Below are 57450 nucleotides of genomic sequence, written 5' to 3' on the forward strand. Positions count from 1 at the left end.
GAAGCGCCTCCACGCGGCTGCGTACGTCTTACGGGTTCCCTCGGAGCGGGAGGACTGGACGGCACTCGCGATCCGCTTCGCGACGGCGGGTGGGATCTCGGGCTCGACGGCTACGGGCCTAACGTCTTCGGGGATGCCGACGGAAGTAACTGTCGCAGGTGTGCGGCCTGGCCGGAAGTCCATAGAAGCAGCCTAGCGCAGGTCACCGACACGATTACAGCGCAAAACCGTGCTGAACTGGGTTTTTGAACAAGACGGTGCGGAAAATTCAATTTACCTGTGCGTATTCCAAAAATGTCCGGGTGACTAGACGTTGTGCGATGTGTGGGCTCATTTCGCACCAGAGAGACCAAAATTCGACAGCACCTTGACCGCCCGTCCGGCAACTGATGGAACGGCCGTTGGTTTCAGGCAGGGCGTGATGCAACAGGAGTTATGAGAGGTACGTGGCAGCTTGAGCTGGGACGATACGGCCGCAATGCGCGCCTGGTGTGCCATCACTATTTGTTGTGTCGAGCGGGATCTGTCTGGGTGCGTTGCGCTTGGTGTCGGCCTGACGACCTTATGCGGCTGATCGTTACGGGGTTGGGCCGACTTAGTACCCGTTCACGATCGGACGGTGGTGTCGGAATTAGCGCAAGGTCTGTCCTGTCTGGACTGGTCGGCAGTTGTGCAGTCGACTCCCTGATTCAGGTCCAACCAGCGGACAGCAGGGGCTATTCGTCACAGTGACGTATATCCCCCACCGTTTCTCTCAGGCCAGAAGGCAGTCGACCTTTGGTCTCATGTGGCGGAACTGAGTTCTGCGGAGTCGGTCGGGCACCGCATGGCAATTTGGGAAGTTAGTCGGGTGACTAATGCTCGGGCGTGGGTATGGTTAGTTGTATGGCTGTATGTATGGGCAGTCGTATGGGTCTGGGGCAGTGTGCGTCTCAAGGGTGTCCCCTGATCGCTATCTGCGCTCAGGTTCGCTGGGTTGGTGCGGGCGGTTATTCTCTCGTCCTTGTCACGAAGGCGCGCCTACGGGTGTCTGTACAACGCAGTCGTCGCCTATATGTGTTGTCAGTCCTCCGTGATCGGGCACTTTCATGTTGGGTTGGTCGGAAAGGGAGTGTCGATCTGGTTGCCAGGATGAGGTCAGTTGTTTAGCGAGACGCGAGTTGATGTTGGAGGCGGACTGTGCTGTTAGACCGGCGGGATCTCCTTTGCGATTCCTTCCGTGCTCTGCTCGTTTCGGACCGTCGTCAGGAGCGGGCGATCAGTGCTGATGTCTGTTCGAAATGGCCGTAATCCTGTCGTTGGTCTGACGATGTTCGAGATGGAAGCAGGCGCATCTCTCGGCCCGGTTTGTCACGCTCCACGCGATATCGTCGGTCTATCAGGGCTGTGACCAGGACTTACGATAGCTATTAGGTATGGGCGTGCGTATGGCCGTCTGTATGGGCTTGCGAAAGGGTGTACAGGCGGGTGTACCAAAGGTCTGGAAAGCGGTAACTTAGAAGGCGTTAAAGATGGGCTGTTAGGCAGTTTTGTAACGCACCATATGAACGGTCCTGCCAACGTACATAACAAAGGCGTTTGTAATAGCTAGATATCAAGCTATTAAAACAACCGAACAAAAAGGCATACAAAAAGATTTATGAACAGCCATACATACACACATGCAACTAACCCTGAAAACAGTTATAAAACTGGGCGCGCATAAGTACTGACAAAACGCCCTGCAAACGACTTGGTACGCGGCTGCAGTTCGGACCTGTTCGTAGACCTTTGGCCCGAGCATGAGAGCGGACGGCCCAAACGCAGTACTTACGGCAACAGGAACAGTCGGTTACGTGTGCGTGTCGCAGGCTGATCTTCAGGCTGCTGTCCGGTACCTTCATGCGCGTGACGACAACGGGAACTTCACGGACAGTGCTAGTGGCCAATCAAAAGGGCGGTGTAGGCAAGAGCTCCATCGTGTCGGCCGTCGCGGGGATGGTGGCAGCTGCTGGACGGCGCGTGCTGGTCGTGGATGCTGATCAGCAGGCAAACGTCAGTTCTTCAGACCTTGGGGTCGAGGGCGACAAGGGTCGGGGGCTCAGTATGGCGCTGCAGTTCGCAGAGCCGTTGACGCCAACGAGAGAAGTTCGTCCGAACCTGGACGTCATCCCTGGCGGGCCGGCGCTCGCTGTGGTCACGTCGGTTGCTGCCACCGCGCAGCAAACTGGTATCGATCTGCAGGGCAACCTGACACGAACGCTGAACAACCTACGTGAAACCGAGAAGTACGACTTGGTTCTGATCGATTCTGGACCAGGTGACGCTCCTCTGCTCGAAGCGTTGCTTGGTACGGCTCGATACCTCTTGGTGCCTACCAAAGATGACGATGCCAGCCTGTCCGGCGTCGAACTGCTTGCAACGCGCTATCTGCGTGCGAGGAAGTCGGGATCTCAGATTCAGCTGCTTGGCGTGGTCCTGTTTGACACCAACCCACGCGCGACAGCACGAAACCGTGAGGTATTCGATCAAGTTCACGACCTGCTCGAGGGAAGTGGGGCTGACCCATTCGAGACCTTCATCCGCTCCGACCGTGCGGCTGCAGTTGACCTACGTACGCGACATCTCACCCCGCTAGAACTTGTTGAGGTTGCGGAATCGGACCAGAAGAACCGACTAAAGCGGCTGCGCCAGAAGGGCACGGCGGCGGATCGGTTGTGGTCGAGGGATCCCTCCGGTCTCGCAGCGGACTACCAGGCCCTTACGCGTGAAATCCTCAGCCGGGTAGCGAACGCGGAACGTGATCGTGTCGACGGTGGTGCGGCATGAGTGCTAGGAAGCGCCGCGCGGCATTCGATCCGAATGCACTCGATGATTTGGATGACCTGCTTCCACCGATCAACCTCGTCCGCGACGCGGCTGCTGCCGGTGGGAATACGCCAAGCTCCGCTGCGGAAGTGAAGCGGCAGGAAGCTGCGATGGCTTCTGCGGTTGAGACAAAAGCCACCGTGGCCAGTGGGGGATCTCTGGCGGATTCTGCAGACGGAACCGACGTTGATTCCGGTTCATTCGACGTCGACGAAGTCAATCGGTCACAGCCTGCGTCACCAGCTTCTGAAGATGCTGAGCGCGAGGACCGGTCGGTTCAAAGTGTCTTGGCGCAGCTCGAGACCGACGTCAAGCACGCTGAACCCAAGCGCGCGGACGCGCGACGGAAGTCATCCAAAAAGGACGCGTCGGCGAATGTGGCCCGTCTTGCCCCGCCCGAGGTTGCGTTGCCAGAAGAGGTCTACAGCGTTCTCCGTTCGCTCACTCTCGCTGAGCGAACTGCGGACCCGACCACAGCGCGCTCATACGGGCAGGTTGTGCTCGACGCCGTCGAAAAGCATGCGGATGACCTGAAGGGGCATTGGGCGAAGCCCGTAGTGTCAACGGGCACCGGGCTCTTCCGTCGGGTCGAAACGGGACGACCCACTCGCCGCCGCCACAATTCGCCCCGGGCTAGAGTCCCACTTGCTGGCGTTATCAATACCGACGCAGCAGTTCTGGACCAGCTGGCCAGCGATTGGGGCGCAGGGAGCAGAAGTGCTCTTGTCGAGCAGGCACTCCGCTTGTACCTCGATGTCCACTGAACGGACGTCAAGAGAGAAGCGAACGCGATGTCCATTCAGTCGCGTCGCCGTTGCCCCGACAAGCACATCAACAGAGCAGGACTGAAGTACTCCGTCATAGATCGTCCGATCTGGGCGGATTGAGGCCAAGCGGCAACTGGTGACCAGACAGGGAATGGAGCTCAAATGCGCGCTCGTGGCGGCGATCTCGGTGATTCAAGCCCTTCACCTTCGGTTGCAGTACATCCTCAGGTGCTGAGAGCGGCACTTGTAACAGGTATTGCATTGACGGTCGCCATCGCCGCCTCGTCATTCTGGTTATCATTCGCTGCACTTCAGGAGCTGGCAGCTATGGCCGGAACAGATCCCGCACTGTCCTGGCTCCTACCAGTTGTGATCGATGGTGCGATTGTCGCCACCACGGTCATCGCGCTAGCGCTGTCTCACCACACTGACGGCCAAACAGTCAGAGGGCGCAAATTCGTGTTATCGGTGCTCGGCTTTGCTGCGAGTGTGTCCATCCTCGGAAACGCCTATCACGCGTCTTTGACGCCAGGTGCTGTGCCTACCCTGTTCGCAGCTGGAATCGCCACCGTGGCACCGGTTTTTCTCTTAGGAATGACAGAAGTGCTTGCAGTGATCCTGCGAGCGCCGAGGAGGTACGAGGCGGTAGAAGCCAAACCGGTAATGGAACTGTCGCAAGCTAACCCGCATGCGTCCTCTTCCGCCCCGGGAGCACCTGCAGCGCGGGAAGACTGCGGGCTGGCCCCAACTGTTTGGGCCACGGTGCTTGTGTACCTGGAGCATCCGGACTGGTCATACGGTGACGTAGCTTCAGAACTTGGAGTGGACGCCGCGGCGGTCTCTGCCGACCTTGCTGAATGGTTTGGGCTCCAGAAGGCAACGGCCCAGCTTTGCGGCGTAAGGCCACCGCCTGCCCCGCTCGAGGAAAACTACATGCTTGACGAAAGCCGGGGGCAGTCAGTGCTCGTTGAGCAGCGGTGACCGCCGGCTGCCAGGCCATTCCGGTGTCACGGTGGCAATGAGACCATCTTACGGCTGATGATTTATGGTTCAATTCTGGCCAGTTGGTTTCTTCGATCTGAGATGGTGGCCCATGGAATTGAGCTACGCGTCAACCGTTCCCCGGCAGCTCGTGCATCGGCAGCATGTCGGCGAGGTGTTCCTTACCGACTACCGACTGAGCGATTCCGCAGCAGATCAGATCGCAGTGCAGTTGCCGGCTTCGCATCGCATCTTCCGGCCGACGAATAAGCGGCACGACCCACTCGTCGTTGCGGAGTCATTCCGGCAGGCCGTGATCATGCTGTGTCACACCAAATTTGCGGTTATGCCGCACTTTAAATTCATGATGGAACAGTTCGAATTCGAACTCGTCGGCGAGTTGAAGATCCGCTCAGCGCCCATGCCGCTTGTCCTCGATATGACCACCAACCAGGTTGATACGAGAGACGGGACAGTGTCACGCGTCGACATAGCCGGTGTGCTGCGCGAAGGTCCACGAATCCTCGCCCACTGCAACGCGATCGCACGGTGCGTAACGCCCGAGTCGTACAGCCGGATTAGGTCTGGTCGAGACACCTACGTTGCAGATCTCCGAGCTAGGCCGCCAGGCAGCGTTGTTATCCCAGCATCCTCCGTCGGACGCTCAGAGGAGCAAGACGTGCTCATCGCGGTCAACCTTCCGGCGGAAGAGCTGTACTGCGCACCGGATCCAAGAAACTATGCACTGTTCGACCACCCCCTCGACCACATCCCCGGCATGGTCATCTTCGACGCTGCAATTCAAGCCTTGCGCTACCGCACCAACGATCCTGCTCTGCAACTGACGCGCCTGGCAGCGACATTCCCAAGATTCACCGAGTGGGACAACACCTGCGACCTCGCCGTTTCGTTCGCACCGGCCGACCATGAGCGGAAACGGTCGTGCGTGACATTTACACAGTCAGAACGCGTTACAGCGCAACTCAACGTCACCACGACAACTGCGCACTGATGCACGAGCCGCATCACAGCGAGATTGAACCCGACAGATCAGGACAGCGTATTGATCCAGTTCCGAGGAGGCAGACCCGCCAGGCGCATCATGTACGCAAGCTTTCGCTTGTTCACGATCGTTGGAAGAACCAATTCCCACATCTGCCGCAACCGAACATAGAGATCCGCGCGGCCGGTCAACATCTCGGACAGGATCTGCACACCTGTGAACGACCCCACGACAAACGTCGCCAGCGCGTCGATATCGGTTCCCTTGACCAGGTCACCGTCTGCTGCAGCTTGAGTCGCAACCTGTCGGATCGCCTCGATCCAATCGCGGTAGGGCTGCTCGATCGGCCCTTGGATACTGCCGATCTCCATCGTAAGTCGCATACCTCCCCGCGCTATCGGTTCCGTCATGAGCTGTCGTGCCATTTCCTGACTCACCAAGACCAAGGACTCGATTGCAGAATCGCTATGGGCGTAAACGACTTTGGTTCCTTCCATTGCCATGTCGTGCTGTGCCGCGATCACCGCGTGTGCGAGGTCTTCCTTCGACCTGAAGTGGAAGTACATTGCCCCTTTTGTGACACTGCAGTACTGGAGGATGGTGTTCAGACTGGCTGCGTACCCGAACCTCTCGAAGCTCTTTGCCGCTCCCAGAATCACGGAATGGCGAGTGAGTTCAGCGCGCTCCTGCATCGAATACCTGGCTTTCCGCTCGTGTTTCCGCGTTCGGAAACGGTTCGATCTCACAAGAAACTACCGGGTGGTCCTTCATGCCGAGAACTCGTCTGACAACGCTGGTCCTGGGAGCCAGCGGATTTATCGGGTCCGCAGTTGCCAGGCAATTAGCGTCATCCGATCATAACCGGGCAATTGGTTTCGTTCGGTCCAACCCGGCGAACGGAGGTATCGACGGGGTCCGGTATGTCGTCGGTGACGCCTCAGACTTATCCACCTTGTATAGGGCCATGTCGGACGTAGACACCGTAATCTGTTGCGTGTCCTACGTCGGCGACGACGGACAGCGCTGTACTGAGGTGAATGACAGAGGAATTCGTAACGTCGCTTCCGTAGCGTCCGACATCGGCGTCGATCGCCTAATTCATGTCAGCACAGCATCGGTGTACGGAACCGGGCCATTCCGTGACCTGCCTGTCGACGGTGCACCACTGAAACCACACTCGCTCGCGAGCTGCAGTCGAGTGGCGGGCGAACGCCACATCCGAGGCGCTGGGGGCCTCGTTATCCGCCCTCACCTGGTTTACGGGCCAGGTGACCGATGGTTTATGCCGGGGCTGACGTCGATTGTCGGTAAGCTCGGTGCGCTCATCGACGAAGGTTCCGCGCTCCTGTCAACAATCCACGTCGACAGACTTGCGTACGAAATCGTCGCCTTGGCTCAGACACCCGAAGTGGCGTCGCCCGGCACAGTGATGCATCTCAATGAACCCGAACCAACGTCAGTTCACGACCTATTGACCCGTGAGCACAGGCAAACTGGTTGGCCAGTGCCGGGAAGGTCCCTGGACCGCTCAACAGCAGTGGCGCGGGCGCAACAGCTAGGTATCAGCAGGCGGCACATCGACATGATCAGTCTCGATCACTGGTTCAGAAATGACCGAGGTGTCCACTGATTTGCACCAATCGGTGGCGGTGTGTTTGATGGCCTACCGTCTGGCGACCCGACCATTGGTCCGCAACCTGTACATCTGATTTTGAGCCTGCCTACTGAACTAGCTGGTGCTTCGCGCGGCGAGAGGGCATCTCGCATGGTCTCGCAGTCGGCGGCGAAAGTGACCGAACGATCGCATAGTGACACGGCAACGTGCCGTCAGGCCCAAGCTCGAACTCCAGCATCTCCAGCTAAAGGACGTTGCACTTATAAGTGAAAGGGGTTATGGTTCTGCTCAGGAGGTTGGAAACCATGCAGACATTGACGGATCGCGTTGAAACCAAGGTGGCGCTCTCGGTGACGTCAGCCGAAGTCGCTCAGGCCGGCTCCATCGACAGCGCTCAGCTCGCCGCAACGCTTCCGCCCGAACTTGCCGACGTGATTGCAGCAGCGCTGTCGATCATTGCACGTGGGGGAACCGTGACGATCGGATCTCTTCCGAGCGAGTTGTCTACGACCACTGCTGCCGACATACTCGACATCTCTCGTCCGACGCTGATGAAGCTGATCAAGACTGGCGCGCTTCCCTCGTACAAAGTCGGTTCCCACACTCGCCTCAAGGCGAGCGATGTAACCGCGTACAGAGAGAACCTGCGGAACCAGCAGCGAGCTGCGTTCAACGATCTTCGCGACTACGAAGACATGCTCGACGCGGACAACTGACGTTCACTGCCCCTCGGTACCTCTGCACCGCTATCCTTCACGGATGAGTGCAGGGGTGCCCAAGGTGCTGGTCGACGCCAATATTTTCTACTCCAGAACATTACGCGACTGGGTCGGCCTGATGGCCCTTCGCTCAGGTCCCGCCCTGTTCGACGTTCGATGGACAGAAGACGTGATCGCCGAGACGCTTTATCACCTTCGTAAGAAGCATCCTTTCTGGGACGACGCCCAAGTCGGCGGAGTGCGAGAACGGATAGAAGCCACCTATCCACACGGTCGTATCACCGGCTTTAGCGTGGATCGCTCACTTGCTTACGAGGACGACCACGACGCGCACCTGCACGCAGCCGCCGAACACGGGCGGGTCTCTTATGTGGTGTCAGACGACAAGAAGTTCGCGAAGTTCGCGGCCGACAACGACGAACTCCTGAACTACGAGGTGTACTGCGCCGACGAGTTCCTACTGTGGATAGACCAGAATTCGCAGCCCACAGTGGAAGAAGCGCTCGTAAAACAGCTCGAATACTTCCGTATGAAAGGCCAACAATTCAACCTCGTCACCGCACTTCAAGATGCCGGCGCAACGGGATTCGCTGAGCGTATCCGGGTGTACCTCGGATCATCACCAGCAGTAACGAAGGTTCTGTCCAAGCCCGCGACGAAGCGGGCCCCCAGCAAGGTGTGAAATCAACGGCTTCGCAGGCTCGGTTTGTGACTTCAAGTCGAATCCAGTAACTATTTCCGCGTAATCGGGGGTATGAGACATCCACCGCGCGCTGCTCAATGGCCCACTTTACAGCGGCGCTGCTCTGTACGTGTTCTGTGTTCCCCGGCTCATAGTCTTGTATCAGCGCTACCGCGGCGCGCGATTCTTTGCATACTCCTGACACTCGACCGGACACTCGCACGGGTAAATTCCGGCGTCACCAATGCTGCCGTCAGCGAGTGTGTAGATCTGCTTACCGGGCTGAAACGGCATTCTAAAGCTGCCTGTAGTGCGAGCCATAGAGCGTTAGCGCCGGGGCGTGTGCGGTGTCCCTCTGAGGTGGGTGCAGGGCGAGGCGCGCGTAACTGGTCTGATCCTCGCTCTAGGTGTCGCGCTCAGGCGATTGGTGGCGACCGTGACACAAACGAATGTTTCTGGCACACCTAGATCGAGGGCTGGGGGACCAAGGCATCTTATGCCAAGACTTGGCAGCGTCATCGTTTCGTGACGGCGCTCATCGAAATTCCCCTCTGACGCTCACTGAAATTCCCCACCCGTGTGGCACCGCCAACGAGGGCGGGTCTCCCCGGATGCTGATGGTCTCTGACCACACACCAGCTACCCGAAGGAGACCCGCTCCTCATGCTTACACGGGAGGAAGACGTGGAAATACACGCCCTGCATCAACGAGGCTGGAAGATCGCCGACATCGCGAGACACACCGGCCGCGACCGCAAGACCATCAGGTCCTACCTCAACGGCACCACCACCCCCGGAGTGCGTAAACGCAGCATCCCGGACCCGTTCGAGATGTTCCTCGCCTACGTCATCGCACGCCTGTCCGAGGACCCGCACCTGTGGGTCCGCACCCTGTGCGACGAGCTCGAAGACCTCGGATATTCGATGTCATATCAAACGCTGCACCGCAAGATCCGCGAGCTCAAACTCCGTCCGATCTGCAAAGCCTGCCTCACCGCAACCGAGCGACCCAATGCAGTCATCGATCACCCGCCAGGTGAAGAGACACAATGGGATTGGGTAGATCTACCCAACCCGCCCGCTCCCTGGGGGTGGGGCTCGATGGCGCATCTGTTCGTCGGAACGTTGGCGTGCTCGGGCAAATGGCGCGGTGTCCTCGCCCCGAACATGACCCAACCGCATGTCGTCGACGGACTCGACCGCATCTGCCGAGGTCTTGGCGGCGTCAGCCGAGTCTGGCGGTTCGATCGGATGGCGACAGTCTGCCACCCCGACTCCGGTCGCATCACGGCCAGCTTCGCTGGCGTCGCCAAGTATTACGGTGTCTCCGTGGCGATCTGCCCACCCCGCCGCGGCAACCGCAAAGGTGCGGTGGAGAAGTCCAATCACACTGCAGCCCAACGGTGGTGGCGCACAGTCGCCGACGATCTGACCGTCGAGCAAGCCCAAGCAAGCCTCGACCGGTTCTGCAGTCTGCGCAGTGACACCCGGCTGCGACCCACCAAAGACGGGAAGGCGTCGGTGGCGACGATCGCCACCACCGAGGGGTTGCATCCGATGCCCGCGGCTGCATATCCGGCGATCCTGACCACCGACCGGGTCGTCTCGCGCCAAGCGCTGGTCTCCTATCGCGGCAACCGCTACTCGGTCCCACCCGAACTTGCCTGTGCCGCTGTGATAGTGACGCACGTTCTGGGCTCCGATGTCATCGATATCGTCACCACATCCGGCATCACCATCGCCCGACATCGTCTCGCTGCCGATGGCACCGGGGCGATGGTCCGCGATCACGGACATGTCTACGCCCTCGAACAAGCAGCGATGGCGGGTGCGAACACAGGCCGCCCGCACCGCCGCAAAGAACGAATCCCACCCGGACCCGACGCTCTCGCTGCCGCCGAGAAGCTCCGAGCCTCGGCCGAATCAACACTGTCCTCCAGAGATGGACGGCGCGAAAGCGGCAGTCACGCAGCTGAATCCACTGACACAGGCGCGGTTATCTACGACCTGTCGATCTACGAACGTGCTGCACGCGGAAGGAACACCCTCTGATGGCCGAGAAGAAAACAGGCGACCGGTTGCCGGCACCGAACACGGCAGAAGCGGCGAGTCTCTACCAGCGTCTTCGCGGGCATCTGGCGGTCCTCAAACTCCACGATGCCGCGGAAGCGTTGCCCTCGGTCCTCGACCAAGCAGCGGCCGAGGAACTGTCGATGACCGCGGCGTTGGATCGGTTGCTTTCGATCGAAGTCGAGGCCACCGAGGCACGCCGGTTGACCGGCAGATTGCGGTTCGCGTGTTTGCCGACACCGGCGTCGCTCGAGGACTTCGACTACGACGCCGCAGCCGGTGTCGATCGCAAGCTTATCGACGAGCTCGCGACTTGTCGATACTTGGAGACGGCGACGAATGTGCTGCTCATCGGCCCGCCCGGAGTCGGGAAGACACATCTGTCGGTCGGGCTCGCGAGGGCTGCCGCGCATGCCGGGTATCGGACGTATTTCACCACCGCGGCCGATCTCGCTGCCCGCTGCCATCGAGCTGCGTTGGAGGGTCGGTGGGCGACGACGATGCGTTTCTATGCCGGTCCGACGCTGCTGGTGATCGACGAACTCGGCTATCTTCCGTTGCCCGGTGAGGCTGCATCGGCGCTGTTTCAGGTTGTCTCGCAACGGTATATGAAGACATCGATCGTAATGACGACCAACCGTGGTGTCGGATCGTGGGGTGAGGTGCTCGGAGACAACACCGTCGCAGCAGCGATGCTCGACCGGCTCCTGCATCGCTCCGTCGTGCTCAACCTCGACGGCGATTCCTACCGGCTGCGAGACCACAACGCCCGATCGGAGAAGCTCCGCAAAGCCACCACCGGAACCCGCCAACCACTACAGTGAAGACCGCTCACGGTTGGGGAATTTCGGTGAGCGCGGTTGGGGAATTTCACTGAGCCTCGTCATTCGTGACCGGCTCGGACCGGATGCCAGACACCTTGGGCTGAGCCTGAGGCAGTACGACGTCGGAGTCGCTGACATGTAGCCGGCAACAATGGTCAGGTGAGCCTCGCAAACCACCGTCCGACAGGCCCTCAGCAAGCAGCACGCCGACGACCAGCCGCTACGTCCCGCGGTACGCCCCTGCTCATCCGAGCTGTGGATCGATCCTGCTCAGGTACCGGAAACTGCGACGAAGAGCTGAGTGCCGCCGTCGGACGGCTGGAGAAGGATTGAGATTTCGTTTCCGTTCGGTTTACGGACCTCAGTGAACAAGGCGCTGCCACTGCAGTTGAGACCGAGGCTCTGCCAGGTTGTGTTCGCAGGCACAGCTCCACACGGCACGTCCTGAGGCATAGGGACGTCGGGGTTGAGCTGTTGAAATTCCCGTGCAGCGGTTTCGGCGGGCTGAGGTGCATCGAACCGACCCGTATAGGCAGGCTGACCTGTGAACGAGGATGATCTCGTGAAGTCCTGCGCATCGAACCCGTCCGGTAAATCGATTGCGAGGTCCGACAAGGCCTGTCGAGCGTCCTGCGCGTTGAGCTTCTGTGCCTCGACGCCGTCGGAGTTGCCCCCACAGCCCGCGAAGGCGGCAAGACATCCGCATGTGAGAGTCAGCGTTGCTCGTACCGTTGCGATGCGAAAAGCCATGACAGCATTCTATCTGTATTCTCCACGAATTCCGAAAGTTTCCGTTAGAGGGGTGATCCGTGTGGACGCCTCATCGGCCTGCGTCTATCGTTTCTTGGCAGTGCACAATCAATCAATCGTGTGCGTTGCGAACCGACGCTGAGCGAGATCGATTCAACTCCTTGTATTTTCCTCGCCGCTAGTCCTTCGGAATCAAAGGTGGTGAATCGTAGCGAAGCGGCCCTATTTCGGGTGCAGCACTGCTAATGCAGTGCATACCGCGAAATAGGACCGCTTTCTCGATCTGAAGGACTACTCCTGAGGGGTCAGTTACTGTTTATTTGAACCTCGGTGTCCTTTCCGTAAACAAGAAACGGCTTCGCTATCCCTAGCCGAAATGCTTGGTACCCATTGTTGACGGCCGTCTGTGCGAGCCCGGGATAGTCTGCCTTCCCTGGAGCGAAGTCGTAGATGTCCTGCAAGTGATTGGACTGCAGCGCCGTGTAGTTCCCCAGCTGGTTTGTGATGACTGCAGTTGTTGTTGACATGGAGAACCTCCCTAGGGCGAGGGTGCAGTCTTGATCTGCTGCTGCGACGGGGGACGTCCACGGCGATGAAGTAATCAACTTAATTCGAGTGCTAGTTCGCCCTGCTTCGGTGATTGCCCTTTGAATTGCTGCATCGCGCGCGTCCAGGCCGACTTGACGGGTAGGTTGCGTGGTGCCGTCGTTGTAGTTCTCGCTAGCTGAGCGAAGGCATGTGTCCAAGAAGGACGCGGACACCCCATAGCTGGAACCATCATCGTCGTAGTAGTGTTCGAGCAACTTACGAGGGGTCGGGGCTCCCTGTGTAACGAAATAAGCCTTGGTGCTCTCTGCAACCGCGTAGTTATTCGCAGTCAAGGATCCATCTGCATCTACAAGATTACCGTAACCGGTCATGTCAGGGCTGATAGTGAAATCGGGGCGTATCGACGTATCGTTCGAATTGAAGTGAACGGGATTCAACTCGGCAGCTGGAGTAATCAGGCCCTCGAAGTAATTGTTTGCGGCGACATACATCGCCCCGTGAGCGAAATTTTGATCCGCTGAACCGGTCTCGCCATTGCGCGGGAGGGTGTCCGAGGTCGGGTAACCGTATTCGCCCGTTTCGTAGCCTGCCCTCGCCCAGATATCGAGAACTCTTCCGTTGACCCAATGAGCGCCATAGCTTGGGTGTGAGTAGATGACACCGTTCTGGAATCGGTCCATCTGGCCTTGCCCATCTGGAAGTCCAGCCTGGTCTTGGGTGGGGTATCCGAGGAAGCTGCTGCCGGGCGTGAGTCCGCCGACGGAGTTGTATTTGTCCCGTAGCGGTCCGTTGAAGATGGCGGCCCCGACGGCGTTCTGGAACGCGACGTAGATGGCACCCTGCTGGAACTCCTGCCGACGACCACCGTCGGGCAGTAAGATCTCGTCGGTGGTGGGGTACTTGAGCTTGCCGGCTTCGTAATTGTTCTGGCCCCAGCGGTACAGGAAGCTGTTCACCACCGGATGCGCACCTGTTGCAGGCGACCAGTAGATGGGCCCGTTCACGAAAGTCTGTCGGCGGCCGTAATTGTCCGGGTTCGCAACATCGGCGGCCGTGGGGAACGACAGGAAGCTGTTTGAGCCACCAAGGGAGTCGTATTTGACTCGAATCTGACCGCACACCTGGATATTGAAAACCGGCCAGTAGAACGTGCAGTCGGTCGGCGCAGCCAGTGCGCTTGCTCCGCGCTGCATCGACCGCTTCTTCAGAAGACCCGCCTCGGCGATCTCGGCCTTATCTGCGTCTTCCTTCGTATAGCCCTCTGGGATCTCTTCACGATCAGAGCGCATTTTTCCGGGAACGACTGTGTCGTTAGGGTTTTCGGTAGGAAGGCCGGTGAACGGGATCTTCTTCGTAGTCGAAGTGTCCGGCGTGGCCCTAGTTTGCTCCGGTGTTGTCTCCGGCACCGCCGGGGCCTGCTCCGGGACCGCTTGCGGTGCCGAGGTGCCGGTCGGTGCCGCCGCTGTTTCGCAGAGCGGGGTCGGGGCTGCGGACGTAGTCGAGGTGGTTGTCGGCGGAGCCGTACTCGTGGTCGGGGCTGCGGTGGTCGTCGGTGTGGCACACGGATCTACCGATGACGTCGGGGTGGGCTCCGTCGGGGTGGCCTCCGGCGCTGCGCTCGGGGTTGTTGTAGGCGTCGCGGATGGCTGAGCCAGGGCGCCAGAAGTGCCAGTGAGCAACACGAGTGCCACGGTGCTAGCGGTGAACAGCGATCTGGATACCGACCGGGTCAGGCAGCGTGGTGGCCGCAAGGGCCTCGCCGAAACCGTTGTCATGGTTAGTCCTTCGTTCAAGAGATGCAGTGCCCGATTGAGCTGCGATGTGCATCATTCAGCGATTTCGCCGCGATTCACAAGAGCGGACAGAAGTACCAAACGCCCCAAACTAGACTGCATGGTCGTTTATCCGCGCTATATAAACCGGACGAAAGGTTTTCTCGCGTTTTACGGAGAATTTCGCAGAGCGAACGTTTCCAAGCGGGCGAAAGTGAGGGACTATTTGACCATTTGTGATCAACATCACATTGGTGTCGGCGTGTCGTTTGTTTCGGTCGTGAGCCGAACTGATTGAGCCGAGGTGAGTGACTAAAACGAACGTTTCTGTCACACCCGCATACGAGGAGCCGAGCTTCGGTGCAGTCCCAGGTACTGACATCGGAGTAGGCCGAAAACTGGGACTGCACCGTTGCGACTCTTCGGGTCAGGGCAGCGTACGGAAACTTGTAGTGGGTGACCCGTGCTACTTGCCGTCGCCCAACTCGCCTTCCGGCTCGCCGGCGGGCGACTCGGGCTCCTGCTGATTGGCGATTGCGTCACGCATCTCCGCTACTGCTGCGGGTTCAGCCTGGCCGCCGCGTCGTTGCGCTCCCTCCGGATCAAGTTGCTGGGCCTCAACGGTTGGGATCTCTTCGATTCCGTTCGTCGCTGGGCTGGCGGTGTACCAGCCGACGGCCGGATCGAACACCAGGGCCATGACGTAGGAGGACCCGACGGTCATGAGCGAATCGTCACCACTCATGACCACGGTGTTGGCTTCGGCGACGTAGCCGCCGAGTTGAGACACCGTGATTGTTTCCGCCGGCTCGCCTTTGAGGGTCGACAGTACGTCGACCTCGAACTGCGTTTCGGGGTTCGGTTCTTGCCTACTCGTTGATGGGTCGACCTGACTCAGTACCGTTCCAACGATGATGGTGTCCGCCGCTCCGGCCACCATGTTCTCGTTCTCGATGTCGTAGCCCCAGTCCGACGACGCTACGTAGGTCGGCGTTGGAGGCGTAGTCGGGGCAGGATCATTCTCCGTGGCCGGTACCGATGAGCAGGCACTTACGGCGGCCAGAACTGCGCCGACGGCGATTACACTCAGAATACTTCTCTTTTTCATCAGAATCCTGCCCAGATCTCGTTGAATACGATTCGGTCCAATGAATTAGGTATCTGAACCGCACTGTTGATGGGTGTCATCAATTGCGTCTCACAGCTGTGCTTGAGGCCCAGTGCGTGACCGAGTTCGTGGGCCGCCGTGTGATTTCTATTCTGGGTTGAAAGCGATGCCATGTAGGCGTCATTGAAGCTCAGGGTTCGGGTGAAACCGTTGAATTGCCCGACGTATCCGCCGGGAATGTTGACGTCGCGAACCTCCATGGCCGATACGTTGGCAGGGGCTCCCTGGTTGATCGCGATCTTTCCGGCTGTGACCGAGTTCCACTGGTTCACACCACTATCGAGGTTGGTCTGATATTTGGTGGTACCTCGCATCGGCAGTTGCATGGTGTTCGTGTCGACCGCGTGCTCGTACCTGTTGCTGGGGTTCCCGCCGAACGATGTTGCAACGCCTGAGGTTATGTACTTGGTCCCGTTCTTGAACAGCTGCCCTGCTGCACCGAAGGTACCGTTACTTCCCGGCTGCTGGGCGCAGCGTAGTTCGTTCGAGCTGGGGAAGCCGTACTGGCCTGATTCGTAGCCACTCTGCGCCCACTGATTTCTGATGTCGCCCCATGTTGCATAGGCACTGAGGGCTCCGTTCTGGTAGGTGATCGCCCCGCCTTGGAAGTTGTTGTAGCGTCCGCCAATGGCTTGCTCCTCCGCGGTAGTTGGATATCCGAGCCGCCCCCTTTCGTCGCTAGACACCACTGGTTGCTGTGTGGAGGGTGGCCTGTTCCCATAGGTAAGCCATTTCTGCAAAATGAAGCCACCGACCTGCCTGCCGCGGTTCTGATCCACGTCAGGACTCCACACGATTCGATTGGTGTCGAATCCGAATGCTTGCCATCTGCCCCGTTGATCAGAGCCAGCAAGAAGTTCGCCGGTGTTCGGCTCCCCAATACGTGATGAATTGTCGGGATTCAAGAATCGCACAAACTCGCGTTCGATCGAGCCGTAGATCCATTGACCGTTCCGGAATTGGTCGGCGTTAGCTACGCCCGGTGTGGAGATCAGACCCGCAACGATCACCCCGAGGATCGTCGCTGCTCGTACTCGTCTGCGAGCGGTCGCCTGGTGCGTGACTGACCGCCTCGAGGACCCTCTAGTCAAACTCCTCAGTGCCATAGGCTCATTTCCGATGTGAAGGCGGGGTCGGCCCACCGCTGCCCCCGCGTTGAAGAAAACAGAACAAGCTGTTTGTACTCTCTTCGGGTTGTACAGCCAGGCAGCCACGCCCAAGACAAATTCGGTCGTGACAGAACAAGTGCAGACCCTGTCCCGAGTTAGTTCGCGAGCGGGGCGGGCACGATCCGATCGTCCTGGACTGTCAGCCGGTTGATCAGATCAAGCGGTTCATCACTGGGTCTCCCGCAATGATCTTTCGGAAACTGCGGTCGGTATCCGAGACCGGAATCGTCGACCAACCAGACCACGGGAGGGTTGAGGTAGTCGCCTGAGCATGACCCGAGGATTGAAAGTTTCAGCTTGTACGACCTGGCATCGAAGGCATCAGTCACTGCATCAATCCCGTCCCCGAAATAGGTGACTTGGCGAATGTCCGGGTTGAAGTCACCGGGTGCAGCACCTGGTGCCACCTCGCACACCAGGACGGAAGTGGTAGCGAAGCCTGCGGGTGCGCTACCCCATTCTGGGCGTGGAGCTATATCGAGAGTGGCACCGGATTGGACCGCTGCGCTTATTTCCGGGTCGTCGACGCACGATGGCGTCCGCGCAACGGCAGGCGACAGTGCAGGTTCGGGCCACGAATACAGAGCAATCCCAGCGGCCAAGAGCCCGAGAACGAGCAGCAGCACCACCCACACGCGTCGTGTCATGTCTGCACCCTAGTTGTCATCGTTGTACGCCCGGTGGCCGTTCACTCGCAATGATCATCGAGCACGTTGCGAGGAGTCAGTCGGTATTCCCTAGCATCTGAGACCGCCGTTCTGGGGCGCGCCAGACGTCGTCGTTTCCCGGGCTTTGGAAGCTCTGTGGTTCAGCTTACGTTCTTGCACTACTCGGTGCCTGGCCGGCGCATCGATTGGCTGACGGATCGAAGGGTGACAGAAACGATCGTTTCTGTCAGTCTTCGCTGCTCGAATTGACGGTTGGGCGGACCAGCTGCCGAGCGGCAGTGCCAAAAACGTACGCTGAACTCCCGCCCGTCGACTGAGCTAAAAACAACCGGTTGTGGCCGCCAATCCTTGATCCAAACGAGTGCCGGGGCCGGCGCGTTCGTAGACGTGCATTGCCCACTGGAAGGATGGCGGCATGGCTCTGACTATTGACACCTCTCGTGCGCTGCGGACGCCGGATCAGCTGCTAGTGCTCGCGCGGGCGGTGTATGAAGCCTCACCTGAGGATGAAAGCCGATGCATCGAGTGGAAGTCGGGCTACGTCGATTTGACCAGTGCATCATCGTCTTTCGCTACAGGGCGGGCGATTCTTGGGTTGGCCAATCGGGCTGTCGCTGTGGCGAGATCGTCGTTCGAAGGCGTTGGTTATGTGCTGGTCGGGATCGAACCGGGTGATGTGTCCGGGCAAAGAGTGCCGGACAGTGCCGAGCTGTTCAACGCTGTGCAGCGCTACACCGGACACGGGCAGCCGTATTGGAACGCGCACACCGTGGAGGTCGACGGTCAGACTGTGTTGGTGATCGTGGTGGAGCCGCCTCGCGATGGTGACCGTATCTGGTTGCTGCAGAAGGCTTATCAGCCCCCTAAAGGTCCGCTGGTGCCAGAAGGGACAGTATTTGTTCGGCAGGTCGGAGCAACTGAACGTGCCTCGCGTATCGAGCTGGATATCTCGCGTATCGAGCTGGATATGCTGCAGAATCGACTGCTCAGCGGCTCAGAAGCAGAGGCGGCGGCCCTACGTGAGGCTACGCAGCAGCGTGAGCTCAGAGAGTTGATTGCGGATTTAGTGCATGCCGGCAAGCGGTGGACGGACACAGCGCGAAATCTCATTATTACGAGCGCGAGCTCGTCGTGGACCATGAAAGCCATGGCTGAGTGGATAGATACCGACAGCGGGCGACAGCTCGTCGCGGACGCGGAACTGATGAAGCGCAACGTGCGCAAACTTCGGCTCAGCACCGACAATCAGTTGCTGGTGAGGCCTGCGATGGAAGCTCAGGATTGTTTCGAGGACGGGAAGATCTTCGATCCGGTGTACCGCGGTGGTCCGAGCCAAGCGGATGATCGCTCGGTCGGGTATCAATCGATCAATGCAATGAGGGCAGCTCTCGATACCCTGGAGGCCAACGCCGTAGAGTTGCTTGCCCGCATCGGGAGCTGAACACGCGACGAGCTGCCGCACTTTTGAGCTCTGGAAAACGAAGCAAGGGTCTGCGCCATGATGTGGCGCAGACCCTTGCTTCTGACATCAGTCGAGTGCTCTGACCAACTGAGCTAAGGCCCCCTGCGGTGGAGCCTGCGGGGATCGAACCCGCCTCTCTCGAGTAGTGGGGGTGTGGGTGGTGAAACCCGTTAGAGCCCTCTCGCTCTTCATCCTCTCGTGCCTCATCGGCATTGCACCTACCTGGGGTCGCGTAGATCTTTGCGCGACCCCAGGTGATGCAAGCGTCAGTCGGTTCACCGTGCGTTTCTCCCGAAGAAGGTCTCCGCGCCCAGCCTTATCTGCTCGCCGCGGTGCCTGCCCCGAAGAAGAGCACTGCAGTCCGCATTGAGCGAGTCGGTCTCGTGTACCGAACAACCTCTGACTACTAGGACTTTACCAGACTGGAGCGTGCTTGTCCAATCGGTCACCCCGCACCGCTCAGGGGACCTTCGGAAATAATTTAAGAAGAAAACCCAGCTTATAACCGTAATTAATACTTTGAGAAAATCTAACACCTTCGATACGTCGAGCTTGTGGCACTCCCTGTGCTACGCTTGGGCCACTTGCTAAGGAATTACTTCTACTACTCGTACACTACTCCCGGAGGTGCGAAAATGTCGCTGGAGCAGGCGGTGGCGGTCGCATGTGACTTCGAGGAGCGCAGCAAGCGGAGCTCGATCCCGGTTCGAACTGCCTTCGTCCGGTCCGGGCTGCTGCTGGACGCAATGCAAGGTGACCCTCCGATGGCGACTCTTCTCCGCGGTGGACGTGGCGGGTTCGTGCGAATCGCGACAATGCTGGCGTTGATTTGGCGTTGCTCGGCAGAGCCTTACAACACGGACATCAAGGCTTCGGCGATTGCTCGGCTGTGGAATTTGCCGTCACCCGACACCAACGGTGCCCGTCGAGTTCAAGAAGCGTTGGTTGCCCTGGCCGATCGTCGTCTCATCTCGGTCGAGCGGCACCCGGGGAAGCAATCGACGATCACGCTGCTCGACGACGCGGGGACGGGTGGCTCGTACGAGTCGCCGAACAAGGCGTACAACACCGCCCGCCGCCGAAAGGTGAAGCCGGCGGGACTGCTGCGACACAACTACTTCAAGGTCGATGCCAACTGGTGGAAATCTGGGCAGATTCAGCAGCTCAAAGGACCAGGTCTCGCGATGCTCCTCATTTTACTCTCCGAGGACACGCCGCTCAGGCGTGAGACAGGTATCTGGATCAGCCCCAGCAACTTTCAACAGCGCTACGGACTGTCCGTCGACACCCGCAAGGTCGGTCTGAAGCAACTCCAGGATCTGAAGCTCGTATCAGCGTCAGCCCAGCTTCAGCAGGACGTTTTCGTACAAAGCCGCCGGCGAGTGTTCTACGAACTGGCCGACCCTAGAGCTCTGCACGCCAAACGACCGATGGTGCCCACGGGAGAGAATGGTTTCGATAATGACTTTTGATCAGCGGTTTCACTCATTGCAGGACTTCCTTGCGTCGACGGTTGCTGACGTCGACGGCGTCCTCAACGACGGCGGAGGCTTTCCCTTCCCGGTGAAAGGTCGAGAGCTGAACGCGACGGTGCTGTTCGCGGACATCAGCGGATTTTCCACCCGAACCCTCGGAATGACTCCGGCGGAGACGCTCGTCTATGTACAGAACTTCTTTGCCTGGATCACGGCCGAGGCGTTGCACGGTCGGCCAGGCATCGTCGACAAGTACATCGGTGACGAAGTGATGGTGGTCTTCTCCGAGGAGTTCGGATCAGCGGACCCGTTCGGCGACGCCATCCAAGCTGCAATCGCGATGGGCCAACACGACGTTCATGCGTATCGGCCCCACATCGGTGTGGCCAGCGGTCCAGTCATCGTCGGGTACGCAGGGACCGCATTACGGTACGACGTATCGGTCTTCGGAGCCCCGGTAGCACTGGCGGCGAGATGCGCCGCAGTCAAACCCGACCCCACGACGACAGGCTACGTATCGTCCACAATCGTGGCACCGGAATCCGACTGGACCGGGCGACCATTGAGCGACTTCTACCAACCCGACATCCCTGGTGACGAGAGATTCCGGCTCCTCGAGGCTCGAGAGGTCCCGATGAAGGGCATTGGAGATGTCTCGGTGCGAGAGCTCCACAACACCGGCCTCTGGGCTCCGACGATGTCCGCTGAAGCCCGCGCTCGACTTGGCATGGAAACCCTCCGAGAGGCCAATCGCTACTGGCCACGCACGTCATAGTCATTTTGTCTTCTGAGCCTCGAGATCCCGGAGTGCATCGACCGTCCTCCGGCTGGACTATCCGGGGTAGCTCAGCCGAGAACACACGGAGCTGGATAACGTGCCCGTATTTCGGTCTCGGGAGAACTGGCCGAACCCGTGCTGCCGGACAGCACACCGATTCAGCTAGCCTCTAATCGTGCTGCATAGTCCCTCCGCTGCAGGTGGTCTCGGCTTTTGCCATGACGCGGTGCCGCGTCTGCTGCCAACGAATTATCACGGGCCACTCGTAGTTGCGTTGGATTCCAACATCTTGATCGACTTGCAACAGCACGGTTCCGCGCTCTTCGACGACAACGAAGATCTCGGTGCGCACGATCCAGAGTATCGAGCCGAGCTGTTCGCGCTCAGCTACCTAGTCAATATCTGGCTGATGCGCGACATCCGGTTCATCGTCACACCCCGTTCCTATACCGACGCGAAACGGCCAACTCATCGGTTTCTCAGTGGTCGTGTTCCGACGATCGAAGCTCTCGCTGACAGCCTCGCGTTCCAGTACGAGGACTGGAACCTCGCGGCTCCATCGGAGACCGAGGTGAGGATAGACGCGGACCGAGAGATCGGCCTGGGCGACAGTGCTGACCGCGATCTGGTACTCGAAGCCGAAAGCGTTGGAGCGCATGTGTTCTTGACACGCGATGTACGGCTGCGCAAAAACGTGCGGACGGACACCTCCGAGCTCAGGGTTCTGAGTCCAACGGGTCTGGAAACTGGACTGATGGACGGGCACGTCTCGCTACCATGGGGCGGGGGTCTATGCAGTCAAAACCGATGCCCGTATCTCAGTGTCGATGTGCCAGGACCCGACATGGGAAAATGGTCAGCGTTCCTCGGGATCTTCGAGTAGTTCACCAAAGCCCGGTCTCGCGTGACGCCTCAGAAAGACTGAGTCACTCCGCCACACTTACTCGACGCTACTTCAGGTGTCGGTACAGCGTCGACCGCGAGACACCCACGACGTCGCGGATGTCGGCCAAGGACATACCGCCGGCACGCATTCGCCTCGCCTGCTTGATCTTCGCATCGGACATCGAGCGCGGCCGGCCACCCAACCGTCCCTGAGCCCGGGCGGCCGCCAACCCGAGCTGAGTGCGTTCACGAATCAAATTGCGCTCGAACTCAGCCAGCGCCCCGAAAATCGAGTAGATCAACTTCCCACCCGAGGTCGTCGTGTCGATCGACTCCGTCAACGACCTGAACCCCACACCATCGGATTCGAGATCCTCAACCGTCTGCAACAGGTGGGGGAGTGACCGCCCGAGTCGATCGAGCCGCCACACCACCAGAGTGTCACCGGACCGCAGATGCGAGAACAGGTCCGACAACTCCGGCCGCGACGTCGTCGCCCCGCTCGCCGTCTCCACCCACACCCGCGAACACCCCGCAGCGCTCAGAGCGTCCCTCTGCGCATCGACACTCTGCTCGGCCGTCGACACCCGCGCGTACCCCTGTCAGTTTCAGAAGTGGCCCTCATGATTTCCTGGGGTTTGACCTCCGATTGCAGTCATCTTCTGACATTCTGAGTGCAGAAGTGGACTGCACAATCGGTCACCTAGGTTGGGTGTTCGGAGGCTGCGATGGATGCGGACAAGTTCGACGTCGTCGAAGCTGGTGTCTTGACTGCGTCGGCCGAGCAGTGGGAGCAGGCACTGTCACGGTTCGCAGTGCTCAGCGAGCTGTTGGATCAACACTCCATTGGTACCGCCGCGGTCGAGGATGCAGCACGACAGTTGAGTGTCTCGCCCCGGCGGGTGTACGCGCTGTTGTCCAGACTCCGGAATGGGGGAGGGGCGGTCACCGATCTGCTGGTGTCCGCTTCTGCAGGCGGACGCGGACGCACCCGCACGCCAGCCGCGGTGGAAGAAGTGATCGCCGAGCACATCAACCGTGAGTTTCTGGCTCGTCAGAAGCTCAGTGTCGCTGCCCTGCACCGGCGTATCGCGCTGGCCTGTCACCGCGCGGGACTCCCTATCCCAGCCCGCAACACAGTCAATGCCCGGATCGCAGCGCTGCACCCGGGCCAGGTCGCACGTTCGCGTGGCGGACCGGACGCCGCGAGGTCGCGGCAATCTGCGGGCGATGTCCCGCCGCCTGTGACGGCGGTTCTCCAGCAAGTCCAGATCGATCACACCGTGGTCGATCTGATGATCGTCGACGAACACGACCGGGTGCCGATCGGACGTCCTTATCTCACGATTGCCATCGATGTCTTCAGCCGCTGCGTGCCAGGGTTCGTGGTCACACTCGATCCTCCGTCCGCAGTGTCGGTCGGATTGTGTCTGGGCAGGGTGTGCTCGGACAAGAGCGTATGGATCGACGCTCTGGGCCTCGGCGCGGATGTGCGGTGGCCGATGGCCGGAAAGCCGCACCGCTTGTATGTCGATAACGCCTCCGAGTTCAAAAGTGAAGCGCTACAACGGGGTTGCGAGCAGCACGGCATCGACCTCGGCTACCGGCCGCCCGGCAGGCCGCATTACGGCGGGATCGTTGAGCGCATCATCGGCACCGTCATGACCCAGGTACACGAACTCCCCGGCACCACGTTCTCCAACCCAACGCAGCGGGGAAGCTACGACTCGGAGGGCACGGCCGCACTGACCTTGCGAGAATTGGAACGCTGGCTGATCCTGGCCATCGCGGCCTATCACGCGGACGTGCACACCGGTCTGAGTCGGAGCCCCGCTGCGCAGTGGACCAGCAGCACCGACGCCGACACCGCTCTGACGGCGTCGACAGTGGTGGACGAGACCGCATTCCTGGTGGACTTCCTTCCCGTCATACGGCGCCGCCTGACCCGGACGGGGTTCGTCATCGACCACATCCAGTACTTCTCCAACGCTCTGAAACCGTGGATCGCGCGGCGAGAGAAGTTGGGTCAGTTCGTGATCCGGCGTGATCCACGAGATCTGAGCAGGGTGTGGGTCCTGGACCCCGACAGCGGCGGGGGATACATCGAGGTGCCGTATCGAACGATGTCGCATCCTTCAGTGACTTTGTGGGAGCACCGGGCGGCGGTGACACGACTGCGCGAGCACGGCCGAGCAAGTATCGACGAACACGCCTTGTTCTCGATGATCGAGAAGATGCGAGAGATCGCTACATCGGCGCAGAAGGACACCAGACGGGCTCGACGTAACCGCAGTCGTCGTGTGCATCTGACCAGCATTACCACACCACCGCACGCGATGGGCCCGCCCGAGCTCGGCTTAGCGACCGACGACGTGTCGGTTCCGATCTTCGACGACATCGAAGAATGGTGAAACGGTGAACAACGAACCCCGAATCACTCCCGCAGGCGACGGCGACGACCGTAGCTGCGAAGACATCGACCCCGTTAGTGCGGATCTGACCCACCTGCGCAGTTCGGTCAGACCGATCGCAATTCTCCCTGCCGCGCAACGCATCAGGCACATTCGCACCGAACGGTGGATCGGGTATCCGCGTGCACAGTCGGTCATCGAGCACCTCGAGACACTGCTGGCTTGGCCGGACCGACAACGAATGCCAAACTGCTTCTCATCGGACCGACGAACAACGGCAAGTCGATGATCATCGAAAAGTTCCGGCGCGCGCACCCCGCTGTCAGCCTGCCCGACCGTGAGCAGATACCCGTGCTGTGTATGCAGATGCCTCCCGACCCAGCACCCGGACGGTTCTACCTCGCGATGCTCGCCGGACTCGGAACGCCGATCCGCCCACGGAGCCGAGTCCACGAACTCGAACAGCAAGCGATCACGCTGCTGCGAGCGACCGGGGTACGGATGCTGATCATCGACGAGCTGCACAACGTCCTCGCCGGCCGCGACAACGTGCGCCGAGAATTTCTGAACCTGTTGCGGTTTCTGGGCAACGAACTGCGGATCCCTCTCGTCGGAGTCGGCACCCGCGAGGCGTACCTCGCGATTCGCAGCGATGCACAGTTGGAGAACCGTTTTCACCCCATGACGCTGCCGATCTGGATCAGCGACACCGAGACCCTTTCCCTGCTGGCGAGCTTCACCGCCAGCTTCCCGTTGCGTGCGCCCTCGCACCTGACATCGGCGGAGATGACCGATTACCTCCTCACCCGGTGCGAAGGAACCATCGGCGAACTGGCCACGCTGTTGACCGCGGCCGCAGTGACCGCAGTCGAAACCGGAGAGGAATCAATCACCTCACAGGTGTTGACGCAGACCGCCTACTCAGGGCCCACCGAACGCCGTCGCCACTTCGAACGGCACCTGGCATGACACCAGACGATGCTCCTGCAGGACTTGCTCACAGCGGGCATCAACGCTGGCCACTGCACCCGCGACCACTACCTGGTGAGATGCTGACGTCGTGGCTGGCCCGGACCAGCGAACAGTATTCGCTGATCACCGCAGCGGACCTTATCGCCGGGCTCGGCCTCAAGACCTCGGGTGTGGACCTGGACCGCTACACACCCGAGCCGATCTTGAACGCGCTCGCCAAGAGGAGCACCTGCACAGCGGAACGGCTGCGTGAGATGACGCTGGCGGGCTGTACGCCCTGGCTGCTCGACAGCACCGACCCCGTCGAATGCGACTTCGACACCTACGTCCACCAGTTGTCTGTCTTACTGCCACCGGGTCTGGCAATGGCCGATCGACGTCGACGGACACCGCCTGCCGGCACATGGCTTCCCTGGGTGAGCACGTTGACTACGCGGGCATGCCCTCTCTGCATCGACGACCTCGACACCGCCGCCGACATCGCGGTCATGATGGCTCAGCAATGCCCGATGCTGACCAGCTGCACGAAACACCACTGCCGGCTCGAATTCTGCGCTGTCATACCCGGCAGACTTATCTTCTGGGACAGGACATCACCCGGCTCGGACGAGCACGCACCTCCGCTACCGGTCGCGGCGGCCGTCGCAGAAATCGACAGACGCTCAATCACCGCGTTGACGAGCGGAGCGGTCGAGCTCGGCGGAGGCCGTGTTCATGCAGCAGTGTGGTTCAGGCTGCTGCGCACCGTCGTCGACGAAGTATCGACACCTCTGGTCCGCACCGGATGGTGGGCGAAGCCGCTGAGCGCGATCTGGAAATCCACCGGCCACTCTCGCCCGCTCCGAACATCGTGGATTCCGTTCGAGCAACTGCGGTGGGACGAGCAGGCAACAGTCATGCTCGCTGCCGCGACCGCGATCATTGCAGTCGAGAACGACGAGATATTCGCGGACGGTACTGGCGCCGCTCTACTGCGCCCACGCGGGTACGAGCCGGTCGATGCTGGGACCCCTACGACGAGGTTGCACGGTCCGGAACCCGTCCGCAGCGCTTGGGATGACGTGCAAGCGGCGATCGACGCCGTTGTCGCAGAAGCGCGGGTCAACATCGAGACCGCCACAGCTCTGTTCGGATTCGCTCGAACGGGGTGCCGCACAGAAGAAGACATCGATGACCTGGCCTATGCCTTTGTCGAGCTGGGCATTCGACTGGACTAGAGAATGCGAAGTAGGCATTGTCCGTACCGACACGGCCGCGACCTGATGGCCGCGTCCGCGGGTGATCGATCCGCCTGTAAAGACGCGTGATTCTTTGTCTTGCGTTGCCCCACCTGCAGAGGCCAACTCGACGGCGCGCCCTCACCAGGGGCGTCGCTGCCAGCCTCGCCCATGGGCGGTTTCTGCGCCGGATGACCCGAGCAACGGGCAGCATAGGGGTAGCCGGTTGAAGTAACTCATTCGAGTCTATGGCCTGATGAGGCTAGGTTCGAGGTGTGTTGCGAATCGTCCCATTTAAGACAAATCATCAAGCTGGAGCCCTCGACGTTGCCCTCCGCGCGTGGGGGCCGGTGTTCTCACTCCTTGAGGACGCTGTACCGACTTTCGTCTATCGATCCTTCTATCCAGAAGGGTGGAGAAAGCGTCAATATGACGACTTGGCAACGGTTCTCGCGCAGGAACCGGAGAACATAGATGTCGCGCTCAACGGTTCGACGCTTGTGGGGTGGGTCTGCACACGGCTACATCCGGAGGACACCATGGGCGAGATCTACGTACTTGCCGTCGATCCTGATTGGCAGCGTCAAGGAGTTGGTCGTCTGCTGATGCATCACTCCACAGCTCGCGCGAAGTCCGCTGGCATGCAGATGGTGATGGTTGAGACAGGTGACGACCCCGGCCACACTGCCGCCCGCCGAACCTACGAGTCCGACGGTTTCGAGCGGTGGCCGGTCGCACGCTACTTCAAAGACATATCCGACTAGAGCCAGCCGCTCACGACCTGCTATCGAAGCTCCCTTCGTACCGCGACCTAGCCGTGACCGATCCGTTACGGCTACATCTCGCTGGCGCTGCACCGGACGGCAGGTGAGGATAAGGAGATGAGCCGCCCGGTGCTGAACTCGTCCAGGATCGAATTGCGCCCAATGACCCTGCAGCACTTGCCGTTGCTGCACGGCCTCGACTCAGACCCCTTGGTGATGAAGTTCCTCCTGGGGCGAGCACGAACGTCCCAGGAGATCGATGAATTCTGGGCACCCCGATGCGCCGACCGAGTTGCCGATCAAGTGGGGCTCGGGTGGTGGGTCGGCTTCGAGGGCGGCACTTTTCTCGGCTGGTGGGACCTCGGCCGCAGTGGTTCGGCAACTGACGCGCCCGTGAGCACCGATCAGGCCGAGATCGGCTGGCGGGTGATGCGGAAGCATTGGAGGAAGGGGCTGGCTACAGAGGGGGCCTTGTTGCTGCTCGACTATGGATTCGGCAAGCTCGGACTGCAACGTATCTGGGCTGAGACGATGGCGGTCAATTACGCGTCTAGGGGTGTGATGAGCAAGATCGGGATGGACTACGTGCGCACACAGGTCCGCGAGTGGCAGGACCCGCTGCCCGGCGCGGACTACGGGGAGGTGCTCTACGAGATCACAGCGCTGCAGTGGGAACGTAAAACTACAACCGAATCACTCGGCGAGGCAAACTGAGCGACCGGATATCGCCGCCGGCCAAACAGCGCCGAACAGGGTTCGCGGCATCAGGGGCATCGGTGAGGGTGCCTCGTCGAACATTTCGTCGCTAGGGGAGGTGCGCGGTGTGCATACTGCGGGGCGTGTCTGGCGCTGACCTTCATTCGAATACGGCTTCTGGCCTTGACGTCTCGAGCAAGCTAAATCGAGACTGGACCGGCACCTCACTTGCACACGAACGCGGGAGTAGCACGTACACATGGCAACCTGGGCGGACTTCGAACGCGATCGGCCAGAGTTAGCGGGCTTGATCCGGGCACGATTCGAGCAAGGGCGCGACCACGTGCTGGCCACTCTTCGCGCAGACGGTTCCCCTCGCGTCAGTGGCATCGAGATCGCATTTCTGGACGGTGAAGTCCAGCTCGGCATGATGCACGGATCGCGAAAACTTGCGGACATCCAGCGGGATCCCCGCGTGGCCCTGCATGCAGCAACACTCACCGCCGCGGGAACGGACGGGATGCCGGTGGACGCAAAGCTCTCGGGCCAGGCGGAAATATACGTTGACCGCATAGACGAGGACCATCCTGATGCTGCTCAACTTCGAATAGACCTATCGCACGCCTCATACATCCAAGTCGACCCCGATACGGGAGCGATGAAGGTCGACACATGGCAAGGCAACTGAATGGAGAGCGGGAACTGTGGCTCGATGCCAACCCTGAACCGGGCTGAACATCGAACTCCTGCGGGGCGGACGTAATCGCGTCGCGCATACGGATAATGAGACCGTGGACTATGACTTGGCTGTCCGGTCGGTACTGACCTGGGCGAAGCAGAACGAGAATGTCAGGGCCGTCGTTCTCACCGGATCCGCCGCAGCGCACTCAGAGCATCCGCTGTCGGACCGTGACATCGAACTGTACGTCCTCATCACAGAACCGCTGGAAAACGACGATTCCTGGTGGCTCGACCTCGGTGATGTGCTCGCCGTCGAACGGTTGGAGAACGGTGACGACCAGCCCACACGCCTGGTCTACTACGTCGGTGGAAAGCTCGACTTCACGCTGGTGGACGTGGCCGATGCGGCCGGCGAATACGATCGACCGTTCCAGGTCCTTCTCGACAAGGACGGCCTGACAGCGTCCTTCTCGCTGCGGGCATACGAGCCTGAGCGTCCAGACCAAGAGCAGTTCGACGAGTGCTGCAACTGGGCTTCGGCAGCTGCGCTGATGGCAGCGAAAGCCATCGTGCGCGACGAACCGTGGTCCGCGATCACCCGTGATGCGGACCTCAAGTCCGAGCTGTTGCGGATGATCGAGTGGGACCACAACATCCGGTACGGAACGTCACGCGATGTGCGGTACCTGGGCACGCGCATGCGCCAGTGGATGGACGTAGACATCCAGGCCCGCCTCGACAGGTGCTGGGCCATGTTCGGCGACAGCAGCGGCCAGGCCCTCATAGCGACCCTTGCGTTATTTCAGGAGTTGGCCGATCGTGTTGCATCAGAGACGAATCTCGGTGGCTTCCATCACGCCGCAGTACGCAAAGAAGTCGACCGCATATTGAACGCGAACCGCAACGTCGCCGACTGACTGAGGTCGCGTAGAAGCCGACGTCCGCTAACACGATTTTCGGCTGCTCACTATACGGCCGGAGCAGTGGACGACATGGGGGTGCGTGTGCTGCTACTTCGCCTTGTTCCAAGTGATGGCGTATCGCCAGAGAGGGAGCCTGCGCCACGTCATGCCTGGTAGCACCGTCGCTGCGATCTGTTTGACCTCGGTGTAGGTGTGCGGAAACTGCATGTGCACGGGGGCGTTGTGTTGCCAGAAGCCTCGAGTGCGTGAAAGGACCTGATGTTGCACAATCCCAACGGCCTCGAAGACATAATCGGACAGGGTTGAGTTGCGGGCGCAGCCGATCACGACCAGTACGCCACCGGGGGCGGTGAGGTCTGCGAGGCGCTGCAGGCCAGCTGCTAGATCGGGGAAGTGATGGACGGTCGCGACGGCGGCGACGAGGTCGAAGTGTGCTGTGGGCAAGGCGGTGGTGAGGGCGTCGCCGGTCATCCAGGTGATGTCGGCGGAGGTGTTGGACCGAGCGTGGTTGACGATGTCGGCGTCAGAATCTATGCCGATGACTTCGGGGATCTTCTCGGCGAGCTGGACGGCCAGTAGACCGTCGCCGGTACCGACGTCCAGGGCGGCGTGCGCGGTGGGTGGTGCGGCGTCGAGAACGATGTCGTAGTAGTGGGTGTTGTGGTTCCATCGGAGTTGGGTCACGGTGGTGCCTTCCGGTGTGGCATGTACGACCAATGGGCGTGAGCTGGCTCTGAGCGATTTGCCCAGAGTGCAGCGCTACGGTGGCGGGCTGCCTGACGGCTGGCACCTTCCGGCTAGAAGGCCGAGTTTGGCAGTAGACATCCAGGGCGTTGTGCCGCCCCAGCTGGGAACGAGACGGATCATGCTCCTGTCGTGGGACGTCAGTTGGTGGAGGCGGGGGTTGCTTATTCTGTTGCGCACTGTTCAGCGAGCCGGCGGGTACGAGCGATTACGTTTGTCAGCTGATTGGTTGCGGCATTGATGATTTGGGCTGCGTCTTGTTCACTAGCGACGTCGTCGAGGGTCTGCTGGACAGTCACCAAGTCGTCGACTATCTGACTTAAGGCTTCGGCGATAATGGCTTTCCACGCGTCGGTGTTTTGGCGCTGTGCGAGTAGCGCTCGGACGACGTCGATCACGACGGCTCGCTCGCGGTCGTTGAGCGTGTCTGTGGAGGCTGGGAGTTCGTCGGCCAGCGGGCGGCCAGGTGTCGGTTGGCCGGCCGCTGCGAACGCCACTTGTTCGGTAACGCCTGCCAGCCACCCAATCGCGCGCACGGTGGCTGCAGATGGGGTCCCGCGGTAGGCACCGCGCAAAATCTGGGATGCGGTACTGCGGTTCAGTGACATTCCCCGTGGCCTGGCTGCCTCTTCGGTTTCAACGAGGGCCTGGATGTCGCGCAGCGGGGCTCCGGTGCGGTCATCAATGGCCTGGCGCAGTAGATCGGCCAATGTTGCTTTGGTTGAGGTCTCGTTCATTGGGTGTTTGTTGCCCTTCCCGACTACAGTGTCTATCGTCCATAATGACAGATGACAAATATGAAGGGAAGGGACCCGATGACCGAAAACGATCCTGATCACGCACTGCGGGACTGGAAGCGCAAAGTCTTCGACGACAACACCGCTACCATCCCCCGGGTGTTCTTGAATGTCGCACGTCGTCACGTTCACCCCAGCGCACATGCAGTCGGCTACACCAACTCCGAACATGGGATTCATACGGTCACGTGGCTGAACGGATCCCAGTTCGGTGTGTTGAACTGCGAAGGAAGCAACGATGACTCGAACGTAGCCATCACCGGCGCGGTGATACCGCTGTCCGAACTCAAACAAGTCGACATCGCCATCGAGGACCAGCACTACGACGAGGTAACGCGGCGGGTGACCCAATGGACTCGACGAGCTACCTATACCTTCAGCGGAAAGAAGGACTTCACTCTGCATTCGGTTGAAGCTCCCGATCAGCGACCCGACAAGGTCGGAGACTTCATCGATCGCGTCCTGGTGGCGCTGGTCTCATACGGTCAGCCTGGCTGAGCAGGACCGGGCTCGCAAAATCGCTGTACGACTGCGTAAGCGTCGTCGCCCGGCGGGCAACGTAGAGATCGCTGTCGGTGAGATCCCGCTACGCCGACCCATCGTGGGCAGGCGGCCGGATGCGCAACACGTTTGAGATACCCCCTTGATTCACGCAGTCCTGAGCAAAGTCGTGAACGTGCCAGTGAAAGTCCGCCTCTGGCTCTGCTGCGTTCACGGTGGTCTCCACCGGCGTGTAACGGTGCAGAGGGATCGAAACGCCGTTGTAGGTTCGGCCGCTGGCGTCTTCGGTCAAGATCGTCAGCTGCTGCTCACCTGTCCACTCGATCCCCAGGCGTAAGTCGTACTCGTCGTTGTCGGTCGCCTTCGCGGCCTTTCTCACCAGTGCCATCAGATCAGCAATCGCGCACTCGACGGCGGAGGACTCGATCTGCCAGCCCTCGCGGTAACCGTCCATGCTCATGCGATGCGCGCCGGCAGCGGTAGCGACCGTTACAGAACCATCATGGTGGATGCTGATCCATGCTTCTTTCCAGGTCGAGCGTTCACCTGTTGCCGTGTTCACGGCCACCCAGCGACGCAAACCAGGACGCAGGTTGGTGCGGTCGACGTTCTCCATCGGGTGAACGCCATTGCGATCGGCATAAGTCAGTGTCAGGCCCTCTGCCTCGGCCAACACGGCTCGAGCTTCCTCACGAGTCAGTCGTTCGCGGAATCGAGGGATGCGCGGGTGAGCAACTGCGATCAGCCAGGCACGCTCACCGGAGTTACGACCCCCTGCCGCCTCGCTGTAGAGCGCGTCCAACGTCTCTGTGGCATGTCGGCGCTCATCGAAGCGAGCCCGGTACATCGCCTCGATCTGGCGCTCTTTCATCCAGACGGTGTCCGAGTCGTTTCTGATCGGAGCCCCGAAGTAGTCGTTTCTGTAGATCAGGTGCGGTCCGTCGATACTCGCGGGTACTTCCACCACGACGGCCCGCGGGTCGGTTCCGATGCGGTGCACGTTCAGCCCGAACACCGGAGGCGAGATACCGGTGATTGCAGCGCTCCTTAAGGAGCGCTCATAGGCCTCGTCGAGCTCGCCCACGTCGACTCGTTCGGTTGCGAACTTCTGCGCCTCACGAACGCCGAACACGATGACGCCGCCACCGCTGTTCGCCATTGCAGCAACATCTTTTGGGAAGTCCGTTTGTGGCAGGCCCTTCATGGGCGGGAGCTCTGACTTCCAGTCAAGATCGTTGGTCTCGGCTGCACCTGCGCCTACCGCTTCGTCGAGCATGGCATCGGTCAACGGTCCCGGCGGCAAACCCAGGACACGGTGCAGCGCGGTGAAGGTCATGCTCGAGAGCATAGGGCCGCGCGGCGACACCGCTGACGGGATCCAGTGGCCGAGTCTCGCCGAATTCATCGACATGCGGCTGAGTTGTTTCCTGACGGTTCAAATGTGCGTTTTGACCATCGTCATACCGGACGATCGCGAACGCGCCTCTGCCGCCGATTGGCGTCGCGAGATGCTCAGTCAAACCGTCCGGTGGAAGTGTCCGCTCGATCTGTCCAGCTTCCCGTAGTCTCAACTGGACAGATCGAGTCCAGCAGGCCGGAGAGGCATGAAAATCGGATACGCGCGGTGCAGCACCGCCCGGCAGGACACTGCGGTCCAGATCGGGTTGCTTGGCAAGATCGGCGTCGACCGCGATCGAGTCTACGTCGATAACGGAGTCAGCGGCCGGCAGAGCAAACGCCCCGGGCTCGAGAACGCCATCAACGCCAGCCGCGAAGGTGACGAATTTTGCGTCACCAAGCTTGATCGACTGTCCCGATCGGCCGGCGACCTCCACAACACGGTGGAACGTCTCAGCGCGCGTGGTGTAGCGCTGTCGATCGATGGAAAGGTTTACGACCCGTCGGACCCCATGGGAAAGATGTTCATCGGAATGCTCGGCCTCATGGCTGAATTCGAGTCCGACCTCATACGAGCCCGTACTCGCGACGCTATCGCGGCCGCAGCAGCCGCTGGCAAGATGAAGGGGCGACCGCACACCCTGACACCGGAAGAGCGAGCGTACTTGCTTCAGGTGTACGAAACAAGACAGTTCAAAATCGAAACACTATGCAAGAACACAGGTTTAAAGCGATCAGCACTGTACAGTAACCTCGCCCTTGCCCGAGCCGAACAGAATGCTTCCGATAGTTCTCACAGGCACTAGCGCAGTGCGGCATCGCGTAACAGTCCGCGGAATCCAACAGCTAAGGCCCCGCCTTCTATCCACTCCCACAACGAAACAGGACACATGCAATGGCAGAACCGACGTACCTTGAGCAGGCATTGGCCCTCGTCAAACGAGCTGGTGAAGTCGATGACTCTGGCAACAGTGATCGTGCTGCTACTTACGCAGCTCAGGCGCAAGTCTTTGCCACCCTGCACAGCGCCCAGGTCTCCGGTTTGATAGCCGACCAACTGCTGAAGATAGTTAATGACAGGCTGACCGAAATGAACGCCAACGTGGAGGACATCGTCCGCCGTATGCCGGCGAGTTGACCGCCAGAGACGGGTCTTAACCTTGGGCCACGTCGGGCATCGCAATCCGCTACGGTCACACCGTGAGCAGCCCTGAGTCGGTCCCTACCCGAACCAGCGGCACCACGTCGACAAATTCAACCACTGAGCCGCTCCGTCGGCGAGCCGAGTCGTGGATAGCGCGACACAAGATCTCCCTTGTCGGGGTCTTCACACTTGGTTTCGCCGGCGGCTTCGCTGGACCGAGTTCCTGGGACTGGTACATACGCCAAGACATCACCCCCGGTCACGGAACCATCATCGGCGGATTCTTCGTCGTTACGGCCGCCGCCATCGCTTACACCGGTACACATCTCACCCGAACCAGCACCGAACACATCGCGGAGCAGAAGAACACCCTCGACACAGCCAACGCCGAACGCGCACACAACCTCGCTGACATCCAAGAACTGCGCCGCAGATTTGTCACCACCACAGCGCAATTCGCCGACCCGTCACCCGAAGTTCGACTCGCCGGCGTCTACGCCCTCGAAGCGCTCGCCAACGACTGGATCGAGCGAGGCCAAGATGCCGACGCCCAGACCTGCATCAGCTACCTCTGCGGCTACCTCACCCGCCCCTACACTCCACCCACTCAGAACCCCCACCTCCGCCAAACCGTCGTCACACCCGACCTCGGCACCCACGTCCAACGCACCTACATCCACCCCCACGACGACCTCAACGTCCGACAAGCCATCACCCGCACCATCGCCACACACCTCCAACCCCACAACCGCCGCAACTGGAGCAACTACGACTACGACCTCACCGGTGCGTACTTCCAGGACGCCAACTTTGCAGGCTGCCACTTCCGGGGCAAAATCAACCTCTCTGACACCCGCTTTGACGGCGAACATACGTCCTTCGAGGACGCCGAGTTCCATTCAGCACAAACCTCTTTCAGGCTCGCTCAGTTCCGCGGCGAGTCCGCATGTTTCGACCGTGCTCGGTTTCACGGCGACGAGACGGAGTTCGGCTATGCTCGGTTCCACTGCGACGAGACGACGTTCGACCATGCTCAATTCGACGGCAGAAGGACTAGCTTCAGGAAAGCCCACTTCGGGGGTGAGTTCACATCGTTCGTCGGAGCAGAGTTCCGGGCGTCAGAGACGCACTTCCACTTTGCCGAGTTTCACAGCGAACGCACGGTGTTCGACGAGGCGCAATTTCACAGCGACAGTTCAGGTTTCCTGCGCGTGGAGTTCGGCTCATCTCGATCTAAATGCGTCGAGACCACCTTCAACCGCGCAGAATTTCGCGGCAAAAGTGCTGCGTTCAGCCTCAGCCAGTTTCGCAGTACAACAACCTCGTTCAACGAGGCCAAATTTGGCGGCGACCGAATCGCTTTCACCGCCAGTAAGTTCTATAGCGACGTGACATCCTTTACCCAAGCCGAATTCTGCGCCAAGGAGTCGATTTTCAGCAAGGCTGGATTCCTCGGCGAGCTCGCCTCATTCGACAAGCCGCGAGCGTGGGAAGCCGTCTATTTCGACTGGGACGATCCCGCATCTGCCACGCAAAAGCCCGAAGGCGTCATACCCCAGGACTGGCCACCCACCCCCACATCGTTGGTCTAGCTCTCGCACAATTATCCGCGAGCTCCACAACTTGGAGATGGTTACCCCGCCGGGCGTCGGCGTAGGCACTGCATTCCGCCTGATGGCGGTGCCGGCCACCCTGCGGGCGTCCACCGAATCGAACTCCGCTGCGCTCCGTCCTGTGAAGAGAATTCTTGTTTTCCCTTCTGGCCTTCCGATTTTGACCGGCGGTGACCTCCGCGCAACCGCCGGCGTCCGCTGCGCTCCCGGCCCGAAGGGCTCCAGAAACTTTTCATAGACGCCTGCGGCTGAAAACTTTCCGGCCCGACCATTGCACTCCGGCCCCCTCATGCCGGTCCAACTCTTCCCTGCCAGAACGGCAAAAAAATTGGCGGGCCACCGAGGTACGCCACGTTGAGCAGGGGAGCGCGAGATGCCGAAGACCACAGCCCAGAAAGTCCACAGCAGCACCGACACCGACAACTACGGCGCAGTGGTCACCCACACCACCGCCACCATCGTCGGACGCCAGAAAGCCGTGGTCAACGTCCACGCCGCCGCCACCGACGACGCCCAGATGATCGTCACCATGGGCCGCCTGATGATGACCTTCCGCTCCGCCGCCGCCGTCCACGCGTTCATCGCCGGACTGGCCGACGCGCGCACCCTCATCGGCCGCATCGACAACCAGGCACCCCAGCCCGGGGGACCGGGCGACGATTACGCCCGCGCCGCCATGTCCGTCGTCTGGATCGCGCCACCGGAAACCGCCGTCACCCCGCGCGAGCAGTACGTACCGGCCCGGCGGCGCACCATGCACTGGGTCGAGGTCCACATGGGTCCGGTGACCTGGCGCATCATCGACCGCCTCGGCTACGTCACCATGCTCGACGAGCTCCGAAACGTGCACCGCATGGCCGTCGCGATCTTCACCGACGGCGACCAGTACCTCAGCGACCCGACCACCCTCACCGATGCATTCGACGACGCCGAACGCGAACACCAGGAGGACATGGCCGCACCCTGGCGCCGCCGACGCCTCTAAGACGACCTCAGGCCCTCGGCCCCGGACCCGATACGGGTTCCGGGGCCGAGCTGTATCCATCCACAGGGAACGTCTCTATCCCCAGATTCCGGAAAATGCCTGCGCATCGCGGACCTCGCTGGCGCTCGGTACGCGATGCTGGAAGCCGAACGCACCACAGGCCACCCGGCTCGCCCACACGAAGGACACGACACCGATGATCACCTGGACCGTCACCACCCGCCCCGACCGACGACCCGAAACCATCACCGCCGCAGGAGCAGAACCCAGCCTCATTGCGGCGAAGCGAGCAGCTGCCGACGCCGTCCGCTACGCCCTCCTCGACGCCCAGGCCCACGCCGACATCAGCCCCACCAACACCCCGCCGACGTACCTCGTCACCATCGACGGCGCCTGCGCCCTCATCGTCAGTCTCGGAGCGTGCCGCCCCGGCAACTACACCGGTGTCCTCGACAACCTCGAACACTTCGACGGCACCGCCACCCACCTGCTCTACCTCTAGAACCAGGACACGGCCCGGCCCGACTAGAAAGCGTTGCGAGAGAACAAGTCTGTCGGTACCCACTGCCATACTCGGCGTTATGCGAATTCGGACTCTCGACGGACCGCCACTACCCGCCGAAATCGTAGAACAGGCAGCCCGCGCAATTGCCCTCTCCCACGGCCTCGGTCAGCAGGACGTGACCGGCGATGACTTCACCAGGAAAACTACGGCCAAACCGCTACTGTCACCCCCGTGAGCCTCCACGCCCAGGTCCCCACCCCGGCCACTCCAACCGTGCCGGTCGAATCAACCGACTCGGCAGGCATCGGCGTGTGGTTCCTCGACAACCTCACACAACCCGCAGCGACAGTCCTCGCCAGCCTCGGAATCATCGTCGCTGCACTCATCACCTTCGCCATCGGTCTACTCAGTCGCAGACAGCTCGACCGGCACCACAAAGCAACCCACACCCTCGCCGACACCCAAGCCCTCCGAGATCGCTTTACCGCCATCACCGGACAACTCGCCGACCCCGCACCCGCGATCCGCACCGCCGCCGTCTCCGCCCTTGAAGCCCTCGCCGACGACTGGCTCGACCGCGATAAGCCTCGCGAAACCCAGGTGTGCATCAACGTCCTCTGCGACTACCTCCGCACCCCCTACGAGACACCGACTCGAAACCCCCACCTACGCAAAGAGACCCGCCGAACCCACCACGAGAATCTCGACTACACCGATACCATCCGCGAATACCCCCACGACGACCTCGACACCCGCCACGCCATCACACGCACCATTGCCGCACACCTCCAACCCGAGCACGACCACTCATGGTCACCGTTCGACTACGACTTCACCGGGGCTTACCTTCACGACACAGATCTCACCGGTGCGGTATTCGCTGGGAAAACCACCTTGTTCAATGAAGCGCGGTTCAGTGGCGACAACACCTCATTCTATGGTGCGCGGTTTGGCGGCGAGATCACCTCATTCGGTGGTGCGCGGTTTAGCGGCGAGATCACCTCATTCGGTGGTGCGCGGTTTAGCGGCGAGATCACTTCATTCTATGGTGCGACCTTCAGCGGCATCACCTCGTTCAGTGATGCGACGTTCAGCGGCAAGAACACCAAGAATGCCTCGTTCTATGGTGCGACGTTCAGTGGCGAGAACACCATGTTCGATGGCGCGACGTTTAGCGTCGAGAACACCCTGTTCAGCCATGCTACGTTCAGCGGTGAGACCGCTATGTTCCATGAGGCGACGTTCAGTGGCGAGAACACCATGTTCGATGGTGCGACGTTTAGCGGCGAGAACACCATGTTCGATGGTGCGACGTTTAGCGGCGAGAACACTATCTTCGATGGGGTGACTTTTAGCAGCGATTACACCTCATTCAGTGGTGCGACGTTTAGCGGTGAATACACTTGGTTCGAGGATCCGAAATCATGGGTGGATGTGCGGGTGGATTGGGAACGTCACCCGCACAGCGTGTTCGGGCCGCTTCTGCCGGAACCGAAGTCTGTACATCCCCATGAATGGCCGCCCGTACCGAAGCCCTGACAGGGCAGGTGCTGCCGCGGCACCGAGCGTGGTTGGTCTCCGTCGCTCCCGCACAGTCGTCTGCGAGCTCCACGAGCGGGAGGTGGTCACCGCCTGGCGTCGACGAGCTGGCGTGCATTCCGCCTGGCGGCGGTGCCGGCCACCCTGCGGGCGTCCCCTGGATTGAACTCCGCTTCGCTCCGCACTCAAAAGAGCGAAGGACGTTTTTTCACTCGGTTCTGGCTACCGGCGAGTATTCATCACCCGTGACCTCCGCATCAACCGCCGGCGTCCGCTGCGCTCCCGGCCCAAGGGCTCCGAAAACTTTTCAAAACGCCTTCGGCTGAAAACTTTTCGGACCGACCCTTGACGCTCCGGCCCCGTGCGCTGACTTCTCTCCTCACGCCAGAAACGGCGAAAAAACGTGGCAGGGCAACAAGGTCCGGCCACCAGTTGAGAAGGGACGTAGCGACATGCACGACACCATCACAGGACCGAGGACGGTGGGACTGCACACCGCGATCATGGCCGCGATCGGTCAGGTACCGGGACAGGTCAAGACTCACGCACTCGCGCAGGTCACCGCCTACACCGAGCAGGTCAACCGGGCCGCTGCGGACGCGAACTCGACCACCGTCGACGCGCACCTCGAGCGGGCCGCGTTCTGGGCGTGCACCGCACGCGAACGCGGAGCCAGCGAGGCCGAGATCCACGCCGCACGGCTCGCAGGCCACCACCACGTGGCCACCGCCCAGCAGTAAACCCCCAGGGTCACACCGGCCCCGGAAACGAAGAAACACCGGACAGTTCCTACCTGCCCGGTGTCTCCAACCGAAGAATCTACCAGGGAGAGACACCGCCATGACCGCAAGCATCGAAACCACCACCGCCGCAACCGAAGCCCCCACTACTGGCACCACGCCGGTCGTGGGGGCGGGCGAGGAGTACGCCCGCCTGCACCCCACTGCCCTCGAGGTCGGACCGAACGTCCGCGACGAGGTCGACACCGAGTCGGCCAAGTTCCGCGCGGTCGTCGCCTCCATCATCGAGCTCGGTGTCCTGGTGCCGATCCTCGCGCGCCGCGACGGTGACCTTGTCGTCGTCATCGATGGACAGGTTCGTACCCTCGCCGCGATCGAAGCCGGTGTCGAGAGCGTGCCGGTACTGATCCGGACCGCCGCGAGCAAGGCCAAGGATCGAGAAATCGAACGTCTCACCAAGCAGGTGAACACCAACGACTGCCGCATCGCGCTCACCGACGGCCAACGCACCAAGGCCGTGACCGACATGCTCGATCTCGGTGTCTCTGTCACCAAGATCGCCAAGGCGTTGCACTACGACAATCGGGAGACCGCGAAAACCGCAGGTACAGCGGGCCGCTCGCAGACCGCCCGCGCGGCCCTCGACGCCGGGCAGCTCACCCTCGACCAGGCCGCGATCGTCGCGGAGTTCGACGCCGAAGGCGACGCCGCCGCCGTCGAGAAGCTCCTGGGAGCGCGGTACGACTTCCGGTGGACCGCGCAGCGTTTGCTCAACGACCGCGCCGAGCGCAAAGCCCGCGCCGAGGCAGGCATCCCCTACGCCGAACGAGGGTTCACCCTCCTCGAGGAAGAACCGGCCTACGGCGACCCGTACCTGCGCGCAGACGATCTGGTGACCGCCGACGGTGGCCCAGTGACCGACGCCGTGATTGACGGCGCAGCGGGGCACTGGGCGGTGTGGCTGTCGAAGGAAGAGCGATACACCCTCACCGCCACAGGCGAAATTATCGAAGAGGACAGCATCGACTGGGACACCGAGGACGACCTGTCAGCAGAGCCCGAGGCCGGACTGCACCACCACAAGGACATCGGAACCGTCGAGGTCTGGGTGCCGGAATACTTCACCGCAGACCCCGACGCCGCTGGTGTGAAGCCAGGGCCGATCCTCGCGGCTGCGTTGGCCGCACCCGCCGGTGACGTTGACCCCGCCGACGCCGAGGCAGTCGCCCAGGCGGCCGAGCAGAAGCGACTCGCCGCCGAGGCGGCAGCGAAGGAAGCCGAGAGGGCCGTGCGGCGGCGCACCAAGGCGCTCAACGTTGCGTCACTCGCTGCGACCGTGGTCCGCAAGGAGTTCCTGTCGAAGTTCCTCACCGGCAAGACCCTGCCGAAGGGTGCCGCGAAGTGGATCACCGACACCCTCGTCGAAGAGCCTGGACTGCTTACCCAGAACAAGGCGTCGCAGTACCTCGCGGAGCTGCTCGGAGTCACGGTGGCCGAGCCGACGACCACCGTCTACGGCGATTGGAAAGAACGCGCCGCACGCGATGCGCTGGCACCGGTGATCGACAAGGCCAACGACACCCGCGCGCAGGTCATCCTGCTCGCCCAGATCCTCGCCGCCTACGAAGCTCGTATGAGCGGGACCGGCAAAGACTGGTGGAAGCGCAGCGGCTACGGCAACCAGGACAACTACCTGGACCTGCTGGTCGAGCACGGCTACGACCTGACCCCGGTCGAGCAGGTCGCAGCCGGAACGCTCACCCCCGAGCAGGGCTACGCCGCACTGACCGCCCCCAGCGAGGAGAGCATCACCGACTAGGAACCGGAACCGGTGGCGGGGTACCTCTACGGTGCCCGCCACCGGCGGCTCGGCGTCCCCGGCCTCGGGTCGAGGGGGCCTGCGGCAGCCCCGTTATCTTCTTTCCACCCTCGTGACCTGCGGGGGTGGGTCGTCTGCTCCGGTATGGCTTCGGCAGCCCGGACGGAACGCACGTCTACTCGAGTGTTGCCGCCGGAGCAGAGGGCGTCGGATCACCGCTGATAGAGGCGTGGCCGAACGAGGGAGCACGGCCTGCATAACGTGAGTGCCGGGAACCGATGCCAGGACCGCACACGAAAATTGTTGAAGCGGAGGGTGAATGGACAAGAAGAACTATGACATCTACTGCGGTATCGATGTCGGCAAGAGCGCCCATCACGCGTTCGCGCTCACCACAGACGGACGACGGATCCTCAGCCGCGATCTGCCGCAGGACGAAGCGATGCTCCGCGCATTGTTCGGCGAGCTCGCGGAACACGGGTCGGTGCTGATGGTGGTCGATCAACCCCGCAACATCGGGGCACTGCCGATCGCAGTGGCCCGCGACAGTGGCATCGACGTCGCCTACCTCCCCGGCCTGCGGATGCGACGGATCGCGGCACTGTATCCGGGCCAGGCGAAAACCGATGCTCGCGATGCGTTCATCATCGCCGACGCCGCACGCACTCTGCCCGACACCTTGCTGCCGGTCACCCAGGACGACGACATCGTCGAAGGCCTGCGGATGCTCGCCGGGTTCGACGCGGACCTGGCGACCGAGGAGAACCGTCTCTCGAGCCGCATCCGGTCGGTGCTGCTCTCGGTGCACCCCGCCCTCGAACGCACGATCGGCAAGCATCTGTACCGGCCCGTCGCCCTGACACTGCTTGCCGAGTTCGGGGGACCGGCTGGGTTCGCAGCAGCAAACCCGGCGGCACTGCGACGGGTCGCGAAGCGGTCGGCACCGCGCATCGGGGACCAGATCGCGGAGTCGATCCTCGCCGCACTTGCCGAGCAGACCGTGATCGTGCCGGGGGCGGAGAAATCGAACTTCGTACTGAAAACCCTTGCGCGGCAGCTGAGCGAGGTACGTCGTGCCCGCGCCGAACTCGAGGAGCAATTCGAGTTGGAACTGAACAAACACCCAGCTGGGCCGATCCTGACCTCGATGCCGGGTGTCGGCGTTCGGATCGCCGCCACCATGTTGGTCGAGATTGTCGATATCGAGCGGTTCGATAGTGCTGGCAACCTCGCCGCCTACGCCGGCGTCGCACCCCGTACGCACCGCTCCGGGACATCGATCCGAGGTGAGCATCGACAACGCGGTGGGAACTCCAGACTCAAACGTGCACTGTATCTTTCGGCGTTCGCCTCTCTGCGTGAACCAGTGTCCCGTGAGTACTACGACCGCAAACGAGCAGAAGGGAAAGACCATCGATCGGCCTTGGTGTGTCTGGCCAGGCGACGCACGAACGTGCTCTACACGATGCTGAAGTCGGGATCGGAGTACGAGCGCCGGAAAACCCGAACAGACCGAATGGCAGACGCTGCCGCGTAGTTCCTCGCCCATAGCCGATGAGCAGCGGCACAAAACACGTCGGTTTGTGCCGCTGGACGTCATCGAAATGTTGGTGGCGTTGAACGCGGTGTCGCCGGGTGTGCTCCCGCAGTCCCAGACAGTAGGAAGCGCGCAACGAGCCCGGCCACGAGCGCCCAGAAAGCCGCGCTGACTCCGATGATGACCGTGCCGGACGCGGCGGTAGCGAAGGTGATGACGGCGGGCATGCGGGTGACCGGGTCAGCAAGAGCGGCTGTCAGTGACGCGGCGAGAGTGCCGAGCAGGGCGAGTCCGGCGACCGCAGCGACGACGCCGACGGGGGCCAGCGCGACGAGTGTGCCGAACGAGGCTGACGCCACGCCGAGCACGATCAGGACCATCCCCGCTGTCAGACTGGCGATCCACCGGCGTGAGCGGTCCTCACCCGCCTCCGGTCCAGCCGCGAGGGCGGCGCTGATCGCGGCGAGGTTTATTGCATGCCCACCGGCGGTCGCGCCGAGCAGGGTGCCTACGCCGGTGACAATCATCGAGCGCCGCCAGGGAACCTGGTAACCGAGACCGGCCATGACTGCGACGCCGGGGACGTTCTGCGAGGCCATGGTGACCAGGAATAGTGGCAGCGCGATCCCGACGACGCCAGCGACGGTAAGAGTCGGTGCGGTCAGGTCGATCCGGGGCACGAGGTTCGCCGGGTCGACCGCGGTTTTGCCGGTCGCCAGTGTGACGCCGATGACGACCGCGGCGGCGAGAAAGGCCAGGGGCGCCGCCCACCGGGGTGCGAACCGCAGGGCGACAAGCCAGAGGCCGATGACCGGGGCGACGGCGAGCGGGTTTGCCGCTAGGCCGGTGATCGGGCCGAGACAGAGCTGCAGCAGGACTCCAGCGAGCATGGCCTGGGCGAGCGAGGTGGGAATACGAGTGACGAGCCCGGCGAGCTGGGGGACGAGCCCGGTGAGCACAATCAGCACGCCGGTGACGAGGAACGCCCCGACTGCAGCAGGCCAGCCGCCATCGACGGTGCCGGTGGTCGCGAGCAGCGCCGCACCGGGCGTCGACCAGGCTGCGGTGATTGGCAACCGGGTGCGCCAGGAAAGCACGATGCAGGCCAGGCCCATCGTGACGCTGACAGCAAGCAGTCCACTAGCGGCTTGATCGCGGTTCGCGCCGACAGCGGTAAGTCCGCTCAGGACGACGACGAACGCGCTGCTGAACCCGACCAGAGCCGAGACCACGCCCGCCGTGATCGGTGGTAGCAGCCCACCCGTCGTGCGGGCAGCGGGTCCGGCTTGTCCATGTGCGTCGGCGGTGTTGGGCGGTGGGGTATGGCTCATGGCGCTCCTCGGCTCGGGGGAAGCCCAGGCGCGCGGCGAACGCCATCAGGCGAGACCGCTCCCCGATGGTGACCCATCCGTAGCGCCAGTTACGGTCCGGGGAAAGGATAGCGCGGAACGCGGACCTTCTTGAGAGTCCGAACCGCTCTCGCGCGAAGTCGAACGGATCAGCGCGCCCGCCGCGTGCAGCCCTCGCGCGCGGACGGGGATTCTCACGCCTCAGTTTGCTGGATACTCCTTTAAAAGCGCCGCTGTAGCGGTAGAGCGGTGATGGGTGAGATCACTGAGTTGCAGACGTCGAATTCACAGCCTCATGGCGCGATTGAAAGTCAAAGGATGTAGGTCTTGACTGACGACACAGAACTACAGACGCGGGCTCGACCGGGTTTCGGCACCGCGTTTGCGGCGGCTGCGTTCCTCTTACTTCTTGCGGGGAACCGATTCGAATGGTGGGACTATCGCTCGCCGTGGAACCTCTTCCTCGACCTGGTGATCGTGTGGGCAGCGGTGGCCGGCCTCATCGTTGTCGGCGTGGTGTGGATTTACCGCCTGTACAGCTACCGCAAGAATTGTCGGCGGTGGCCATGGCCGAGTATCATTGCGCCTGTCACGGTCTTGGTTGCTGCTGTTGCCTTCGTTGTGATCGAACTACCGGTGGACCGTGACTTCGAGCGCGCCAGAACGCAGATGGAGGACCTGGCCATATCGATGCTCGACGAGGGCAATCAGCGGCTCGTGTCGATCGAAATCAGCGGGGTGTCGTTCTCGACGGTGTATGTCGCAGATAACAACTGCGTGTACTTCGTAGATGGCAAACGCAGTAGCACCCTTTCCCGAACCGGGTGGCTCTACACCGTTCGGTGCACTCCAAATCCGAACAACTTCCGTGGGCGCGAGGAGTTAGCGCCTGACTGGTTTGCTTACCGGCAACGAGGATCATGAACTGGATCCCACAAGAATCGCCGCTCCGTAGTCCGGTCCACAGATCCGTGGTGTCTCGCTCGTTCCACTCCGATTCCCATACTCGTGAGTCCGGCGTCGGTGCTGCCAAAGCCCGTTCGGCTAGTCGGTCGAGTAGCTGATCAATCCTGTCCAACAGCACCTCAGCGAGCCTATCGAGTACACGATCGGACACCGGGAACGCCCCGACAACGTCACTCTCGCCCCCATGACACTGTAGAGAAGGGCACCGACAGTTCCCGGTGTCCTAATCTGGGAATTGCATAGGAGATGGAAGCACTCGAGATCGGCCGTGCCACCGGGTTCGAGCTTGAACGGGTCTCGAACCTCGACTCTGCCCGCGGCGAGGGTGACCGCAGCGCTGTGACCGATACCCTGACGCGATGGCGAGAATGAAATCGCTCGACGGTTGGGTGCATCAGCAGCTCACGGGCGAGCCGACACGGTCGAAGCCACCCGGTCCAATACTGCTGACCTTCGTGACAGCCGCCGTTGCGGTATGGGTCTGCGTCAAACGAAATTGGTGGCCGTCTCCGTTCGGCGCACACACCTGGGCCGACCCACTGCTGGCCCATCTACTCGTCCTTGCTGTTTTGGCTGTCACCGGCCTGGTGTGGGCTATCCGAACCCTCTACGTGCTCGGCCGCGACCGACGTTGGTCCTGGTGGATACTTCCTGCGCCCGTCCTCGTCATAGTCGCCTTTGCGTTCGTGGTGTGGGGGCCAGCTACGACCTTCCTCGACAAGCGCAGCGAGTTCGAGGCCATCGCCGTCGACATCCGGGAGAACCCCGGCACGTCCCGCGAGGAGTTCGAGATCGGACCTTTCGATATCAGTAGCGCGCGAGGCGTCTCCTCAGGAGAGGTCTACTTCGTCGACAATTCAACCGTCTTCTTCGGCTTTACGAGCGGATGGGTCTATTCGCCTGATCGCGAACCGGGCGGCCTCAACAATGCTGATTTCTCCCCGACTCACCTCGACGGCCCCTGGTACCGATACGAATCGGTGTACCGAGACTGATCTGCCGCATTCTGAAGTGGGAGGGTACGACGGGAATCGTCAGAAGAAAGCCAGCTGCGCGTCGTCGACACGACTACGACCCGTGCCCGCAGTGCGGGTCCTGACCGCCTGCCGATGTCGAGCTGGGACCTCAACGGCGACAGCGTGCTTGGGGCTGAGTTTGGAGACTGCCAGGCGTGTCAATTCATTCCGAACTCGAGATCTTTCGTGGTCGCGGGCACGCCCCACTACTGTGTCTCGCTCATTCCACGCCGACTCCCATGTGCGCGATCCGGGCACCGGTGCCGCCATGGCTCGATCGGTGAGCCGGTCGAGCAGTTGATCGACTCTGTCCGTCAGAACGTCGGCGAGCTCGTAGAGCACACGATCAGGCACCGGAGTTACCCCCACATCGTCGCTCTCGCTCACACGCGACACCGTAGAGGCCGACACCGACACGTTTTCCCGAACTGGCTGAGCGCGCACAACCAGTGTCGCGGTCAGAGCGATCGCTACGATCATCGAATGCCGTTTGACGAGGGGTTGTCCGATTGGCGAGTCTATTCTGCAGAACAAGCCGTCGGTTCAGACGAAGTCCTCGACGATATCGCCGCTTGCCAGGCACTCGTCGACAGCCTGACCTCCAGCTCGTGGTGGCAGTCCCACTTTCCGAACACCCCGCCCATCGAAATAGTCGGGGGAGGATCTGAACACCAACATCTCAATCTCAGGGAGTCCTTCGCTAGTCCATGGGGGCATCCGCAGACCACACGGTGGACCGTCTCATTGCACCCCGCCATGTTGACCACCCGTGTGCTGCTGCACGAGGTCGCTCACTGCGCTGCGCCCTACTACGTCGTGGAAGACCACGAGCCGCGGTACCGCCGTGGCAAACGGCTCGCCGTGTCGCACTCCAAGCATCTCGCCCACGGGGCCTTCTTCGCCGCCACGCTGGCAGCGATCACCGGGCACGTCGTGCTGGGAGACCAGGGAGGACTGAGGGCGGCGTTTGACCACTTCGAGGCCCCCGTTGCCTCCGCTGACGAGCTTCGCCGCGAACTCGATGCCCAACCGAAGATCGTCGACGAGGAAGTGGCCTACCTTGCTGACCTTCGACAGTTCATGGAAGACGCCCGCGCATCCACCACAACCGCTGATAATCCCAGGCCGCCCAGTTCGTACGTGCCTGAAACCCCATGGGGCTTCTATCTGGAGATGACGCGCCGCCGGATTCATCGGCGCCGCAAAGACGGCAGTCCGTTGCTCTCTCAACGTCGACTCGCCGAGCAGATTTCAACCGTGTTTCCCTGCTCGGCGCGCAATATCTCGGAGCTCGAACACTTGAGGCAACCTCCCGACAGTCCGGCGCAGCTCACGAGAGCGATGATGGCCACGATCTGCCTGGGTATGGACCCGATCTGGACGCGATACAACTTGCAGCTCACCCGATGGGGGTGCGGCGATATCACCTTGGAACAGGCACGTCGCCTCAACCCCGGATGGGCGGAACTCGTCGAGCACATCAACGAACTTCTCAAAGCGATGCCACCGAGGTGGAGTGTCAGCGGCTCGCGCTGATCTCTCGAGGGCGGCGGTGGGGCGCGACGGCTCTTCTTGAGTTGCGAAGAAGATAGAAGCACTCGAGCTCCCCCGCTCGGCGCACCACCACCGGCACCCGCTCACGTCGACGCAGGCGGCTCACCGAAATCAGTGAGCGGCGTTGTACGCCTCTTCCACATCGGCCGGAATCCGGCCACGCTCGCTGATCTCGTAACCCTGGTCGAACGCCCACTGCCGAATCGCCCGCGTCTGCGCCGGATCACGCTTGACCGATCCGCCGGCCGCTGTCGCGGTCGACGCAGCAGTGGGGGAGGGCTTACGCTTACGCCCACCGACCCGCGTCGCATACCCGACGTAGTAGTCGAGCTTCTTGTGAAACTCGTTCGCGTTCTTCGCTTTCAGGTCGATCGAGTACTCGACGCCGTTGATCGTGAATTCGATCGTTTCGCCGGACTCGTCGTCGATGACCGACCCGTCGATATCGTCCACCAATTGGGTTGTCACTCGTTTGGCCACAGCCGGAAAACCTTTCATCGACACATTCGCTATGCGCAACCGCATTCGTCATCAAGAGAGTAACCAGCGCCGATATCTGCATTCTTCATCGACACGGTAATTCGAGCCGCTATCGAGCCGAATTCGATTTCCGGCAGTCGGTCTCACGGGCACCGAGAAAGCAATACAGCTCTCGCATCGCAAGGGGATTTCGGTAGCCGTAGCCGTTGCAGTGCAACAGCATTCGGACGCGTGACCGCGTCCGCACGCCCCCTTCGGGGCCGCCCCATATGGGTCACCATTTTGGTCGTACGAGTCGTCCCAGCCTGACACGCCGGGGGCCCGTCCAATCAACCCACGGTCGCAAGCTCCCTCTTCGGGGTTGACAGTCCACCCTCAGCCTGTCAGTCCAGGACGTCTCATCCGAACCTTTGGAAGGTGTCCAGTCATGAACAACAACAGCGAACTGCTCAACGATCACCAGATCATCACCGATCTCATCGGCACAGCCGCTCAGCTCCCCGCCGAAGATCCGCGCGCGGCCCGGTGGGCCACCGAAGCGCTCGCGCTCGCCAGCGCAGCAGAGCTGCCCATCCTCATCGAGGAGGCCGAAGGAGTGCTCGGACGCATCGAGCACGACACCACCTGCCGGTGGTGCGCCGGGCAGCCGGGCGCAGCCATCCCGGTCGGGTCCTTCTGGTGCACCAACTGAGCTAGGCCCCCCACAGTCGGGGTCCCGGTCCCATCACGGGGCCGGGACCCCCTTTTTTGTCTCCCATTCCGTTACGGCAACGTAATGAAATGAAACGTAATGATATGAAACGAAATGGTAGAGTTCAGTCATGACCGCAGCCGAGCCGCCCCGCAAGCCAGGCCGACCCCGCATTCACGCCAGCGCGTCCGACCGGGTGCGGGCACACCGGGCCAGGGCAGCGGAGAAGGCCGGCAAGGTCGCCGCAGTTGCCGGCGTCGACGAGGCCGACACCGCGACCCCCGAGCTGGCCGTCGCATCGCTCGCCGCCGTCCTCCCGGCGCTGGCCACGCAGGCCGAGCAGTTCACCGCCCTGGTTCAACGGGTCGAATCCGCGATCGGGACCGTCTCGGATCCGAAAGCTCTCGACCAACGACTGGAGCTGATGCGCGCCGAAACTGCACGCACCGTCTCCGCCGCCGAGGAGCGCGCCGCCGCCGCCGAAGCGGCAGCGCATGCTGCGACCGTCCGCGCTGACGCCCTCGACGCCGAGAACGACGAACTACGCCGCGACGCCGCCGAGGCATGGGAGCGGACCGAGGAAGCAGAAGACGCCGCCGAGCTGGCCCGCGCCCAGGTCGAGGAGCGGAAGGCGGCACACCGCGCCGAACTGGACGAGCTCGACGCACGCCAACGCGCCGAAATCGGCGCCCTGCAGGACACTCACGACTCCATCGTGGCATCGCTCAACACCAGCCACCGCGAGGCGATCGACCGCTACGACGAGAAGGATCGACGTCTCGCGGCCGAGTTGGTAGAGCTACGTGCCGAGGCAAAGACCCTGCGCACCGATCTCGCCGCCGAACGCTCCGCACATCAGGACGACAACCGCACCCACGCAGCAACACTCGCGCAGCAGCGCACCGACGCCACCAAACGCGAAGCCGAGCTGCGCCGCGACTACACCGAACGCATCGACGAACAGAAGACGATCGCCGCTGACCTGCGCGAGGAGATCTCGCTGCACCGAGCCGAACTCGATCGACTCCGCGGCCTCGAGGAAGACCGCCGACACAACTGAAAAGCCGCCGCTGTCAGGGCGGTCATGCGGGGGAGTGGACGTTCACTGCACTACCTCGACGCCTCCGGCGTCGCCCCATGTGGGTCACCAAGGGGGTCGTGCGAGTCGCCCGAGTCTGACATGCCGGGGACCCCGTCCAGTCAAACCACGGTCGCAAGCTCCCAAGACGTGGTTTGACAGTCCACCCTCGTCATGTCCGATCGCTGCGTCTCATCCGAACCTCGAAAGGACCCTCGCCATGTATCCAGATCGCCTCTCCGCCATCGCATCCGCCGCCTACAACCGCGGCGCACGCGCAGCCACCCACAATCTGGGCGGCCTGCACGCGGACATCCACCACGCTACGAAGTTCGGGCAACGCCTCGCTCCCGAGCAGCTCGACACCCGGACCTGGGAATGCCTACTCGGCAAACACCGCACCGACGAACCGATCCAGCCACTGAATCTCTAGCCGGACGGCCCCGCCCACACCGGGCGGGGCCACACCCAGCGCTCATCCATGCCCGTCCAGTCGTTCACGCGAATGACTGTTGCCGGAACCAACCCGAGCCCGGCGGCGTCCAAGCAGGTATGGACCACCACGAACGAACCGCCGTCCGAAACGAAGGCCACGACCCCAACCATCCGGCAGTCGTCGCAGCTCTCGACCAGGTCAAACGCACCCTCAACCTGCACCGGCACCTCGCCTGGACCTTCACCGCGGCCGACCTCGACGGCCACGCCGTTCCCCGCTGACCGACCTCACCAGCTCATTCGACAACTCGAACGGGTGTTCGATACTCTGACGGTGGTTCCCACCGGTACGACGAAAGGTCGATTCACATGGCCACCGTCGACGCGATCGAAGACCTCACCGGACTCGACAAGAGCGCCCAGCTCGACGTCCTCCGTCGACGCATGGCCACCGTCCCCGGCGGCCGACGCGACCACGCACCCGCCGACCTGCCCACCATCACCGCACCCGATCGGCCTGAACCCCTCGCGCCCGTCGTCGACAGCGATCCGGAACCGCTCATCGCCGCTGTACGCGGCAAAACCCTGCGGACCATGCCTGTGCCGCGACCACTGGCCGAACTGCTCCCACGCGGTGCCCTGGCCCGCGGAACCGCCATCGCCGTCACCGGTGCCGGATCGATGCTCATCGCCCTCATCGCCGAAGCATCCGCCGCAGGCCACCACGTCGCCCTCGTCGGCCAACCCCGCTTGAGCCTGCTCGCCGTCCACGAACACGGGGGCAATCTGGCGAAGATCCATTTCTTTGGGGTTTCTCGTCCCGTGGCGTGATGTTGTGCAACCATGCCGCGTAGAGCCTTTCGTTCCGGTTCTCTCGGGATGTGCTTGTTGTAGCGTCTCGTCTCTTTCGAAGGGTCGAGCGTGTGAAGGCGTTTCCTGTGAAGATGCCATCCGGTGGAAGCTACTGGACCGTCGTCGATGACGACTACGACGTCGTGCCGGTAGTCGATTCCTACCTTCGGGAGCTGCGGTTCGGGCGAGACCGCGCCGAGTCCACAACCAAAGCGTATGCAGTGAGCATCGGACTGTTTCTACGTTGGTGTACCCGCACAGGTCGTCAATGGCGCACTGCACCAAGAGATATGGGCCTGTTCATTGTCTGGTTGAAGTACACCCGGATCGATGGCGCACCCGTTGTTGCCGGTCCCGGCGTCGAACCGGTGCGCAGTGCATCCCGCATCAACCAGATCCTGGCCGGCGTTCGAGGGTTCCTCTCGTATGCTGTCATCGCCAAAGAAGCTTCTGGGGTGGTGCTCGAGCAGATCTACGAACTAGCCGACACCCGCGATCTGCCGCTGGCCGCGCAAGGGGAGAGCGGGCATTTGCGATATCGTCTTCGAGCCCGACACAGTTTGCGTCAGCCGACGACGCCGGTCGATAGAGCAACCGATCACGAGATCGTGTCGTTGTTCCGAGTATGCCGATCTGCCCGAGACCGTCTGATCGTCCTGCTGCTCTCCCGCGCCGGATTACGCCGCGGCGAGCTGACCGGCTTGAGGCGAAGCGATCTGCATCTGCTGCCGGACAACGCAAAGCATCACTGCCTGATTCTCGGCGCACACGTCCATGTGGTCCGCCGCGAGAATTCCAATGGGGCAGTGGCGAAGTCGCGTCAATCCCGCACCGTGCCACTCGACTTTCTGGTGCTCCTTGCCCTCGACCTGTACTACCTCGAACGCACCGGCAGTCCGCAATCCCGAAGCTGCGACTTCCTGCTGGTCAACCTGTTTCGAGATCCGCTGGGCGCACCGATGACGCTGGGAGCGATCAACGAACTATTCGCAGCCCTCTGCGTCCGAGCAAATCTAGACCGCCCGATCAGCCCTCATCAGTGTCGACATGGGTTCGCCAGCAACCTCGCCGACTCGGGTGCTGCACTCGACGAAATCCAGGGCCTGCTCGGGCATGCATCCCCCACGTCGGCGCAACCGTATCTGCATCCCTCGAACGAGCGACTACGCGCAGCCGTCGACCGAATCCCGACACCGTCATCGCTCATCGGAGACCATTCATGACCAGCGCTTACCCGCTGCCCGCGCATGCCGACGCGGCCGCTGCCGAGGACGAGACCGTCGCGGTGCATCTATGGTCGTTGATCACGCAAGAGTTCCTCGACTTGATGGGTTGGTCACACGAGTGGAGAGTGGCGTACTTCCCCGCCGACCACCCTCTGCTGGGACCGAAACGATGCATAGTGACCGGATGCGGCATCAAAGCAAACAGCCGACTCAGCCTCTGCCCCTTCTGTCTCGATCGATGGAACGCCAGCAGTGAACAGACGATCATCGAGTTTGTGCAAGCTGGACGCCCATGGGTGGCACGAGGAGCGGGGCGCTGCGCCGTACCGGCCTGCGACAGGCCTTGGGCCTCACGATTTGCGTTGCTGTGCCGCAAACACCACGACCAGCGCACACGGATACTGGATGTCCCAATGGACGTGTTTCTCGGCAGCTCGGACACAGAGCCCTTCGACTCGTTGGGCCCGTGCCAAGTACCGGCATGCACCCGAGACCGCGACATCGAGAACATCTACTGCGGCATCCACCGCATGCACTGGAACAAGCTCGTGTTCGCGAGCCCGACAGGGGCGGCCGGTCTCGACGAACCCCACTTTCGCCGCACCTCGGCCGCGATTCCCACGATCAACGAATGCAGTCTGCGAGGCCTTCCGAATCGTATCGTCGCCGAACTCCTGTTGGGAATCCAACAGCGCACCGCGTGGGGCGCGCAAACCTACCCGGACTGGATCCGGCCACTGGTTGCGAAGATGCTGGCAGACGAATGCACCTCGATCGAGCAACTCGATCAGTCGGGTCTGTCGAGCAAGACCGGAACCGCGTGCAGGCACATAGTCAAAGAAGTCCGCAGAGCGCAGCTCAGTCCGGAGACGGAGCGACTCAAAGACAACTGGGATGCAACAGTATTCGGATACGACGGAGTGCTCAAGTTCGGAGACATCGTCCAGCCTTGGTTGCGAGAATGCGCCAAAATCTGGGCCTACAACGATCTACCCAAGCGACGATCCCTCAACGCGAAACAAATCGTACAAAACGAAATCAGAATACTGGTAAGGCTCTCGGAAAGCCTCAAACTTCAGCGACCCGGTGACCGAGGACTCGAACCACATCTGCTGTCCCGCAGCGATATCTGCGGCTTCATGAACCGTCTGACCTTTCTGTGCACCGCAGGAACGATCACCCCCGCTACCCGGGCGGTGACTATCCAGTCGACACGTCGCCTGCTCGCGAACATGCGCGCTCTTGGCCTGACCCGAGAAGGCGAACCGATGTACGGGTTGCCGGACGACTTCATTCTCTATCCGGAAGACGTTCCCATGCCACCGGATGTCGTCAAGGAATGCAGGGATCTGCCCGTCGAAGTCATGCGCCACATCTGCGAACACCTCGACGGACTCGAAGAAGTCAGCACACGCGAGATTCGGGTCGCCGTCGAACTCATCATCGACACCGGGCGTCGACCGGACGAAATCTGTCGTCTGACCCTGGACTGTCTCGAGCGAGACGCACAGGGCAAGCCCGTGCTCGTCTACACCAACTTCAAAGAAGACCGACACGGCTGCCGGCTCCCGATCAGCGAAGCAACGGCAGCAATCATCATCGGCCAGCGTGAACGCGTCCAACTGCGCTACCCGAACGAGCCCACCGCGGCGCTGAAACTGATCGCAGCACCCACCCGCAACCCCCACGGCACCAGAGCACTCAACGACAACTACCTCGGCTCGCGTCACCGCGAGTGGCTTCTCACCCTACCCGACGTCACGGTCCCGATGACGGTCGAAGAAGGAGGGGTAAGAGTGACGAAACTGTTGCCGTTCAACCGCTCTCAAGTATTTCTGTATGCCTATCGGCATACTTACGCTCAACGCCATGCCGATGCCGGAGTTGGTGTCGATGTTCTGTGCGAGTTGATGGGGCACCGCTTCATCGGCACCACTCAGCTCTACTACCGTGTCGGCGAGGATCGCCGGAGAGAGGCGGTCGATCGACTGGCAACGTTGCACTTCGACCGGCATGGGAACAAGATTTGGCGCGCAGCAGCAGCTCTGCTCGACTCCGAGCACGTTCGTCTCGCGGTCGGGCAGGTCGCAGTTCCGTACGGAAGTTGCAGCGAACCGAGCAACGTCGCGGCCGGTGGCCATGACTGCCCGATCCGATTTCGGTGTGTGGGATGCACCCACTTTGCGACCGACGTGTCCTACCTCCCTGACCTCGAAGGATATTTGGCCTCGCTTCTCCGCAGCCGGGAACGGATCCGCGGAACGTTCGGCGCCGACGACTGGGCGAAAGCCGAAGCCCTGCCCTCCGATACCGAGATTGCTCGAATACGGCGGTTGATCGTCCAGATCAAAACAGAGGTCGACGATTTGTCGGAATCCGATCGGGCGCTGGTCGAAGAGTCTGTGTCGACAGTGCGAAAGGGAAGGTCAGCCGTGGTGGGGCTCGAAGCACCTCGGGTTCGGCAGCCAGTACCTGACGTCCGTCCCGACCGGAGCACGTAACCGATGTCAGATCCTATGATCGATGGACGACGCGCCGATTCAGATCGTCGACGGGGCCGCGTCATAGAGGCGCTGAGACTGGCATCAGTGAACGGCACAAGCATCACCGTCTCGGGTATCGCCCGTGCAGCGCAGGTCGATCGCACCTTCTTGTACCGGCACACCGATCTCCTCGCACAGATCCACCTCGCCCAATCCGCACTTCCCCCACCGAACATGAATCCAGCGGCGGTCACACGCGAGTCGCTCGCCGCCGACCTCACCAACGCACACCACTGTATCGGGGCCTTGGTCGCCCGCAACGCACTCCTCGAACGCAAACTGTCCGAGATGCTCGGCCAGCAAGCGTGGCGCGAATCGGGACTCGGAGCACCCGTCGACATCGAACGACTACAACAACAGATCACGGCACTCGAACAACAAACCGTCGATCTCACCGGCCTACTCGACGAACGCGACCAAGAACTCGACGCCGCACGTCACGCCAACCGAGAACTGTTCTCGAACATCAACCGCGACTGATCACCGAACGGGGAAGTGTCCGATTAACGGCGGATCCGACCTCGGTGTCCGTTAGTTTTCGTTCGGGGTTATGCGTCCTTCGAGCGTGATCGCGAACGCGTTGACTGCATACTTGAACCCGATCAGTCATCGCGGGCTTACCTTTTCCCGGTCGATCCAGTGCCCGCGTCGCGAGATATAGACATGTTGAGGACTGCTGGCTCGGTCGGGAAGTGCTCCTAGATCTAGCTGGGGCGTGTCGGGTTTGCAGCGCCCTGACCACGCAAACTCGTAGTCAACTGAGTGAGGTTGTAGGCGACGTGAAACACGATGCACGCCGTTATTGCCGACGCTGCCGCAAAGGTGAACGTGATAGTTGCGAACGCAGTCATCGACATCCACACGAGAACTCGTTCCCTCGAATCGAGGGTCAGAGGGTTATGAAGCAGTACAAATCCAAGAATGGACAAACCGACCATCGCCGCTACCTGCCACTGGCTGTAGTCGCCTGTGGCCAAGACGATTAGAGGGAGGACCCGCCAGATCACCTCTTCGGCCGCTGCGACAATGACGCACCATCCGTACGCGCCTGCTGACTGTGACTGTCGCGTCAGGGTGAAGGTTCGCACCGTTCGGTTCGTCACCACAACGGTCGAAACGTAGAAACCCACCCCGGCCAGGAGTGCAGCCGGAACGAGTAAAAGGTGTGCAACGTGCAGTAGGTGGAAAAGGCATTCTCTCGCATCGCGGTCGAGGAGCAAGATCGCGATCACAGCGCCACTGAAACAGACCGTAGCGGTGTCGTACACCCCGCCCGCAGGTTTGGTGAGTTGGCGCCACAGCTTCGAGTACGGGCGGGTGGTCCGCATGATCGTCGGTAGTAGCGAGGTCAGTCCCACATGTGCCAGCGGTATTGCCGAGGCGTAGATCAGATTCACCCAGGTTGGCCCAACATGATCATGTAGACCGGTGCATCGTCGACGCCGTTGTGGTCGACAAGAATGTCGGTGACTTCGTCGTCGACGAATCCACCGAATAAGCGGGTTGCCAGGTCGAGGCTTGTCGCGGTGAGCAGCAGATTCTGAGCGAGGTGACCGGCTTCCATCAAGATGAACCGGAGCGAACGCTGGGAGTACTTGAAGCGTGAACGCCACATCGTCGCGGAAATGATCAGCGTCACCGCTGCTTGCTCCGCGACGTCAGGAATCATGGTCGATTTGTGGAGCTTGTCGATATCGGGGTGCTCGTCGATCAGGGCGAATCCATTTCGGAATGGATCGTAATGATAAAGAGTATTTTCGGTCAGTCCGTCGACTCGGTGTGTCAAAACAAAAATGTCGAGTGGGTAGAGCGCTCCACCGGATGGCGTGTTGCGCCGTTTCTCGTGCGCGTTAATTGCGTACGAACCGTACGAATGGTGCAGGACGCTGTGCAGCTCATCGGCAGAAACCGCAAGCGCCGAGAACGAAGGTGCGCTTCGCCGGCGGTAGAGCGCGTCGTGCAACGTACCGTGAAGCGGCGGCGGGCACTCGAACCCGATGAAAGGCCTGCTGGCGTATCTGCGTCCAGCTCGACGCGAAATCGACTGTAAATCAGGAGAGTTGAGAAGCATGGGTATTCCCGGCGTCTCC

General features: G+C 61.4%; 58 protein-coding genes, 1 pseudogene and 1 riboswitch (2 of these 60 running past the window's edge). Of the genes and pseudogenes, 43 read left to right on the plus strand and 16 right to left on the minus strand.

What is annotated here, in order from left to right; genetic code table 11:
- On the minus strand, positions 1-183 hold the start of the coding sequence (locus CH275_RS16645) for a site-specific integrase (protein WP_094679454.1). Its footprint begins 993 nt before the window's first position; only the first 183 of its 1176 coding nucleotides appear in the window; it begins with the start codon at positions 181-183; the stop codon falls past the left edge of the window.
- A 1698-nt stretch (positions 184-1881) separates the two neighbouring features.
- Here CH275_RS16645 and CH275_RS16650 point away from each other — a divergent pair.
- The 4 genes from CH275_RS16650 to CH275_RS16665 all read left to right on the plus strand — a co-directional run bounded on the left by CH275_RS16650 (position 1882) and on the right by CH275_RS16665 (position 5607).
- Positions 1882-2808: a ParA family protein gene (locus CH275_RS16650; RefSeq protein WP_094679455.1), complete on the plus strand. Its 927-nt coding sequence runs from the start codon at positions 1882-1884 to the stop codon at positions 2806-2808.
- Entirely contained in the window at positions 2805-3611 is an 807-nt protein-coding gene (locus CH275_RS16655; protein WP_094679456.1) for a hypothetical protein, read from the plus strand. Before CH275_RS16650 ends, CH275_RS16655 begins: the two co-directional genes overlap by 4 nt.
- Positions 3612-3776: 165 nt before the next feature.
- The gene (locus tag CH275_RS16660; protein WP_094679457.1) at positions 3777-4595 is read left to right on the plus strand and encodes a DUF2637 domain-containing protein; all 819 of its coding nucleotides are present in this window, start codon (positions 3777-3779) and stop codon (positions 4593-4595) included.
- A 112-nt stretch (positions 4596-4707) separates the two neighbouring features.
- Complete coding sequence (locus tag CH275_RS16665) at positions 4708-5607, plus strand: ScbA/BarX family gamma-butyrolactone biosynthesis protein (RefSeq protein WP_179276192.1); 900 nt, start codon at positions 4708-4710, stop codon at positions 5605-5607.
- 38 nt (positions 5608-5645) lie between these two features.
- On the opposite strand, the gene CH275_RS16670 is transcribed toward CH275_RS16665, so the two are convergent.
- Positions 5646-6290, minus strand: coding sequence for a ScbR family autoregulator-binding transcription factor (locus CH275_RS16670; RefSeq protein ID WP_094679459.1), 645 nt, complete (start codon positions 6288-6290; stop codon positions 5646-5648).
- 77 nt (positions 6291-6367) lie between these two features.
- Here CH275_RS16670 and CH275_RS16675 point away from each other — a divergent pair, with 77 nt between their 5' ends.
- The 5 genes from CH275_RS16675 (at position 6368) to istB (ending at position 11508) form a co-directional block, all read left to right on the plus strand.
- Positions 6368-7228 (plus strand): NAD-dependent epimerase/dehydratase family protein, encoded by an 861-nt coding sequence (locus CH275_RS16675; RefSeq protein WP_256991070.1) that lies wholly within the window; start codon positions 6368-6370, stop codon positions 7226-7228.
- A 335-nt stretch (positions 7229-7563) separates the two neighbouring features.
- Positions 7564-7929 carry a helix-turn-helix domain-containing protein gene (locus CH275_RS16680; protein WP_306436952.1) on the plus strand — a complete coding sequence of 122 codons (366 nt, stop codon included), beginning with the start codon at positions 7564-7566 and terminating at the stop codon, positions 7927-7929.
- Positions 7930-7972: 43 nt separating this feature from the next.
- Positions 7973-8614, plus strand: coding sequence for a PIN domain-containing protein (locus CH275_RS16685; RefSeq protein WP_256991071.1), 642 nt, complete (start codon positions 7973-7975; stop codon positions 8612-8614).
- Positions 8615-9277: 663 nt separating this feature from the next.
- A complete protein-coding gene (locus CH275_RS16690) occupies positions 9278-10666 on the plus strand; it encodes a Mu transposase domain-containing protein (protein ID WP_094679460.1) in 1389 nt (462 codons plus the stop codon).
- The gene (gene istB / locus CH275_RS16695) at positions 10666-11508 is read left to right on the plus strand and encodes an IS21-like element helper ATPase IstB (RefSeq protein WP_094679461.1); all 843 of its coding nucleotides are present in this window, start codon (positions 10666-10668) and stop codon (positions 11506-11508) included. The genes CH275_RS16690 and istB overlap by 1 nt, the downstream gene beginning before the upstream one ends.
- Before the next feature lie 270 nt (positions 11509-11778).
- On the opposite strand, the gene CH275_RS16700 is transcribed toward istB, so the two are convergent.
- The 6 genes from CH275_RS16700 to CH275_RS16725 all read right to left on the minus strand — a co-directional run bounded on the left by CH275_RS16700 (position 11779) and on the right by CH275_RS16725 (position 17563).
- Positions 11779-12258 carry a hypothetical protein gene (locus CH275_RS16700; RefSeq protein ID WP_094679462.1) on the minus strand — a complete coding sequence of 160 codons (480 nt, stop codon included), beginning with the start codon at positions 12256-12258 and terminating at the stop codon, positions 11779-11781.
- Between the two features lie 305 nt (positions 12259-12563).
- Complete coding sequence (locus CH275_RS16705; protein ID WP_256991072.1) at positions 12564-14213, minus strand: LGFP repeat-containing protein; 1650 nt, start codon at positions 14211-14213, stop codon at positions 12564-12566.
- Positions 14185-14370 (minus strand): hypothetical protein, encoded by a 186-nt coding sequence (locus CH275_RS16710; RefSeq protein WP_094679464.1) that lies wholly within the window; start codon positions 14368-14370, stop codon positions 14185-14187. Before CH275_RS16710 ends, CH275_RS16705 begins: the two co-directional genes overlap by 29 nt.
- Before the next feature lie 675 nt (positions 14371-15045).
- A complete protein-coding gene (locus CH275_RS16715; RefSeq protein WP_094679465.1) occupies positions 15046-15687 on the minus strand; it encodes a hypothetical protein in 642 nt (213 codons plus the stop codon).
- Positions 15687-16757 carry a matrixin family metalloprotease gene (locus CH275_RS16720; protein WP_179276193.1) on the minus strand — a complete coding sequence of 357 codons (1071 nt, stop codon included), beginning with the start codon at positions 16755-16757 and terminating at the stop codon, positions 15687-15689. The genes CH275_RS16715 and CH275_RS16720 overlap by 1 nt, the downstream gene beginning before the upstream one ends.
- A 254-nt stretch (positions 16758-17011) precedes the next feature.
- On the minus strand, positions 17012-17563 hold the full coding sequence (locus CH275_RS16725; protein ID WP_094679467.1) for a hypothetical protein: 552 nt from the start codon (positions 17561-17563) through the stop codon (positions 17012-17014).
- Positions 17564-17999: 436 nt separating this feature from the next.
- Here CH275_RS16725 and CH275_RS16730 point away from each other — a divergent pair, with 436 nt between their 5' ends.
- The 4 genes from CH275_RS16730 (at position 18000) to CH275_RS16745 (ending at position 22182) form a co-directional block, all read left to right on the plus strand.
- A complete protein-coding gene (locus CH275_RS16730) occupies positions 18000-19025 on the plus strand; it encodes an AlbA family DNA-binding domain-containing protein (protein WP_094679468.1) in 1026 nt (341 codons plus the stop codon).
- 656 nt (positions 19026-19681) lie between these two features.
- Positions 19682-20518 (plus strand): hypothetical protein, encoded by an 837-nt coding sequence (locus CH275_RS16735; protein ID WP_094679469.1) that lies wholly within the window; start codon positions 19682-19684, stop codon positions 20516-20518.
- Entirely contained in the window at positions 20508-21296 is a 789-nt protein-coding gene (locus CH275_RS16740) for an adenylate/guanylate cyclase domain-containing protein (protein ID WP_179276194.1), read from the plus strand. Before CH275_RS16735 ends, CH275_RS16740 begins: the two co-directional genes overlap by 11 nt.
- Positions 21297-21474: 178 nt before the next feature.
- On the plus strand, positions 21475-22182 hold the full coding sequence (locus tag CH275_RS16745) for a hypothetical protein (protein ID WP_143546801.1): 708 nt from the start codon (positions 21475-21477) through the stop codon (positions 22180-22182).
- A 67-nt stretch (positions 22183-22249) separates the two neighbouring features.
- Here the strand turns inward: CH275_RS16745 and CH275_RS16750 are convergent, their stop codons facing one another.
- On the minus strand, positions 22250-22771 hold the full coding sequence (locus CH275_RS16750) for a recombinase family protein (RefSeq protein ID WP_094679472.1): 522 nt from the start codon (positions 22769-22771) through the stop codon (positions 22250-22252).
- 141 nt (positions 22772-22912) lie between these two features.
- On the opposite strand from CH275_RS16750, the gene CH275_RS16755 reads away from it, so the two are divergent.
- The 7 genes and pseudogenes from CH275_RS16755 to CH275_RS16785 all read left to right on the plus strand — a co-directional run bounded on the left by CH275_RS16755 (position 22913) and on the right by CH275_RS16785 (position 29842).
- Complete coding sequence (locus tag CH275_RS16755) at positions 22913-24595, plus strand: Mu transposase C-terminal domain-containing protein (RefSeq protein WP_256991073.1); 1683 nt, start codon at positions 22913-22915, stop codon at positions 24593-24595.
- Between the two features lie 4 nt (positions 24596-24599).
- Positions 24600-25564 (plus strand): annotated as a pseudogene (locus CH275_RS16760) (TniB family NTP-binding protein).
- Positions 25561-26784: a TniQ family protein gene (locus tag CH275_RS16765; RefSeq protein ID WP_256991074.1), complete on the plus strand. Its 1224-nt coding sequence runs from the start codon at positions 25561-25563 to the stop codon at positions 26782-26784. The pseudogene CH275_RS16760 and the gene CH275_RS16765 overlap by 4 nt, the downstream one beginning before the upstream one ends.
- 350 nt (positions 26785-27134) lie before the next feature.
- Positions 27135-27548, plus strand: a complete 414-nt coding sequence (locus CH275_RS16770; RefSeq protein ID WP_256991081.1) for a GNAT family N-acetyltransferase — start codon at positions 27135-27137, stop codon at positions 27546-27548.
- Between the two features lie 117 nt (positions 27549-27665).
- Positions 27666-28262 (plus strand): GNAT family N-acetyltransferase, encoded by a 597-nt coding sequence (locus CH275_RS16775; protein ID WP_094679473.1) that lies wholly within the window; start codon positions 27666-27668, stop codon positions 28260-28262.
- Positions 28263-28503: 241 nt separating this feature from the next.
- Positions 28504-28932 carry a pyridoxamine 5'-phosphate oxidase family protein gene (locus CH275_RS16780; RefSeq protein ID WP_094679474.1) on the plus strand — a complete coding sequence of 143 codons (429 nt, stop codon included), beginning with the start codon at positions 28504-28506 and terminating at the stop codon, positions 28930-28932.
- A 103-nt stretch (positions 28933-29035) separates the two neighbouring features.
- Positions 29036-29842: an aminoglycoside 6-adenylyltransferase gene (locus CH275_RS16785; RefSeq protein ID WP_094679475.1), complete on the plus strand. Its 807-nt coding sequence runs from the start codon at positions 29036-29038 to the stop codon at positions 29840-29842.
- A gap of 93 nt (positions 29843-29935) precedes the next feature.
- Here CH275_RS16785 and CH275_RS16790 read toward each other — a convergent pair whose 3' ends face one another.
- Together CH275_RS16790 and CH275_RS16795 are read right to left on the minus strand one after the other, a co-directional pair.
- The gene (locus tag CH275_RS16790) at positions 29936-30532 is read right to left on the minus strand and encodes a class I SAM-dependent methyltransferase (RefSeq protein ID WP_094679516.1); all 597 of its coding nucleotides are present in this window, start codon (positions 30530-30532) and stop codon (positions 29936-29938) included.
- Between the two features lie 224 nt (positions 30533-30756).
- Positions 30757-31329, minus strand: a complete 573-nt coding sequence (locus CH275_RS16795; protein ID WP_094679476.1) for a hypothetical protein — start codon at positions 31327-31329, stop codon at positions 30757-30759.
- Positions 31330-31407: 78 nt separating this feature from the next.
- Here CH275_RS16795 and CH275_RS16800 point away from each other — a divergent pair, with 78 nt between their 5' ends.
- On the plus strand, positions 31408-31887 hold the full coding sequence (locus CH275_RS16800) for a hypothetical protein (protein WP_143546802.1): 480 nt from the start codon (positions 31408-31410) through the stop codon (positions 31885-31887).
- An 88-nt stretch (positions 31888-31975) separates the two neighbouring features.
- On the opposite strand, the gene CH275_RS16805 is transcribed toward CH275_RS16800, so the two are convergent.
- The gene (locus CH275_RS16805) at positions 31976-33226 is read right to left on the minus strand and encodes an AlbA family DNA-binding domain-containing protein (RefSeq protein WP_094679478.1); all 1251 of its coding nucleotides are present in this window, start codon (positions 33224-33226) and stop codon (positions 31976-31978) included.
- Here CH275_RS16805 and CH275_RS16810 point away from each other — a divergent pair.
- The 11 genes from CH275_RS16810 to CH275_RS16855 all read left to right on the plus strand — a co-directional run bounded on the left by CH275_RS16810 (position 33216) and on the right by CH275_RS16855 (position 43170).
- Complete coding sequence (locus tag CH275_RS16810; RefSeq protein WP_094679479.1) at positions 33216-33455, plus strand: hypothetical protein; 240 nt, start codon at positions 33216-33218, stop codon at positions 33453-33455. The genes CH275_RS16805 and CH275_RS16810 overlap by 11 nt on opposite strands.
- A 39-nt stretch (positions 33456-33494) precedes the next feature.
- On the plus strand, positions 33495-34094 hold the full coding sequence (locus CH275_RS16815; protein ID WP_094679480.1) for a recombinase family protein: 600 nt from the start codon (positions 33495-33497) through the stop codon (positions 34092-34094).
- Positions 34095-34183: 89 nt separating this feature from the next.
- Positions 34184-34426: a hypothetical protein gene (locus CH275_RS16820; protein WP_094679481.1), complete on the plus strand. Its 243-nt coding sequence runs from the start codon at positions 34184-34186 to the stop codon at positions 34424-34426.
- 62 nt (positions 34427-34488) lie between these two features.
- The gene (locus CH275_RS16825; protein ID WP_094679482.1) at positions 34489-36024 is read left to right on the plus strand and encodes a pentapeptide repeat-containing protein; all 1536 of its coding nucleotides are present in this window, start codon (positions 34489-34491) and stop codon (positions 36022-36024) included.
- A 394-nt stretch (positions 36025-36418) separates the two neighbouring features.
- Positions 36419-37030 (plus strand): hypothetical protein, encoded by a 612-nt coding sequence (locus CH275_RS16830; protein WP_094679483.1) that lies wholly within the window; start codon positions 36419-36421, stop codon positions 37028-37030.
- Between the two features lie 196 nt (positions 37031-37226).
- A complete protein-coding gene (locus CH275_RS16835; RefSeq protein ID WP_094679484.1) occupies positions 37227-37532 on the plus strand; it encodes a hypothetical protein in 306 nt (101 codons plus the stop codon).
- 79 nt (positions 37533-37611) lie between these two features.
- Positions 37612-37770: a hypothetical protein gene (locus CH275_RS29515; protein ID WP_179276195.1), complete on the plus strand. Its 159-nt coding sequence runs from the start codon at positions 37612-37614 to the stop codon at positions 37768-37770.
- The gene (locus tag CH275_RS16840) at positions 37767-39074 is read left to right on the plus strand and encodes a pentapeptide repeat-containing protein (protein WP_094679485.1); all 1308 of its coding nucleotides are present in this window, start codon (positions 37767-37769) and stop codon (positions 39072-39074) included. Before CH275_RS29515 ends, CH275_RS16840 begins: the two co-directional genes overlap by 4 nt.
- 452 nt (positions 39075-39526) lie before the next feature.
- Entirely contained in the window at positions 39527-39814 is a 288-nt protein-coding gene (locus CH275_RS16845; RefSeq protein ID WP_094679486.1) for a hypothetical protein, read from the plus strand.
- Between the two features lie 100 nt (positions 39815-39914).
- Positions 39915-41633 (plus strand): ParB/RepB/Spo0J family partition protein, encoded by a 1719-nt coding sequence (locus CH275_RS16850; protein WP_094679487.1) that lies wholly within the window; start codon positions 39915-39917, stop codon positions 41631-41633.
- 319 nt (positions 41634-41952) lie between these two features.
- Positions 41953-43170: an IS110 family transposase gene (locus CH275_RS16855; RefSeq protein ID WP_094679488.1), complete on the plus strand. Its 1218-nt coding sequence runs from the start codon at positions 41953-41955 to the stop codon at positions 43168-43170.
- A gap of 59 nt (positions 43171-43229) precedes the next feature.
- On the opposite strand, the gene CH275_RS16860 is transcribed toward CH275_RS16855, so the two are convergent.
- On the minus strand, positions 43230-44501 hold the full coding sequence (locus CH275_RS16860) for a benzoate/H(+) symporter BenE family transporter (RefSeq protein ID WP_094679489.1): 1272 nt from the start codon (positions 44499-44501) through the stop codon (positions 43230-43232).
- A 15-nt stretch (positions 44502-44516) separates the two neighbouring features.
- Positions 44517-44604, minus strand: a riboswitch (ZMP/ZTP riboswitch).
- 242 nt (positions 44605-44846) lie between these two features.
- On the opposite strand from CH275_RS16860, the gene CH275_RS16865 reads away from it, so the two are divergent.
- The 3 genes from CH275_RS16865 to CH275_RS16880 all read left to right on the plus strand — a co-directional run bounded on the left by CH275_RS16865 (position 44847) and on the right by CH275_RS16880 (position 48037).
- Positions 44847-45443 carry a hypothetical protein gene (locus CH275_RS16865; RefSeq protein WP_094679490.1) on the plus strand — a complete coding sequence of 199 codons (597 nt, stop codon included), beginning with the start codon at positions 44847-44849 and terminating at the stop codon, positions 45441-45443.
- Positions 45444-45844: 401 nt separating this feature from the next.
- A complete protein-coding gene (locus CH275_RS16870; RefSeq protein WP_094679491.1) occupies positions 45845-46480 on the plus strand; it encodes a DUF1109 domain-containing protein in 636 nt (211 codons plus the stop codon).
- 777 nt (positions 46481-47257) lie between these two features.
- Positions 47258-48037, plus strand: a complete 780-nt coding sequence (locus CH275_RS16880; protein ID WP_143546803.1) for a hypothetical protein — start codon at positions 47258-47260, stop codon at positions 48035-48037.
- A gap of 129 nt (positions 48038-48166) precedes the next feature.
- Here the strand turns inward: CH275_RS16880 and CH275_RS16885 are convergent, their stop codons facing one another.
- Positions 48167-48535 carry a histone-like nucleoid-structuring protein Lsr2 gene (locus CH275_RS16885; protein ID WP_094679494.1) on the minus strand — a complete coding sequence of 123 codons (369 nt, stop codon included), beginning with the start codon at positions 48533-48535 and terminating at the stop codon, positions 48167-48169.
- A 427-nt stretch (positions 48536-48962) separates the two neighbouring features.
- Here CH275_RS16885 and CH275_RS16890 point away from each other — a divergent pair, with 427 nt between their 5' ends.
- The 8 genes from CH275_RS16890 to CH275_RS16920 all read left to right on the plus strand — a co-directional run bounded on the left by CH275_RS16890 (position 48963) and on the right by CH275_RS16920 (position 55840).
- The gene (locus CH275_RS16890) at positions 48963-49226 is read left to right on the plus strand and encodes a hypothetical protein (protein ID WP_094679495.1); all 264 of its coding nucleotides are present in this window, start codon (positions 48963-48965) and stop codon (positions 49224-49226) included.
- Between the two features lie 130 nt (positions 49227-49356).
- Positions 49357-50286, plus strand: a complete 930-nt coding sequence (locus tag CH275_RS16895; RefSeq protein ID WP_094679496.1) for a hypothetical protein — start codon at positions 49357-49359, stop codon at positions 50284-50286.
- Between the two features lie 238 nt (positions 50287-50524).
- A complete protein-coding gene (locus CH275_RS16900) occupies positions 50525-50737 on the plus strand; it encodes a hypothetical protein (protein WP_094679497.1) in 213 nt (70 codons plus the stop codon).
- 119 nt (positions 50738-50856) lie between these two features.
- On the plus strand, positions 50857-51021 hold the full coding sequence (locus tag CH275_RS29520) for a hypothetical protein (protein WP_179276196.1): 165 nt from the start codon (positions 50857-50859) through the stop codon (positions 51019-51021).
- An 87-nt stretch (positions 51022-51108) separates the two neighbouring features.
- Positions 51109-51570, plus strand: a complete 462-nt coding sequence (locus CH275_RS16905; protein ID WP_256991075.1) for a hypothetical protein — start codon at positions 51109-51111, stop codon at positions 51568-51570.
- A gap of 113 nt (positions 51571-51683) precedes the next feature.
- The gene (locus tag CH275_RS16910) at positions 51684-52814 is read left to right on the plus strand and encodes a tyrosine-type recombinase/integrase (RefSeq protein WP_094679517.1); all 1131 of its coding nucleotides are present in this window, start codon (positions 51684-51686) and stop codon (positions 52812-52814) included.
- A complete protein-coding gene (locus CH275_RS30030; protein ID WP_256991076.1) occupies positions 52811-55318 on the plus strand; it encodes a tyrosine-type recombinase/integrase in 2508 nt (835 codons plus the stop codon). The genes CH275_RS16910 and CH275_RS30030 overlap by 4 nt, the downstream gene beginning before the upstream one ends.
- An 87-nt stretch (positions 55319-55405) precedes the next feature.
- Positions 55406-55840 carry a hypothetical protein gene (locus tag CH275_RS16920; RefSeq protein ID WP_256991077.1) on the plus strand — a complete coding sequence of 145 codons (435 nt, stop codon included), beginning with the start codon at positions 55406-55408 and terminating at the stop codon, positions 55838-55840.
- A 224-nt stretch (positions 55841-56064) separates the two neighbouring features.
- On the opposite strand, the gene CH275_RS16925 is transcribed toward CH275_RS16920, so the two are convergent.
- Both CH275_RS16925 and CH275_RS16930 read right to left on the minus strand, forming a co-directional pair.
- Positions 56065-56757 carry a CPBP family glutamic-type intramembrane protease gene (locus CH275_RS16925; RefSeq protein ID WP_094679499.1) on the minus strand — a complete coding sequence of 231 codons (693 nt, stop codon included), beginning with the start codon at positions 56755-56757 and terminating at the stop codon, positions 56065-56067.
- Positions 56754-57450: the 3' portion of a SagB/ThcOx family dehydrogenase gene (locus CH275_RS16930; RefSeq protein ID WP_256991078.1), read on the minus strand. The gene runs 149 nt beyond the window's last position; only the last 697 of its 846 coding nucleotides appear in the window; the start codon falls outside the window, past its right edge; it ends in the stop codon at positions 56754-56756. The genes CH275_RS16925 and CH275_RS16930 overlap by 4 nt, the downstream gene beginning before the upstream one ends.

The organism is Rhodococcus sp. 06-235-1A (assembly GCF_002258785.1).
GTDB lineage: Bacteria > Actinomycetota > Actinomycetes > Mycobacteriales > Mycobacteriaceae > Rhodococcoides.

What these genes read in the sequence shown, in the direction of transcription:
- CH275_RS16650 (WP_094679455.1), top strand. Translation starts at nt 1,882, where the DNA reads ATGCGCGTGACGACAACGGGAACTTCACGGACAGTGCTAGTGGCCAAT.
- CH275_RS16655 (WP_094679456.1), top strand. Translation starts at nt 2,805, where the DNA reads ATGAGTGCTAGGAAGCGCCGCGCGGCATTCGATCCGAATGCACTCGAT.
- CH275_RS16660 (WP_094679457.1), top strand. Translation starts at nt 3,777, where the DNA reads ATGCGCGCTCGTGGCGGCGATCTCGGTGATTCAAGCCCTTCACCTTCG.
- CH275_RS16665 (WP_179276192.1), top strand. Translation starts at nt 4,708, where the DNA reads ATGGAATTGAGCTACGCGTCAACCGTTCCCCGGCAGCTCGTGCATCGG.
- CH275_RS16670 (WP_094679459.1), bottom strand. Translation starts at nt 6,290, where the DNA reads ATGCAGGAGCGCGCTGAACTCACTCGCCATTCCGTGATTCTGGGAGCG.
- CH275_RS16675 (WP_256991070.1), top strand. Translation starts at nt 6,368, where the DNA reads ATGCCGAGAACTCGTCTGACAACGCTGGTCCTGGGAGCCAGCGGATTT.
- CH275_RS16685 (WP_256991071.1), top strand. Translation starts at nt 7,973, where the DNA reads ATGAGTGCAGGGGTGCCCAAGGTGCTGGTCGACGCCAATATTTTCTAC.
- CH275_RS16690 (WP_094679460.1), top strand. Translation starts at nt 9,278, where the DNA reads ATGCTTACACGGGAGGAAGACGTGGAAATACACGCCCTGCATCAACGA.
- istB (WP_094679461.1), top strand. Translation starts at nt 10,666, where the DNA reads ATGGCCGAGAAGAAAACAGGCGACCGGTTGCCGGCACCGAACACGGCA.
- CH275_RS16700 (WP_094679462.1), bottom strand. Translation starts at nt 12,258, where the DNA reads ATGGCTTTTCGCATCGCAACGGTACGAGCAACGCTGACTCTCACATGC.
- CH275_RS16715 (WP_094679465.1), bottom strand. Translation starts at nt 15,687, where the DNA reads ATGAAAAAGAGAAGTATTCTGAGTGTAATCGCCGTCGGCGCAGTTCTG.
- CH275_RS16725 (WP_094679467.1), bottom strand. Translation starts at nt 17,563, where the DNA reads ATGACACGACGCGTGTGGGTGGTGCTGCTGCTCGTTCTCGGGCTCTTG.
- CH275_RS16730 (WP_094679468.1), top strand. Translation starts at nt 18,000, where the DNA reads ATGGCTCTGACTATTGACACCTCTCGTGCGCTGCGGACGCCGGATCAG.
- CH275_RS16735 (WP_094679469.1), top strand. Translation starts at nt 19,682, where the DNA reads ATGTCGCTGGAGCAGGCGGTGGCGGTCGCATGTGACTTCGAGGAGCGC.
- CH275_RS16740 (WP_179276194.1), top strand. Translation starts at nt 20,508, where the DNA reads ATGACTTTTGATCAGCGGTTTCACTCATTGCAGGACTTCCTTGCGTCG.
- CH275_RS16755 (WP_256991073.1), top strand. Translation starts at nt 22,913, where the DNA reads ATGGATGCGGACAAGTTCGACGTCGTCGAAGCTGGTGTCTTGACTGCG.
- CH275_RS16765 (WP_256991074.1), top strand. Translation starts at nt 25,561, where the DNA reads ATGACACCAGACGATGCTCCTGCAGGACTTGCTCACAGCGGGCATCAA.
- CH275_RS16775 (WP_094679473.1), top strand. Translation starts at nt 27,666, where the DNA reads ATGAGCCGCCCGGTGCTGAACTCGTCCAGGATCGAATTGCGCCCAATG.
- CH275_RS16780 (WP_094679474.1), top strand. Translation starts at nt 28,504, where the DNA reads ATGGCAACCTGGGCGGACTTCGAACGCGATCGGCCAGAGTTAGCGGGC.
- CH275_RS16795 (WP_094679476.1), bottom strand. Translation starts at nt 31,329, where the DNA reads ATGAACGAGACCTCAACCAAAGCAACATTGGCCGATCTACTGCGCCAG.
- CH275_RS16800 (WP_143546802.1), top strand. Translation starts at nt 31,408, where the DNA reads ATGACCGAAAACGATCCTGATCACGCACTGCGGGACTGGAAGCGCAAA.
- CH275_RS16805 (WP_094679478.1), bottom strand. Translation starts at nt 33,226, where the DNA reads ATGACCTTCACCGCGCTGCACCGTGTCCTGGGTTTGCCGCCGGGACCG.
- CH275_RS16815 (WP_094679480.1), top strand. Translation starts at nt 33,495, where the DNA reads ATGAAAATCGGATACGCGCGGTGCAGCACCGCCCGGCAGGACACTGCG.
- CH275_RS16820 (WP_094679481.1), top strand. Translation starts at nt 34,184, where the DNA reads ATGGCAGAACCGACGTACCTTGAGCAGGCATTGGCCCTCGTCAAACGA.
- CH275_RS16830 (WP_094679483.1), top strand. Translation starts at nt 36,419, where the DNA reads ATGCCGAAGACCACAGCCCAGAAAGTCCACAGCAGCACCGACACCGAC.
- CH275_RS16835 (WP_094679484.1), top strand. Translation starts at nt 37,227, where the DNA reads ATGATCACCTGGACCGTCACCACCCGCCCCGACCGACGACCCGAAACC.
- CH275_RS29515 (WP_179276195.1), top strand. Translation starts at nt 37,612, where the DNA reads ATGCGAATTCGGACTCTCGACGGACCGCCACTACCCGCCGAAATCGTA.
- CH275_RS16845 (WP_094679486.1), top strand. Translation starts at nt 39,527, where the DNA reads ATGCACGACACCATCACAGGACCGAGGACGGTGGGACTGCACACCGCG.
- CH275_RS16850 (WP_094679487.1), top strand. Translation starts at nt 39,915, where the DNA reads ATGACCGCAAGCATCGAAACCACCACCGCCGCAACCGAAGCCCCCACT.
- CH275_RS16855 (WP_094679488.1), top strand. Translation starts at nt 41,953, where the DNA reads ATGGACAAGAAGAACTATGACATCTACTGCGGTATCGATGTCGGCAAG.
- CH275_RS16860 (WP_094679489.1), bottom strand. Translation starts at nt 44,501, where the DNA reads ATGAGCCATACCCCACCGCCCAACACCGCCGACGCACATGGACAAGCC.
- CH275_RS16870 (WP_094679491.1), top strand. Translation starts at nt 45,845, where the DNA reads ATGGCGAGAATGAAATCGCTCGACGGTTGGGTGCATCAGCAGCTCACG.
- CH275_RS16880 (WP_143546803.1), top strand. Translation starts at nt 47,258, where the DNA reads ATGTTGACCACCCGTGTGCTGCTGCACGAGGTCGCTCACTGCGCTGCG.
- CH275_RS16890 (WP_094679495.1), top strand. Translation starts at nt 48,963, where the DNA reads ATGAACAACAACAGCGAACTGCTCAACGATCACCAGATCATCACCGAT.
- CH275_RS16895 (WP_094679496.1), top strand. Translation starts at nt 49,357, where the DNA reads ATGACCGCAGCCGAGCCGCCCCGCAAGCCAGGCCGACCCCGCATTCAC.
- CH275_RS16900 (WP_094679497.1), top strand. Translation starts at nt 50,525, where the DNA reads ATGTATCCAGATCGCCTCTCCGCCATCGCATCCGCCGCCTACAACCGC.
- CH275_RS29520 (WP_179276196.1), top strand. Translation starts at nt 50,857, where the DNA reads ATGGACCACCACGAACGAACCGCCGTCCGAAACGAAGGCCACGACCCC.
- CH275_RS16905 (WP_256991075.1), top strand. Translation starts at nt 51,109, where the DNA reads ATGGCCACCGTCGACGCGATCGAAGACCTCACCGGACTCGACAAGAGC.
- CH275_RS16910 (WP_094679517.1), top strand. Translation starts at nt 51,684, where the DNA reads ATGCCATCCGGTGGAAGCTACTGGACCGTCGTCGATGACGACTACGAC.
- CH275_RS30030 (WP_256991076.1), top strand. Translation starts at nt 52,811, where the DNA reads ATGACCAGCGCTTACCCGCTGCCCGCGCATGCCGACGCGGCCGCTGCC.